Annotated in this window: 48 protein-coding genes (1 of these 48 running past the window's edge); 36 read left to right on the top strand and 12 right to left on the bottom strand. The window is 67.7% G+C overall.

Features of this window, described 5'->3' with window-relative positions; all coding sequences use genetic code 11:
* The 3 genes from AC07PV_RS19350 to dnaG all read right to left on the bottom strand — a co-directional run.
* Positions 1–469, bottom strand: partial view of a Bug family tripartite tricarboxylate transporter substrate binding protein gene (locus AC07PV_RS19350; protein WP_218295385.1) — the 5' portion only. The gene continues 569 nt to the left of window position 1, outside the view; 469 of the gene's 1,038 nt are visible here — the first part of the coding sequence; the start codon lies at positions 467–469; its stop codon lies off the left edge, out of view.
* A 260-nt stretch (positions 470–729) separates the two neighbouring features.
* Positions 730–3,099 carry an RNA polymerase sigma factor RpoD gene (gene rpoD, locus AC07PV_RS19345; RefSeq protein ID WP_218295384.1) on the bottom strand — a complete coding sequence of 790 codons (2,370 nt, stop codon included), beginning with the start codon at positions 3,097–3,099 and terminating at the stop codon, positions 730–732.
* Between the two features lie 259 nt (positions 3,100–3,358).
* A complete protein-coding gene (dnaG, locus tag AC07PV_RS19340; protein WP_494631079.1) occupies positions 3,359–5,437 on the bottom strand; it encodes a DNA primase in 2,079 nt (692 codons plus the stop codon).
* 87 nt (positions 5,438–5,524) lie between these two features.
* On the opposite strand from dnaG, the gene AC07PV_RS19335 reads away from it, so the two are divergent.
* Genes AC07PV_RS19335 through AC07PV_RS19325 form a run of 3 tightly spaced genes read left to right on the top strand, consistent with a single transcriptional unit; the run spans position 5,525 to position 9,983 of the window.
* Complete coding sequence (locus AC07PV_RS19335; protein ID WP_494631078.1) at positions 5,525–6,601, top strand: ABC transporter substrate-binding protein; 1,077 nt, start codon at positions 5,525–5,527, stop codon at positions 6,599–6,601.
* 3 nt (positions 6,602–6,604) lie between these two features.
* On the top strand, positions 6,605–8,275 hold the full coding sequence (locus AC07PV_RS19330; protein WP_369642874.1) for a diguanylate cyclase domain-containing protein: 1,671 nt from the start codon (positions 6,605–6,607) through the stop codon (positions 8,273–8,275).
* 49 nt (positions 8,276–8,324) lie between these two features.
* Entirely contained in the window at positions 8,325–9,983 is a 1,659-nt protein-coding gene (locus AC07PV_RS19325) for an acyl-CoA synthetase (RefSeq protein WP_369642873.1), read from the top strand.
* Between the two features lie 9 nt (positions 9,984–9,992).
* Here AC07PV_RS19325 and AC07PV_RS19320 read toward each other — a convergent pair whose 3' ends face one another.
* The 3 genes from AC07PV_RS19320 to AC07PV_RS19310 all read right to left on the bottom strand — a co-directional run bounded on the left by AC07PV_RS19320 (position 9,993) and on the right by AC07PV_RS19310 (position 11,848).
* Positions 9,993–10,256 carry a hypothetical protein gene (locus AC07PV_RS19320; RefSeq protein ID WP_218295380.1) on the bottom strand — a complete coding sequence of 88 codons (264 nt, stop codon included), beginning with the start codon at positions 10,254–10,256 and terminating at the stop codon, positions 9,993–9,995.
* Complete coding sequence (locus AC07PV_RS19315) at positions 10,253–10,750, bottom strand: hypothetical protein (RefSeq protein WP_494631077.1); 498 nt, start codon at positions 10,748–10,750, stop codon at positions 10,253–10,255. The genes AC07PV_RS19320 and AC07PV_RS19315 overlap by 4 nt, the downstream gene beginning before the upstream one ends.
* A 210-nt stretch (positions 10,751–10,960) precedes the next feature.
* Positions 10,961–11,848 (bottom strand): helix-turn-helix transcriptional regulator, encoded by an 888-nt coding sequence (locus tag AC07PV_RS19310; RefSeq protein WP_492253543.1) that lies wholly within the window; start codon positions 11,846–11,848, stop codon positions 10,961–10,963.
* A 150-nt stretch (positions 11,849–11,998) separates the two neighbouring features.
* On the opposite strand from AC07PV_RS19310, the gene AC07PV_RS19305 reads away from it, so the two are divergent.
* Complete coding sequence (locus AC07PV_RS19305) at positions 11,999–12,565, top strand: carboxymuconolactone decarboxylase family protein (RefSeq protein ID WP_218340249.1); 567 nt, start codon at positions 11,999–12,001, stop codon at positions 12,563–12,565.
* 21 nt (positions 12,566–12,586) lie between these two features.
* Here the strand turns inward: AC07PV_RS19305 and AC07PV_RS19300 are convergent, their stop codons facing one another.
* Entirely contained in the window at positions 12,587–13,516 is a 930-nt protein-coding gene (locus AC07PV_RS19300) for a LysR substrate-binding domain-containing protein (RefSeq protein ID WP_494631076.1), read from the bottom strand.
* A gap of 92 nt (positions 13,517–13,608) precedes the next feature.
* Here AC07PV_RS19300 and AC07PV_RS19295 point away from each other — a divergent pair, with 92 nt between their 5' ends.
* On the top strand, positions 13,609–14,250 hold the full coding sequence (locus AC07PV_RS19295) for a pyridoxamine 5'-phosphate oxidase family protein (RefSeq protein WP_494631075.1): 642 nt from the start codon (positions 13,609–13,611) through the stop codon (positions 14,248–14,250).
* Positions 14,251–14,277: 27 nt separating this feature from the next.
* On the opposite strand, the gene AC07PV_RS19290 is transcribed toward AC07PV_RS19295, so the two are convergent.
* Complete coding sequence (locus AC07PV_RS19290; protein ID WP_494631074.1) at positions 14,278–15,255, bottom strand: LysR substrate-binding domain-containing protein; 978 nt, start codon at positions 15,253–15,255, stop codon at positions 14,278–14,280.
* Positions 15,256–15,439: 184 nt separating this feature from the next.
* Here AC07PV_RS19290 and AC07PV_RS19285 point away from each other — a divergent pair, with 184 nt between their 5' ends.
* From AC07PV_RS19285 to AC07PV_RS19250, 8 genes are all read left to right on the top strand, one after another.
* Positions 15,440–16,195, top strand: a complete 756-nt coding sequence (locus tag AC07PV_RS19285; RefSeq protein ID WP_494631073.1) for a sulfite exporter TauE/SafE family protein — start codon at positions 15,440–15,442, stop codon at positions 16,193–16,195.
* Between the two features lie 161 nt (positions 16,196–16,356).
* The gene (locus AC07PV_RS19280) at positions 16,357–16,794 is read left to right on the top strand and encodes a cupin domain-containing protein (protein ID WP_255591121.1); all 438 of its coding nucleotides are present in this window, start codon (positions 16,357–16,359) and stop codon (positions 16,792–16,794) included.
* Between the two features lie 142 nt (positions 16,795–16,936).
* Positions 16,937–20,782, top strand: coding sequence for an ATP-binding protein (locus AC07PV_RS19275; protein WP_494631072.1), 3,846 nt, complete (start codon positions 16,937–16,939; stop codon positions 20,780–20,782).
* Between the two features lie 153 nt (positions 20,783–20,935).
* On the top strand, positions 20,936–22,024 hold the full coding sequence (locus tag AC07PV_RS19270) for a DUF8740 domain-containing protein (RefSeq protein ID WP_494631071.1): 1,089 nt from the start codon (positions 20,936–20,938) through the stop codon (positions 22,022–22,024).
* A gap of 22 nt (positions 22,025–22,046) precedes the next feature.
* Complete coding sequence (locus AC07PV_RS19265) at positions 22,047–22,649, top strand: phage tail protein (RefSeq protein ID WP_255591122.1); 603 nt, start codon at positions 22,047–22,049, stop codon at positions 22,647–22,649.
* Positions 22,650–22,657: 8 nt separating this feature from the next.
* Positions 22,658–23,266 carry a phage tail protein gene (locus AC07PV_RS19260; protein WP_369642865.1) on the top strand — a complete coding sequence of 203 codons (609 nt, stop codon included), beginning with the start codon at positions 22,658–22,660 and terminating at the stop codon, positions 23,264–23,266.
* Positions 23,267–23,283: 17 nt separating this feature from the next.
* On the top strand, positions 23,284–23,853 hold the full coding sequence (locus tag AC07PV_RS19255) for an Ig domain-containing protein (protein ID WP_494631070.1): 570 nt from the start codon (positions 23,284–23,286) through the stop codon (positions 23,851–23,853).
* 271 nt (positions 23,854–24,124) lie between these two features.
* Positions 24,125–28,177 carry an IPTL-CTERM sorting domain-containing protein gene (locus AC07PV_RS19250; RefSeq protein ID WP_494631069.1) on the top strand — a complete coding sequence of 1,351 codons (4,053 nt, stop codon included), beginning with the start codon at positions 24,125–24,127 and terminating at the stop codon, positions 28,175–28,177.
* 9 nt (positions 28,178–28,186) lie between these two features.
* On the opposite strand, the gene AC07PV_RS19245 is transcribed toward AC07PV_RS19250, so the two are convergent.
* The 4 genes from AC07PV_RS19245 to AC07PV_RS19230 all read right to left on the bottom strand — a co-directional run bounded on the left by AC07PV_RS19245 (position 28,187) and on the right by AC07PV_RS19230 (position 34,548).
* A complete protein-coding gene (locus tag AC07PV_RS19245) occupies positions 28,187–30,025 on the bottom strand; it encodes a gamma-glutamyltransferase family protein (protein ID WP_494631068.1) in 1,839 nt (612 codons plus the stop codon).
* 157 nt (positions 30,026–30,182) lie between these two features.
* Positions 30,183–31,715, bottom strand: a complete 1,533-nt coding sequence (locus AC07PV_RS19240; RefSeq protein WP_494631066.1) for an alkaline phosphatase D family protein — start codon at positions 31,713–31,715, stop codon at positions 30,183–30,185.
* Positions 31,716–31,919: 204 nt separating this feature from the next.
* Entirely contained in the window at positions 31,920–33,467 is a 1,548-nt protein-coding gene (locus tag AC07PV_RS19235; protein WP_494631065.1) for a GGDEF domain-containing protein, read from the bottom strand.
* A 106-nt stretch (positions 33,468–33,573) separates the two neighbouring features.
* Entirely contained in the window at positions 33,574–34,548 is a 975-nt protein-coding gene (locus AC07PV_RS19230) for an NADPH:quinone oxidoreductase family protein (protein ID WP_218295364.1), read from the bottom strand.
* 146 nt (positions 34,549–34,694) lie between these two features.
* Here AC07PV_RS19230 and surE point away from each other — a divergent pair, with 146 nt between their 5' ends.
* The 23 genes from surE (at position 34,695) to AC07PV_RS19115 (ending at position 57,539) form a co-directional block, all read left to right on the top strand.
* A complete protein-coding gene (surE, locus tag AC07PV_RS19225) occupies positions 34,695–35,483 on the top strand; it encodes a 5'/3'-nucleotidase SurE (RefSeq protein WP_218295363.1) in 789 nt (262 codons plus the stop codon).
* Positions 35,483–36,250 (top strand): protein-L-isoaspartate(D-aspartate) O-methyltransferase, encoded by a 768-nt coding sequence (locus AC07PV_RS19220; protein ID WP_494631064.1) that lies wholly within the window; start codon positions 35,483–35,485, stop codon positions 36,248–36,250. The genes surE and AC07PV_RS19220 overlap by 1 nt, the downstream gene beginning before the upstream one ends.
* Positions 36,251–36,262: 12 nt before the next feature.
* Positions 36,263–37,183: a peptidoglycan DD-metalloendopeptidase family protein gene (locus tag AC07PV_RS19215; RefSeq protein ID WP_494631063.1), complete on the top strand. Its 921-nt coding sequence runs from the start codon at positions 36,263–36,265 to the stop codon at positions 37,181–37,183.
* Between the two features lie 23 nt (positions 37,184–37,206).
* Positions 37,207–38,229 (top strand): RluA family pseudouridine synthase, encoded by a 1,023-nt coding sequence (locus tag AC07PV_RS19210; RefSeq protein WP_494631128.1) that lies wholly within the window; start codon positions 37,207–37,209, stop codon positions 38,227–38,229.
* 147 nt (positions 38,230–38,376) lie between these two features.
* The gene (gene scpB, locus AC07PV_RS19205) at positions 38,377–39,129 is read left to right on the top strand and encodes an SMC-Scp complex subunit ScpB (RefSeq protein ID WP_218295360.1); all 753 of its coding nucleotides are present in this window, start codon (positions 38,377–38,379) and stop codon (positions 39,127–39,129) included.
* Positions 39,129–40,730, top strand: coding sequence for a pseudouridine synthase (locus AC07PV_RS19200; protein WP_494631062.1), 1,602 nt, complete (start codon positions 39,129–39,131; stop codon positions 40,728–40,730). Before scpB ends, AC07PV_RS19200 begins: the two co-directional genes overlap by 1 nt.
* A 92-nt stretch (positions 40,731–40,822) precedes the next feature.
* Entirely contained in the window at positions 40,823–41,248 is a 426-nt protein-coding gene (gene ndk, locus AC07PV_RS19195) for a nucleoside-diphosphate kinase (protein WP_008905954.1), read from the top strand.
* Between the two features lie 87 nt (positions 41,249–41,335).
* On the top strand, positions 41,336–42,460 hold the full coding sequence (gene rlmN, locus AC07PV_RS19190; RefSeq protein ID WP_218340260.1) for a dual-specificity RNA methyltransferase RlmN: 1,125 nt from the start codon (positions 41,336–41,338) through the stop codon (positions 42,458–42,460).
* A gap of 36 nt (positions 42,461–42,496) precedes the next feature.
* Positions 42,497–43,330, top strand: coding sequence for a type IV pilus biogenesis/stability protein PilW (gene pilW, locus AC07PV_RS19185; RefSeq protein WP_218295357.1), 834 nt, complete (start codon positions 42,497–42,499; stop codon positions 43,328–43,330).
* A gap of 19 nt (positions 43,331–43,349) precedes the next feature.
* Positions 43,350–44,234: a helix-turn-helix domain-containing protein gene (locus tag AC07PV_RS19180; RefSeq protein ID WP_494631061.1), complete on the top strand. Its 885-nt coding sequence runs from the start codon at positions 43,350–43,352 to the stop codon at positions 44,232–44,234.
* A 20-nt stretch (positions 44,235–44,254) separates the two neighbouring features.
* Entirely contained in the window at positions 44,255–45,514 is a 1,260-nt protein-coding gene (gene ispG / locus AC07PV_RS19175) for a flavodoxin-dependent (E)-4-hydroxy-3-methylbut-2-enyl-diphosphate synthase (protein WP_218340302.1), read from the top strand.
* Positions 45,515–45,667: 153 nt separating this feature from the next.
* Positions 45,668–46,933 carry a histidine--tRNA ligase gene (gene hisS, locus AC07PV_RS19170; RefSeq protein ID WP_494631127.1) on the top strand — a complete coding sequence of 422 codons (1,266 nt, stop codon included), beginning with the start codon at positions 45,668–45,670 and terminating at the stop codon, positions 46,931–46,933.
* Positions 46,934–46,947: 14 nt separating this feature from the next.
* Complete coding sequence (locus tag AC07PV_RS19165) at positions 46,948–47,634, top strand: YfgM family protein (protein WP_492244015.1); 687 nt, start codon at positions 46,948–46,950, stop codon at positions 47,632–47,634.
* A 41-nt stretch (positions 47,635–47,675) separates the two neighbouring features.
* Positions 47,676–48,803, top strand: coding sequence for an outer membrane protein assembly factor BamB (gene bamB / locus AC07PV_RS19160; RefSeq protein WP_494631125.1), 1,128 nt, complete (start codon positions 47,676–47,678; stop codon positions 48,801–48,803).
* Between the two features lie 13 nt (positions 48,804–48,816).
* Positions 48,817–50,160: a ribosome biogenesis GTPase Der gene (gene der, locus AC07PV_RS19155; protein WP_218295354.1), complete on the top strand. Its 1,344-nt coding sequence runs from the start codon at positions 48,817–48,819 to the stop codon at positions 50,158–50,160.
* 105 nt (positions 50,161–50,265) lie between these two features.
* Complete coding sequence (gene hfq / locus AC07PV_RS19150) at positions 50,266–50,520, top strand: RNA chaperone Hfq (RefSeq protein ID WP_218295353.1); 255 nt, start codon at positions 50,266–50,268, stop codon at positions 50,518–50,520.
* A 69-nt stretch (positions 50,521–50,589) separates the two neighbouring features.
* The gene (hflX, locus tag AC07PV_RS19145) at positions 50,590–51,759 is read left to right on the top strand and encodes a GTPase HflX (protein ID WP_492244014.1); all 1,170 of its coding nucleotides are present in this window, start codon (positions 50,590–50,592) and stop codon (positions 51,757–51,759) included.
* A gap of 54 nt (positions 51,760–51,813) precedes the next feature.
* The gene (gene hflK / locus AC07PV_RS19140) at positions 51,814–53,187 is read left to right on the top strand and encodes an FtsH protease activity modulator HflK (protein WP_369642852.1); all 1,374 of its coding nucleotides are present in this window, start codon (positions 51,814–51,816) and stop codon (positions 53,185–53,187) included.
* A 9-nt stretch (positions 53,188–53,196) separates the two neighbouring features.
* Entirely contained in the window at positions 53,197–54,108 is a 912-nt protein-coding gene (hflC, locus tag AC07PV_RS19135) for a protease modulator HflC (protein WP_218295350.1), read from the top strand.
* Between the two features lie 34 nt (positions 54,109–54,142).
* A complete protein-coding gene (locus AC07PV_RS19130) occupies positions 54,143–54,325 on the top strand; it encodes a DUF2065 domain-containing protein (protein ID WP_492244012.1) in 183 nt (60 codons plus the stop codon).
* Positions 54,326–54,414: 89 nt separating this feature from the next.
* Positions 54,415–55,563, top strand: a complete 1,149-nt coding sequence (locus tag AC07PV_RS19125) for an ATP phosphoribosyltransferase regulatory subunit (protein WP_494631060.1) — start codon at positions 54,415–54,417, stop codon at positions 55,561–55,563.
* Positions 55,564–55,590: 27 nt separating this feature from the next.
* Positions 55,591–56,967: an adenylosuccinate synthase gene (locus AC07PV_RS19120; RefSeq protein ID WP_218295347.1), complete on the top strand. Its 1,377-nt coding sequence runs from the start codon at positions 55,591–55,593 to the stop codon at positions 56,965–56,967.
* Between the two features lie 47 nt (positions 56,968–57,014).
* The gene (locus AC07PV_RS19115) at positions 57,015–57,539 is read left to right on the top strand and encodes a phosphoribosyltransferase (protein ID WP_494631059.1); all 525 of its coding nucleotides are present in this window, start codon (positions 57,015–57,017) and stop codon (positions 57,537–57,539) included.
* The last annotated feature ends 132 nt before the right edge of the window (positions 57,540–57,671 follow it).

Here is a 57,671-nt window from a genome sequence, read left to right as displayed (position 1 = left end):
TGGCCGCCACCGCCGCCACCAGGTAGTCGCTGGTGAGCCGTGCGAGCGGCTGGATGTGGGTCAGGTCCACGGCGGGTTTCTGCAGGGCCACGGCGCCCACCATCACCATGCCGCCCATCAGCAGGGTGTTGGCGTCGTTGCCGTACTTCTCCGCGTACTTGGCCAGGCCGATGGTCCCGCCCTTGCCGCCGACGTTTTCGTATTCGATCTGGTCTGCCGCACCGACGGCGGCAAGGGCCGCACCCAGCGCCCGGCCCGTCTGGTCCCAGCCACCGCCGGGGTTGGCTGGGATCACGATGCGCAGCGTGGGCGCCAGCCTGGAGGCCTTGGCGGGCGCGCCGCGCGCGCCGGCGGCAGTTGCACCGGCGGCCTGCGCCCAGGCAGGCGCTGCAAGCGATGCGCCGAGCGCGCCCACGGCGCTGGCTGCGGCAGCCTGGGTGAGGATCTGGCGGCGGTTGAAGGATGTCATGCGGTGTCTCGCAAAAAGGTGGCAGGTCGTTGAACGGGCACGTGCAGCGTGCATTGGGATGCCAGGCCCTGCAGCCGGAGAGTGCCGAACTGCATGACAGTCTCCATCAGCAGTATGTAATAGTCGCGTTACAAGCTGTCATTTTGCTGTCGGGAGCATCGGGGTAAACGCGGGGCCGCCCCGCAGAAACAAAAAAGCCCCGCACCGCGATGCGGGGCAGGGCCTTGGGGTGCAGCCAGGGCAGCCGGCTGCCGGGGTGGTTACAGCGAATCGATGAAGCTGCGCAGCTTGTCCGAGCGGCTGGGGTGCTTGAGCTTGCGCAGTGCCTTGGCCTCGATCTGGCGGATGCGTTCGCGGGTCACGTCGAACTGCTTGCCCACTTCTTCCAGCGTGTGGTCGCTGGTCATCTCGATGCCGAAGCGCATGCGCAGCACCTTGGCTTCGCGGGGGGTGAGGCCATCGAGGATGTCCTTGACCACGTCGCGCAGGCCGGCCTGCATGGCGGCTTCGATGGGGGCGGTGTTGGCACCGTCCTCGATGAAGTCGCCCAGGTGGCTGTCGTCGTCGTCGCCGATCGGCGTTTCCATGGAGATCGGCTCCTTGGCGATCTTCATGATCTTGCGGATCTTGTCTTCCGGGATCTCCATCTTCGCGGCCAGGATGGATGCATCGGGCTCGAAGCCGAACTCCTGCAGATGCTGGCGCGAGATTCGGTTCATCTTGTTGATGGTCTCGATCATGTGCACCGGGATGCGGATGGTGCGCGCCTGGTCGGCGATCGAGCGCGTGATGGCCTGGCGGATCCACCACGTGGCGTAGGTCGAGAACTTGTAGCCGCGGCGGTATTCGAACTTGTCCACGGCCTTCATCAGGCCGATGTTGCCTTCCTGGATCAGGTCCAGGAACTGCAGGCCGCGGTTCGTGTACTTCTTTGCGATGGAGATCACAAGGCGCAGGTTGGCCTCGATCATTTCCTTCTTCGCGTCGCGCGAGGTGGCTTCGCCCTCGTTCATGCGTTTGTTGATGTCCTTGAGTTCCGTCAGCGGCACCACCACGCGCGATTGCAGGTCCATCAGCTTTTGCTGCAGTTCCTGCACGGGCGGAATGTTGCGCGCCATCACCGTGCTCCAGGGCTTGCCGGCGGCGGCCTGCTTTTCCACCCACTTCAGGTTCAGCAGGTTGGGCGGGAAGTCCTTGATGAAGGTTTCCTGCGGCATGCCGCACTTGTCCACGATGATGCGGCGCAGCTCGCGCTCCTTCTTGCGCACGTCGTCCACCTGGCCGCGCACCATGTCGCACAGCTTCTCGATGGTCTTGGCGGTGAAGCGGATGGTCATCAGCTCGGCCGACAGGGCCTGCTGGGCCTTCACGTACGCAGGAGTGCCGTAGCCTTCCTTGTCGTACACCTTGTGCACTTTTTCAAACAGCTCGCGCAGCTTGTCAAAGCGCTCCAGTGCCTGCTTCTTGAGCTCTTCGAGCTTCTTGGTCAGCGCCTTGGAGCCGCCCTTGCCGTCGTCGTCGTCGGCTTCGTCGAATTCGTCGAAGTCTTCCTCGGCCACATAGTCGTCGGCCTCGTTGGGGTTGGAGAAGCCGTCCACGATGGTGGAGATGACGACCTTGCCTTCGCGGATTTCCTCACCCATGTTGAGGATCTCGGCGATGGTGGCGGGCGATGCGCTGATCGCCTCCATCATGGCCATCAGGCCGCCTTCGATGCGCTTGGCGATCTCGATTTCGCCTTCGCGCGTGAGCAACTCCACCGTGCCCATTTCGCGCATGTACATGCGCACGGGGTCGGTGGTGCGGCCGAATTCCGAGTCCACGGTGGACAGGGCGGCTTCGGCGGCTTCCTCGGCTTCTTCTTCGCTGGCGCCCGTGGGAGCGTTGTCGGTGATGATCAGCGCCTCGGCATCGGGCGTCTGCTCGTATACGGCCACGCCCAGGTCGTTCAGCGTGGTGATGACGGCTTCGAGGGTTTCGGCATCCACCAGCTTGTCGGGCAAGTGGTCGGAGATTTCGACGTGCGTGAGGTAGCCGCGCGTCTTGCCCAGCTTGATCAGGGTTTTCAGGCGCGAGCGGCGCTTGGCCAGGTCTTCCTCGGACAGAACGGTCTCGTCCAGGCCGAATTCCTTCATCAAGGCGCGTTCCTTCGCCTTGCTGATCTTCATGCGCAGCGGCTTGACCTTCTCGACCGTGGCCGCGGCTTCGGTGGTTTCCTCGACTTCACCTTCCAGGTCCGCTTCGATGTCGGACAGGTCGGTATCGTCGCCGCTCTCATCGCCACCGGCCGCAGCCTTGGGCTTGCGGCCCCGCTTGGCGGGCGCCTTGGATTCGGCGGCACCCGCGGCCTTGGCGGGGCGTCCCGGGCGCTTCTTCGGGGTGTCTTCCTCGTCGGATGCGGCAGCCTTGGCGCGGACAGGCTTTTTCTTCAGCAATTCATCGGCGGCTTTTGTCAGCTCGGCAGAACTTTTCACGGGCACGGTTTTAACTTTCTTGGCTGCTGGGGCGGGTGCGGGTGCAGCTTTTTTGGCCGCGGCCTTCGCGGGAGCCTTGGCAGCAGGGGTGGAAACGGCCTTCGCGGCGGTGCCTGGAGCAGACTTGGGCGGCTTCGCGGACTTTTGAGCGGGCATGGGAGAACCTCAGAATCAAAAACGGACACAAAGAAAACGCAAGCGCCACAGATCCCGGCGCGGGTGGCAACGCGAAGCTGAAAATGTCTTCGCGCTTTGAGGGGAGGCCCTCAGGGGCAAGATGTCTGGGCGATCATTTGGTGTGCAGTCCTTGCGATGGTTGGGCTGGTTGTGCGCGTTTGTCACGGTGGCCCGGTTCGGAGGTGCTGCTGTCGCTCTTGCCGCTAACTAACCCTACATTATACCGCTTGGCGGGATTTCAAGCGGCTTTGACAGCCACTCCCAGCAAAACCCTGCGTTTTTGTTCCAGTGCACGGTAGCGCTCCAGGGCGGTCGGGTCCGTGGCGGCTTGCAGCATCAGCAGTTTTTGCTGCTCCTCGATGTCTTCGATCTGCATGCGGCTGAGCAGGTCCCGCAGTTCCGTGCGCAGTTCCTGCAGGTCGCCTTCGGTCTGGGCGTGCGAGCCCGTCATCACCTTCACGGCCAGAGCTTCGCACTCGTGATCGCGCAGGCTCTCGCGCAGCACGGCCCAGGCCAGGGGGCCGTGTTCGTGAAACTGCGCCTCCAGCCAGCCAAAAAGCGGGCCGTGGGGAGGCTGCAGCGCACACAGGGTGGCGTGGTCGTCGTGGGTCAGCTCTTCCAGGAAGGCCATGTGCGACAGCAGCAGGCGCGCGGCATGGTCCGTGCGGCTGGCGGTGGGTGTGCGCGGCAGGCGGGGCTGGGGCGGCCAGGGAGAGTCCTTGTCCTTTTTCTTCCAGTTGCCCTTCCAGTCGCCGCCCTTGCGGAACGGGGGCTTGTTGCCATAGCTGCTGCCCTGGCCAGCACTTCCGCCGCTGCCGCCGCCGTAGCCGCCTTGGTATCCGCCGTCGTATCCACTGCCCGGCTCGCCTTGGGGCGGCCACGACCCCCCGTCGGGCGGGGCGTCCCAGGAGGGTGGTTCGTGGTCGTAGGCCGCAGGCGCCTGTCGGGCCGGTGCACTACCTGCCCCGGTATGGCCGCCGTGACCGGAGTGGGAGGACCGCGGTGCCTCGCGCGCCGTGGCCTGGCCCCACAGGTCCGCCAGGTCCTGGGCCTTGAGCTGGGTGAGGTCCGCCAGCTCGCCCAGCACCTGGCGCTTGAGCACGCCGTCGGGCAGGGCCGTCCAGAGCGGCCTTGCGTTGCTGGCCATGTGGGCGCGGCCCTCGGCGGTGGTCAGGTCGCAGCCGTCGCTGGCCGATTCGACCAGGAAGCGGCTGAGCGGCACGGCCTCACTCACGTGCTTGGCAAAAGCGTCCGTGCCGTGGGCGCGGATGAAGCTGTCCGGGTCGTGCTCGGCCGGCAGGAACAGGAACTTGATGCTGCGCGTGTCCGTGGCGTGGGGCAGGGCGCCATCGAGCGCCTTGCGCGCGGCGCGCCGGCCGGCGTTGTCTCCGTCGAAGCTGAACACCACCGATTCGGTGAAGCGCAGCAGCTTGTGCACGTGTTCGGGTGTGCAGGCGGTGCCCAGCGTGGCCACCGCGTTCGGAAACCCGAGCTGCGCCAGCGCCACCACGTCCATGTAGCCCTCGGTGACCAGGGCATAGCCTTGCTCGCGGATGGCCGTGCGCGCCTCGAACAGGCCGTACAGCTCGCGGCCCTTGTGGAACACGGGGGTTTCGGGCGAATTGAGGTACTTGGGCTTGTCGTCGCCCAGCACGCGGCCCCCAAAGCCGATGCATTCGCCCTTGACGTTGCGGATGGGGAACATGACCCGGTCGCGGAACCGGTCGTAGCGCTTGCCGCCGTCCTCGTCGTTGACGATGACCAGGCCGCTTTCCTCCAGCAACGGGTCGTCGTACTGCGCGAAGACGCTGGCCAGGCTGCGCCAGCCTTCGGGGGCGTAGCCAAGGCCATACCGCTTGGCCACCGTCCCCGAGACGCCGCGCCCCTTGAAGTAGCCAATGGCGCGCTGGGATTCACGCAAGTGGCGGCGGTAGGCGTCGGCAGCCTTCTCCAGCACGTCGGTCAGCGTGGCCTGCTTCTGGCGGGCGGCGGCGGCGCGTTCCTTCTCCTGCGGGGAGATGTCGTCGTCCGGCACCGAGAGGCCCACCTGCTGGGCCAGGTCCTGAACGGCCTCGACGAAGCCCATGCCCGCGTGCTCCATGAGGAAGCTGATGGCATTGCCGTTCTTGCCGCAGCCAAAGCAGTGATAGAACTGCTTGGCGGGGCTCACGCTGAACGAGGGGGATTTTTCGCCGTGAAAGGGGCACAGCCCCATGAAATTCGCCCCGCCCTTCTTGAGCTGCACATAGCGGCCCACGATGTCGACCACATCGACGCGGGCAAGCAGTTCCTGAATGAAAGACTGAGGGATCGTCACGCCGCGTATTGTCCGCGTAAACTGTTTGTTACCAGATATTGCAGAAGCGGGGCTTTCGGCATGGCGGTCACGGCATGGTGGCGGGCAATGGACGCGTCCAGCACTTCGGCGCAGCGGGGGCTGCGGCGCCGGGATGTGGCCGTGCTGCTGCCGCTGGTGCCCGCGCTCCTGTGGCCCGCGCCCGCGAGGGCCGCGCCGGTGCTGCGCGTGCTGTCCTGGCCGGGGTATGCCGACCCCGACATCGTGGCCGTTTTCGAGAAGCGCCATGGGGTCAAGGTGGAGGTCACCACCGTCGCCTCCGACGACGTGCTGCGCACCCAGCTGGCCTCTCCCCAAGGGCCCGGTTTCGACCTTGTGGCCGCCAATACCGCCGAAATCGCGCGCCTGGTGGCACACCGGCTGCTTGCACCGTTGCCTGTGCACAACATTCCCAATGCCGAGCGCCAGCTCCCTCGCTTTCGGCAATTGCATGCGATTGCGGGCATCGCGCAGGGAACGGATGTATTCGCGATGCCTTACACCTATTCCGAGATGGGGCTGATCTATGACCGCCAGCAGATGGCCGTGCCCCCCAGTTCCATCGCGGTGCTGTGGGACCCGCGCTGGCGGGGGCGTGTGCTGGCATTCGACGGCAGCAGCCACGGGTTCTCCCTGGCGGCCATGTACCGCGGCCTGCCGCCGTTTCACCTGCATGCGACCCAGTTCGGCCCCCTGGCCAGGGACCTGGTGGCCCTGCGGCGCAACGTGCGTTCGTTCTATAGCCTGCCCGAGGAGTCGCTGGAGCTGTTTCGCAAGCACCGCATTGCCGTCATGCACGCCAACTACGGCCAGCAGCAGCTCAAGCAGTTGCGCGATGCCGGGCTGGACGTGGGCTACGTGGTGCCGCGCGAGGGGGCGCTCGCCTGGCTCGACTGCTGGGCCATCACCCGGCGCTCGACCCAGCCCGCATTGGCCGCCGAGTGGATCAACTACATGCTCGACCCCTCCGTGAGCCGCGAGCTGACCCGGCGCCAGGGCCTGGCCAATACGCTCGACGAGCCACCCGCGCTCTCGGACGACGCCCCCGCCGGGGCCATCGTCTGGCTGGAGCCCGTCGAGGACGAAGCACGCCGCGCGCAACTGTGGCAGCGCATCCTGTCGGGAGACCGGCCCTCCCGGTTCTGACGCATGAAAACCCGCATGAAATGGGGCATTGCGCTGCGGCTGGGAATCCTGCTGGCGTCCTTCAGCGTGTTTGCCGCCGTCCTGGCGGGCTACTACACCTTCGACTCCAGCCGCACGCGCCTGCAGGGGCGGGCCGAGCAGGCGCTGCTGGCCACCACCCAGGTGTTGTCGCGCCACATGCAGGCGGGCTTTGGCACGGTGGCGCGCGACACCGCCTTCCTGGCCAGCGTGGCCGCCATCGAGCAGGACAGGAACGTGCTGGCCGACATGTTCAGGGCCAGCCTGGTGGCGCACCCGAGCTACCAGCAGATCCGTTTCATCGGTGCGCAGGACTACGGCCTGGAGCTGGTGCGCATCGACCGCACGGGGGACGCCTGGCTACGCGCGAGCGAGGGGGAGCTGCAGGAGAAGGCCCATTTCCCCTTCGTCTTCGAAACGCTGGCGCTGGGGCCTGGCGAGGTCTATGTGTCCGAGTTCGGCATCAACCACGAGGGGGCTCCCGATGCCGAGGCCCTGCCCGTGTTCAGCATGGCCTCGCCCGTGGTGCGTGGGGGACAGGTGCGGGGCGTGGTCGTGGTGCGCGTGGCGGCGCACCAGTTCCTGCGCAATTTCAATGATGCGCTGCCCGCCTCCTACAGCTTCTTTCTCAGCAACCGCTGGGGCGATTTCCTGGTGCACCCGGACGCCACCCAGACCTTCGGCTTCGACCGCGGCCAGCGCATCCTGATCCAGGATGCCTTCGGCCCGGTGGGGGCCCTGATCGAGGGCCGCGAGGAACAGGCCGTGCTCAGCCAGCAGGGCCCTGGCGATGACGAGGCGCGTGTCTTCTCGTTCGTGCGCATGCCCTTCGGGCGACCGCAGGAGGGGCGGTCCATGGTGGTGGGGCTCTCCCAGCCCCTTGCCGCCGTGCAGGGCGAGGTGGTGAGCCTGGGGCGCAGCATCTTCAAGATACTGCTGGTGCTGAGCGCCGTGGGCGTGTTGCTGGCGGCATGGGTGTCGCGCGTGGTCACCCAGCCCCTGAAGGCCATGGTGCGCGCCACGCAGGCCTTTCCGCAGGGCCGCCCGCATGGCGTTCTGCCCGTGCAGCGCGAGGATGAGGTGGGTGAGCTGGCGCGCAGTTTCCAGGACATGGAGCAGCAGATCAGCCGCCAGATGACGGAGCTCAACGCCAGCCGCGACGCCATGGCCCACCTGGCGCACCACGACGCGCTCACGGGCCTGCCCAATCGCCGCATGTTCGAGCAGCGCCTGGCGCAGGCGCTGGAGCTGTCGCGCCGCAGCGGGCGGGACTGCGCGCTGCTGTTTGTGGATCTGGACGATTTCAAGGCCGTCAACGACGCGCGGGGCCATGCCGCGGGCGACCGGGTGCTGCAGGCCGTGGCCCGCACCGTCGTGGGCGCCGTGCGCCAGGCCGACACCGTGGCCCGGCTCGCGGGCGACGAGTTCATCGTGCTGTGCGAGAACGTGGATTGCGAAGATGCGGCGCTGCAGATCGCCGCCAAGCTGGAGCTCGCTTTCGAGAGCCCGCTGCAGATCGACGGCCAGCCGCTGGCCCTGCGCGCCAGCATCGGCGTGAGCCTGTTCCCGCGCGACGCCCAGGACGCGCACACGCTGCTGGCCAGCGCCGACGCGGCGATGTACCGTGTCAAGCAGAGCCGCCGCCGAAGGGTTTGAGTCAGCCTGGGGCGGTAGCCTGTGACCCGTTCACCCACCTTCGCGAGCCATGACCTCCATCTTCGACCAGAACCTGCCCCGCACCGAAGCCAACTTCGCATCCCTGTCACCCCTGTCGTTCATCGAACGCACGGCCGAGGTCTACCCCGACCGCCTGGCCATCGTGCACGGCGACTTGCGCCAGACCTGGAGCCAGACCTATGCCCGCTGCCGCCAGCTGGCCAGCGCCCTGGCGCAGGCAGGCATCGGCAAGAACGACACGGTGGCCGTGATGCTGCCCAACACCCCGCCCATGGTGGAGGCCCACTTTGGCGTGCCCATGGCGGGCGCGGTGCTCAATGCGCTCAACACCCGGCTGGACCCGGAGGCCATTGCCTTCATGCTCGACCACGGCGAGGCCAGGGCGGTGATCGTGGACCCCGAGTTCACCGGCACCATGGCCAAGGCGCTGGCCCTGCGCACGGGCACCACGCCCATCCGCGTGATCGAGGTCCAGGACGCGCTCTACGGCCCCGCCGCGCAGAGCCTGGGCGGCACGGACTACGAAGCCTTTGTCGCCACGGGTGACCCGGCTTTTGCCTGGAGCCTGCCCGACGACGAGTGGGATGCGATTGCGCTCAACTACACCAGTGGCACCACGGGCAACCCCAAGGGCGTGGTCTACCACCACCGGGGCGCGGCCAGCAATGCCATCAGCAACGTGCTGGAGTGGGACATGCCCAAGCACGCGGTCTACCTGTGGACGCTGCCCATGTTCCATTGCAACGGCTGGTGCTTTCCCTGGACGGTGGCGGCCCGCGCGGGCGTGAACGTGTGCCTGCGCCGCGTGGACGCGCAGGCCATCTTCGACGCCATCCGCACCCACGGCGTCACGCACTACTGCGGCGCGCCCATCGTGCACGGCCTGCTGGTCAATGCGCCGGATGCGATGAAGGCGGGTGTGCAGAACCTCGCACAAGGGGGCGTCAAGGCCATGGTGGCGGGCGCCGCGCCCCCGGCCTCGATGATCGAGGGCATGGAGAAGATGGGGTTCGATCTGACCCATGTGTACGGCCTGACCGAGGTGTACGGCCCCGCCACCGTGTGCGCCAAGCACGAGGCGTGGGACCAGCTCGACATCGGCGAGCGCGCCCGCCTCAACGCCCGCCAGGGCGTGCGCTACCACCTGGAGCGCGACGTGCGCGTGCTGGACCCGGAGACCATGCTGCCCGTGCCGCAGGACGGCGAAACCATGGGCGAGATCATGTTCAAGGGCAACATCGCCATGAAGGGCTACCTCAAGAACCCCAAGGCCACCGACGAGGCCTTTGCGGGCGGCTGGTTCCACAGCGGCGACCTGGCCGTGCAGTACCCCGACGGCTACATCAAGATCAAGGACCGCAGCAAGGACATCATCATCTCGGGCGGCGAGAACATCTCGTCCATCGAGGTCGAAGACGTGCTCTACCGCCACCCCGACGTGCTGGCCGCCGCCGTGGTGGCCAAGCCCGATGCCAAGTGGGGCGAAACCCCGTGCGCGTTTGTGGAACTCAAGGCGGGGGCCACCACCACGCCCGAGGACATCGTGGCCCACTGCAAGAAGCACCTCGCGGGCTTCAAGGTGCCCCGCGCCGTGGTGTTTGGCGAGCTGCCCAAGACCAGCACGGGCAAGATCCAGAAGTTCGAGCTGCGCAAGCTGGCCGGGTCGGCGGCGGCCATCAACGTCTGATCACACGGCTCAGCCAAAACCGCACGCCAGCGTCTGCCGGCCGCCATCGAGGTTGTATTCGGACTTCCAGTAGTGCCTGTCTTCGATGGCGGTGAACGCCACGCCGGGCCCGGTGGGGTAGGCCGTCGCGAACGGGCGGCGCAGGATCACAAGCAGCTCGCATTGGGGCGGCCAGTCCGCCACTTCGTCGATGACGTTGCCCCGTGCCAGCTCGGCCTCCAGGATCATGCGCAGCGGGGCGGCCAGCGCGGCGGGAATCTGCTGACGGCTCATGCGCGGGGCTGGCTGGCGGCGGCGGGCTGTGCCGACCGTTCGGACGGAGCATCGTCCAGCAGCCGCTGCAATGCCAGCACCTGCCACTGGTGCTCCGGCTCGAAGGCCGAGAGGTCTTGCACCGCATACCCGCCGTACGCGTACACCGTGGCATAGGCCGCGTAGCTGGCGGCCTCCAGTGCCCGGCCCGCGAGCGCGTTGGCCACGGCGTAGGTGGCCGACACGGCGGCATGGGCCGATCCGTCCAGCGACTGCGAGCCCCGGTGGTGCGAGGCCACCTCCTTCATCCGGGCGGCGGCGTTCGCCAGCGTGGCGGCATCCACCGTGCCTGCCGTGAACGCCGCCAGCGTGTCCAGGCCCGCGATGGCCTCGGGGTCTTCCAGCAGATGGCGCACGCGCTCGACACACGCCAGGCCAAACGCCAGGCGCAGAGGCGTGTGGGCCTCGCTGGCCAGGTCGCAGCCGGCAGCCAGTTGCGTGAGCGCTGTGTTCATGGCGTGAGTCCTTTCCGGGGGCTGGGCAGTTCACGGGTGTTTGCTATCAATAAAGTAGCTGATTACGCAATGGGTAAAAGCGCTGGCGCCTGTTTTTACCCAAAAATCCGCCCCGCGGGAAGGCGGCTGGGGCATGGCGGTGGGCGCAGGGCATTGTGGCGTCCCGCGGGCCCTGCGTCGAGCCGGGCTAGGTGGGCCAAGGGGGGGCGGCTATGCCGCGAGGCCTTCCAGCCAGGCGCGTGGCGACATGCCCAGCTTCTGCGCAAACACCCGCGACAGCGCGGACGGGTTGGCATACCCCAGCCCATGGGCGATCGATTTCACGGACCGCCCGCCGCGCAAATGGGCCTGCGCGAGGGTGAGGCGCCAGTGCGCCAGGTAGTCCGCGGGCGTTTCGCCCACCACGGCCTTGAAGCGTGCCGCGAAGGCGCTGCGCGACATGCCGGCCTGCGCGGCCATCTGCTCCAGGCTCCAGGCCTCGCCAGGGGCATCGTGCAGGGCCGTGAGCGTGCGCGCCAGGCGCGGGTCGGCCAGGCCGGTCAGCAGGCCCGGGGGCATCCGCGCCTCCTCGGGGTGGTCGAGCAGCCAGCGCAGCAACTGCAGCAGCACGACTTCAAAGAGCCGGTCGGCCAGCACGCGGTGGCCGCAGCGCAGGCGGTCGGTCTCGGCGAACAGCAAATCCAGCGCCTGCTGCAGGCCCTCGACGCGGGCCAGCGGCAGCAGCACCAGCGGGGGCAGGGCGCGCGCCAGCGGGTGGCTGGCGCCGCCATCGAAGTCCAGTGCCGCGCAGGTGAAGTCCGAGCCCTCCATGGGCGCGTTGTGAAAGAAATGCTCCAGCGGCCGCGCGTAGAACAGCAGGCTGGGCTCGCGCACCTCCAGGCGCTCCGGTGGCCCCGCCAGGGGCTGGTGGGCGACCACCATCTCGCCGCGCCGCAGCACATGCAGAAACCCGCGCCCAGGCGCCGCCGCGAAATGGGTGACGCCGCACAGCGGGCCGGTGTGGAACAGGCGCGCCCGCACCCTGAACCGTTCCAGCAGCGAGGACAGGCGGTCCAGCGGCACGGACGGTGGCGTGAGGCTGCTTTCCGTGGGGTTCATGGTTGTTTTGGATGTATTGGTATGAATGATGGACTATTGATGCCCAATGGTATTCGATGTCGCCAGACACTGCAGGGGTGCTGTGTTCATGCACCCGATGCGGCCAACGCACCGGCTTTCAACCTCCATGCCATTTCCAAGGAAGACACCATGTCCACCATTGCCTCCTCCGCCGCCCGCATTCCCCTTGTCGACCGCTCCACGGCCAGCGGCCCGGCGCGCGCGCTGCTCGACCAGATCCACGGCGCTTTCGGCGCCACACCCAACATGTTCCGCGCGGTGGCCAACTCGCCTGCCGCGCTGCAAAGCATGTGGGGCGCCTTCGGTGCGCTGGGCGGCGGCCAGATCGGCGCCGCGCTGGGCGAGCAGATCGCTGTGGCCGTGGCCAACCGCAATGCCTGCGACTACTGCCTGGCCGCCCACACGGCGCTGGGCCGCAAGGCGGGCGTGAGCGGCGACGATCTGGCCGCCGCGCAGTCGGGTGCATCCGCCGACCCGCGCACCGCCGCGGTGCTGCGCTTCGCGCTCAAGCTGGTCGACGAGCGCGGCCAGGTGGATGCCGCCGATGTGCAGGCGCTGCGCGAGCAGGGCTGGAGCGACGGGCACATCGTGGAGATCGTGGCCCATGTGGCGCTCAACCTGTTCACCAACTACGTGAACGTGGCGCTGGCCGTGCCCGTGGACTTCCCCGGCGTGAAGCTGCGCCCCGCGCGCTGAGCCGAGGGGGCTGCATGCCCCTCACGCCACTGTGCGGGCCGCTTGCAGTTCCTGCTCCAGCCACGCCGCGAAGCGCTGGGCCTGCGGCGATGCCTGGGGCGCCAGGCCGTAGTAGTGGCGCGTGAGCGGCAGGGCCAGCCCCGGCAGCGGGCAGGCCAGGCGGCCCGCCGCCAGGTCCTGCGCCACCAGCGAGGCGGGCGCGAGCGCGAAGCCCAGCCCGTCCAGCGCGGCCTGCAGCACGAAGTGCAGGTGGTCGAACTGCAGCTGGCTCGCCGGTTGCAGGCGCGGGGCGCCCACCTGGCGCTTCCAGTCGTCCCAGTCGCCGGGGCGCGAACGCGACCACAGCAACACGTGCGCCGCCAGGTCGGGCGACGTGCGCACCGGCTGGGCCGCCCACAGCGCGGGTGTGCCCACCACCAGGGCCTGGTCGTGCAAAAAAGGCTGCGGCGTGATCGCGGCCGGCCAGCCCGCCAGCCCCCGGCGGATGGCCACGTCGAACGGAGCGGTGGCGTGGTCGGGCGTGACCGTGCTGGTCACCACGTTGGGCTCGATGTCCGGGCACTGCGCGACGAAGCCCGGCAGGCGCGGGATGACCCAGCGCACGGCGAACGAGGGGCGCACGTTGATGGTCACGGTGCGCGGGGCCCCGGGTGTCGCCAGGGCCTGGGCTGCGGCGCCGATCTGCGCCAGGGCGGGCTCCACCTGCGCAAAGAACTGCTGGCCCTGCGGCGTGAGCAGCACCTGCCGCACGCGCCGCTCGAACAGGGCCACGCCCAGGTGGTCTTCCAGCGCGCGGACCTGGCGGCTGATGGCGCTGTGGGTGACATGCAGTTCCATGGCCGCGCGCGTGAAGCTCAGGTGGCGCGCTGCCGCCGCGAAGGCGCGCACCGCATGGAGCGGGGGCAGGCGCTGTGGCGTGGCGGGCGGCATGTGTGCGATTTTGTCACGCATGCCGGGCGGCGATGTCGTTTGTCAGCGGCCGCCGTCGTGCGCACCATCGCCTCTGGCCCTGATCCCCTCCACCTTTTTTTGAACCACCCGCCATGACAGCCACCGCCCCGGCGCAGCCCGACCCCCATGCCATCGACACCCTGGCGCGCCTGGAGGCGCTGCTCGGGCCGCTCAGCGATGCCTCCGTGCACAAGGAGGTGCCCCGCGTCCACCCCGCCTACCGCGCCATGATCGAGGCCTCGCCCTTCGCGGTGCTGGCCACCACTGGCCTCGGGGGGCTCGATGCATCGCCGCGCGGCGATCCGCCGGGCTTCGTGCAACTGCAGGACGACACCACCCTGCTGCTGCCCGAGCGCCGGGGCAACAACCGCGCCGACAGCCTGCGCAACATCCTGGCCGACCCGCGCGTGGCGCTGCTGTTCCTCATCCCCGGCGTGGGCGAAACCCTGCGCGTGAACGGCCGTGCCCGCATCAGCGTGGCGCCCGACCTGCTCGCGCGTTTCGTGGTCAACGGCCAGCCGCCCAAGTGCGTGGTCGTGGTCGACGTGGAGACCGTGTTCTTCCAGTGCGCGCGTGCCCTCCAGCGCTCACGCCTGTGGGATGCCGTGCCGCCCGGCACCCCGCGACCGGTGCCCACGCCCGGCGCCATCCTTGCGTCCCTCACGCACGGCGCATTCGATGGCGCGGCGTACGACCAGGAACTGCCGGCGCGGCAGCAGGCGACGCTGTATTGAGAGGATCGGCCGGACGGACGCGAACCCTCAGGCCTGCTCGGCCGTGAAGGCCGCCGCCGCCCCCCGCAGCGCCTGCGCGAACTGTGCCACCTCGGCATGCTGCGCGTCCCGCAGGCGCTGGAACAGCGTGATGGGCGGCAGCGTCCAGCCAAAGCGGTGCGGCACGATGGCCACGCCGGCGATGCGCACCAGCTCCTGCGCGATGTCGGCCGGCACGATGGAGATAGCCCGCTCGCTGGCCGCCACCAGCTCGCCGATGACCTTGGACGAGAGGCTTTCCACATAAGGCTGCGGCGGCACCACGCCCGCGCGCAGGAAGAAGTCGGTGATCTGCTCGCGCATGGGCGTCTGCCGCGCGCCCAGCACCCAGTCCAGGTCCGCCAGCTCGGCCCAGGCCAGGGGCTTGCGGGCCAGGCGCGCCGACAGGCGGCGGTGGGCGATGAGGCGCGGCTCCTGGTGGTACAGCACCTCGTGCACCAGCCCGTCCATGTCGAGCACGGCGGATGCGCGGCCGATCACGCAGTCGAGTTCGTGCCCGCGCAGGCGCTGCAGCAGGTGGTCGCTGGTGCCTTCGTGGATGCTCACCGTGGCGCGCAGCCCGCGCGGCCGGGTCTGCCCGATGGCCGCGGCCAGCAGGCGGCCCGGCACGAAAGGGATCACGCCGACCTGCAGGTGCGCGGCGCGGCCCGCGCTGGCCGCTTCCATGTCGCGGGCCCAGTGGCCCAGGTCCTGCAGCAGGGTGCGCGCACGGGCCAGCGCCACGGCGCCGAGCGCGGTGGGCACCATGCCGCGCGGGGAGCGCTCGAACAGCGGCGCGCCGAAGATCGCCTCCAGTTCGGCCAGCGCGTGCGTGATGGCGGGCTGGCTCGTGGCCATGTGGTGCGCCACGCGGGTGAGCGTGCCATGCGCCTCGATCTGCTGCAGCAGCACCAGATGCCGCACCTTCAGGCGCGAGGCAAGGCGGGCCTGGACGGTCTCCGGATCCAGGGGCGGGGGCGTGGGCATCGGGTTTTTGGGGTATTCAGAAAACTGTATGGCTTGATATTAATTGCTGATGCTTTGCTTATGGGAAGTCTCCACAATGCGAAGCGAGCGAGGGAGCGAACAGGCAGGTGGGTGGAGCTGGCGGGAGCGCAGAGGCACCGCCAGTCTCCTTGGGCACGCGGACAACCAGAAGGGGGACAAGGCAATGGATTCAGTGCTGTGGGTGGTGGCCCTGGGGGCCGTGGCGGCGGGCTTCGTGCAGGGCCTGTCGGGCTTTGGCTTTGGCATGGTGGCCATGTCGTTCTGGGCCTGGACGCTGGAGCCGCGCCTGGCGGCCGTGCTGACCGTGTGTGGCGCGCTCACGGGCCAGCTGGTGGCGGCGGCCACGGTGCGCCGGGGTTTTGACCGGGTGCGCCTGCTGCCGTTTGTGCTGGGCGGCCTGGTGGGCATCCCCATCGGGGTGGCCGTATTGCCCCGGCTGGACATGGACGCGTTCAAGGTCATCCTGGGCACGCTGCTGGTGCTGTGGTGCCCGGCGATGCTCATGGCCAAGCAGTTGCCCCGCATCACACGCGGCGGGCGCATGGCCGATGCGCTGGTGGGCATGGCGGGCGGCGTGATGGGTGGGCTGGGCGGCTTCACCGGCGTGCTGCCCACGCTGTGGTGCACGTTGCGCGGCATGGACAAGGACGTGCAGCGCGCCATCATCCAGAACTTCAACCTGGCCATGCTGCTGGTGACCTTCATCACCTACCTGGCCACCGGCCTGGTCACCCGGGAGGCGCTGCCCCTGCTGGCCATCGTGGTGCCGGCGATGCTGGTGCCCACGCTGCTGGGCGCGCGGCTGTACCACGGCATCAGCGACCTGCGTTTCCGCCAGATCGTGCTCGGGCTGCTCACGCTGTCGGGTGTGGCCATGCTGGTGGCGAGTGTGCCCAGGGTGCTGGCGCGGCTGGGGTGAGGGCGCACGCCTTCAGAACCCTGATGGCCCGGCAGCGCAAAGGTGCCCAAGGCTCTAACATGCCCTTCGGCACGCGCCTTGCCCATGCGGGCGCGGCCGCCGCGGCGTGTGCCGGGATGACAGACCGGCACGGCTGCGGCATCCATCCACCGAGGAGACTTATGACAACACACAACAAATCGCTTGCACGGGCTGCGGGCGCCGCCCTGGCTCTGGCCCTGCTGGCCGCGCCGGCCCTGGCCGAGGTGTACGCCAAGGAAGAACTGATCAAGGCCAGCAAGGAGGCCGCCGGCGGTGGCAAGGGCACGCTGATCGGCGAGTACGCGTTCACGCGCGACAAGGCGTCCAGGGACCAAGCCATCAAGGAGATCAGCTGGCTCACGCTGCAGCCGGGCGACTCCATCGGCTACCACAAGCACACGACCAATGAAGACACCTACATCATCGTCTCGGGCCGTGGCACCTTCCGCGACAAGGACGGCCGCGAGGTGCCCGTGAAGCCGGGCGATGTGACCATCGTGCGCAAGGGCGAATCCCATGGTCTGGTCAACACCGGCACCGAGCCGCTGGTGTTCGTGGATGTGATCGCCGAGCAGTGAGGGCGCCGTGGCGCGGCCCCGCGCAGTGACAGGGGCTGGGCTGCGGGGGCCGGCCGGGCTGCGCGCGGGCGGCACATAGAATGCCGCGGTGCCCGCCAGCGCACCATTCCTTCCCGTCCCCCGCTGCTCCTCTCTTCGCACCTTGACTACCTTCGTGAACGGGCCTCTTTCGCGCGAGCTGGCCATGCGCTTTCTGGGCGGGTTCGACATCTCGCGCGGACAGGAGGCCGTGACCGCTTTCCCCTATGACAAGGTCCGCGCACTGCTGGCCTACCTGGCCCTGGAGCCTGGCGAGCACCGCCGCGAGCATCTGGCCGACCTGTTGTGGCCGCAGGTGGATGCCGAGCGGGCCCGCGCCAACCTGCGGGGCTGCCTCTTCGACCTGCGCCGTGCGCTGGGCGATGCGCAGGCGACGGCGGCGGGATCCCCGCCGCTGATCGAAGCGTCCCAGAAAACGCTGCGCCTGCGCGCCGGCGCCGGCTGCCGCCTGGACGTGGCCGATTTCCTCGCGGGCGCCAGCGTGCCCGTGGATGCGCCGGCTTTGCTCGAGCAGCGCGTGGCGCACTACCGGGGGCCCCTGCTGGCGGGGCTGTACCTGCCCGACGCGCCCGAGTTCGAGGCATGGCTGGCCGCGCGGCGCGAAGGGCTGCACCGCCAGGCGCTGGACATGCTGGAGCGGCTGATGGCGCACCACGAGCTGCAGGGCCACGGCGCGAAGGCGCTGCAGTATGCGCAGCGCGCCATCGAGGTGGACCCGTGGCGCGAGCCCTTGCAGCGCAGCTATCTGCGGCTGCTCGCGCGCCGCAGCCCGTCCGCGGCGCTGACGCACTATGCCGCGTACCGCCGCGCCATCGCGCAGGAGCTGGGGGCCGAGCCCGAGCCACAGACCGTGGCGCTGGTCGAACGCATCGGCGCCGCCGCAGCACCGCAATCCCCACGGCCCGAGGGCCTGGCGCTGCCGGAACGCCGCCGCCTTGCCGTGCTGGCCTGCGATTTCGAGCCGCGCGACGGCATGGACCCCGAGGACGCCGCCGCCGCGCTGGCGGGGCTGCTGGAGAAGGGCAGCGGGCTTGTTCGCGGGTACGCAGGCCATGTGGTCGCGGCGCAGGGGGGCGAGCTGCTCGCCTTCTTCGGCTACCCCAGCGCGCGCGAGCATGCGCCGCGCGATGCCGCGCAGGCCGCTCTCGCCCTGGTGCAGACGTGGCGTGCCGCGGGCTGCGCGGCGGACCTCGTGCCGCGCGTGGGCCTGCACGCGGGCTGGGCCTTTGTGGCCGAATCCCAAGGCCCGCCCGATGCGGCGGGCACGCTCACCAGGACGGCGCGCCGCATGGCGCAGGCCGCGCCGGCGGGGGGCGTCTTGGCCAGCGCCGCGTTGCGCGGCATCCTGGAGACGCATTTCCAATGGGGCTCTGCCCAGGAGGGCGCGGCGGTGCTGCTGGCCCGAAGGCAGGACATGCGCCGCGGGGATGCGGAGGAGCGCCCCGCCTCTCCCCTGGTCGGGCGGCGCCAGGAGCTGGACAGGCTGCTGGCCGCGTGGGGCGACGCGCAGCGGGGGCGGCAGGTGGGCGTGCTGCTGCGGGCCGATGCGGGCAAGGGCAAGTCCCGCCTGGCGGCGGCCCTGGCCCAGCAGGTCCGGGCCTGTGGCGGCCGGGTCGCCGAAGTGGCCTGCCAGGCCGAGTCGGCCCACATCCCCTATTTTCCCTTTGTCGAGCAGCTGCATCGCCAGATGGGGCTGGACCACGGCACGCCCGCCGATGCGCACAAGGGCGCTGTCCAGGCCGCCGTCCAGGTTCTGCAAGAGCTGGGGACGGAGGCCGCCCTGGCGGAGCTGCCCGTGCTGCTGCACCTGCTGGGCTTGCCCATGGACCCCGGCATTGCCGCCGCTGCGCAGCCCCTGTATCCGGCCCAGCGCAAGGAACGCGAGCAGCACCTGCTGGCGCGGCTGTTCGGCCCCGGCAGCGATGGCCGGCCGCTGCTTCTCGTCGTGGAGGACCTGCACTGGGCCGACCAGGCCACATCGGAGCTGCTCGAGCGCATGCTGGCGCCAGACCGCGATGCCCCCTTGCTTCTGCTGTGCACCACGCGGGCGCAGCCGCATGGGCCGCTGGCCGCCAGGCTGGCGGTGCAACTGGAACTGGCGCCGCTGTCGTACCAGTCCATCCGCGCCCTGGTGACGCAGCTGGAGGGCGGCACGCGGCTGGGGGATTCCCAGATGGCGTCCATCGTGGGCCGCGCCGACGGGGTGCCCCTGTACGCCGAGGAACTGGCCCGTGCCGCTCTGGCAGGGGGCGCAGGCCACAGCGAGGTGCCGGCCACGCTGTGGGACGCATTGGCCGCGCGCCTGGATGGAATGGGCCCGGCCAAGCGCATCGCACAGTACGCGGCCTGCATCGGCCGCGACTTCGGAGAGGACCTGCTGCGCGCCATCGCCGGGCCGCAGGACGATGTGGGCGGCGGCCTGGAGGTACTGCAGCACGCAGGGTTGGTGCGGCGGCGTTTCGGCGGGCCGCTGTATTTCCGCCATGCGCTCATCCGCCAGGCTGCCTACGAATCGCTGGCCCAGGCCGAGCGGCGGCGGCTGCATGCCCGGCTGGCCGAGGCGCTGCGCACCGATTTTTCCGAGCGTGTGCGGGCCTATCCCGCAATCCTTGCCCACCACCTGTCCGAATCCATCCATCCCGCCGCTGCGCATGCCTGGTGGGTGGCCGGCACCCAGGCCGCATCGCGCTCGGTGCTGGGGGAGGCCATCCACGACTTCTATGCGGGCCTGGCCGCCGTGCAGGCGCTGCCCGAGGACGACCCGGGCCGCGCGCGCGACGAGCTGCTGCTGCAGGTCGGCCTGGGCACGGCCCTGGTGGGCGCGCAGGGCTATGGCTCCGACGCGGCCAGGGATTGCTTTCACCGCGCCTGGGCGCTCGCCGCCAGCGCGCCGCCGGGCATGGACCTGTTCCCGCTCATGTGGGGCCTGTGGATGGTGGGGCGCCACAGCGAGGACGAGCATCCGCTGGAATACGCCGACCGCCTGGCCCGCATGGCCGAGGGCAGCCCCGATCCGGCGCGGCGCATGGCCGTGGAGTACGCCTACGGCAACAACACCCTGTGGCTGGGCGAGTTCGCGCGCTCGCGGGGGCACCTGGAGGCGGCCATCGGCTGGAGCACGCGGGTGGGCAGTGCCGAATCGATCGCGCGGTTCGGCGAGGACATCGGCATCGCCGCGCGCGCCCTGCTGGCCTGGGTGCACTGGATCGAGGGCGACCTGCCGCGCGCGCGGGCGCTGGCCGATGACAACGTGGCCCTGGCACGCACGCTGGGCCACGCGCACAGCTTCGGCTTTGCGTTCAGCTGCGCCGCCGTGCTCTACCGCCACCTGCGCGATCCGGAGCACGCCGCCGCCCTCAGCGCCGAACTGCTGGCCTACGCGCAGCACCACCGGCTGCTGCTGTGGCAGGCCGCCGCCGCGGCGGTGCTGGGCTGGGCGCAGGCGGTGCAGGGCGATGCCCGCGCGCTGGCCCCCATCCGCGAGGGCCTGGAGGGCGCGCGGCAGGTGTTCCGCGTGATCGAGATCACCTTCATGGCGTTCCTCATCGATGCGCTGCTGCACCTGGGCCGTGGCGCCGAGGCGCTGCCCGCCATCGACGAGGCGCTGCACAAGGCGGCCGCGCACCACGACACGCATTTCGTCGCAGAACTCCTGCGCCTGCGGGGCGATGCCCTGCTGCAGCTGCGGCCGTCCGACACCGCGCCGGCGCTGCGGCTGTACCGCGACGCACTGGCGCGGTCCGAGGCCTGCGGCGCGGCCCTGTTTGCGCTGCGCAGCGCCACGCGCATCGCACGCCTGCTGGCGGCGCAGGGGGCCTGCGGCGAAGCGGCGGCGCTGCTCGAACCCGCATTGGCTCGCGTGTCGGACCTGCCTGGCAACCCGGATCTGCACGAGGCACGGGAATGCCTGGCGCAGTGCACCGCGGCGGCCGCGGCCATGCGCCCCTGACGGAAGCATCGCGGCGGCCTGTCCCCCGACGTTTTGTCGCGGGCCCGGTCCAGGGCCGCGATCGCGGCATTCAACGCTCTGTCAACGCCCTGCTTTCCACAATCCGCCCCTTGTCCAAGGTGCCGCGGCGCGGCGTAACAGGGAGGAGGCGGGATGGTCGTGAATGCAGCGAAGAAGGCCGAGGCGGCGTACCCATGGCGTGGCACCGTGCGTGCCGCTGCCATGGCCCTGGCGCTGGGCTGGGGGCTGGCGGCGCAAGGCAGCCATGCGGCGGTGCCCGCCTCCGTCAGCTACCAGGGGCAGCTCACCCAGCCTGGTGGCGGGCCGCTGGCGGGGCCCGTGCAATTGCAGTTCCGGCTCTACGATGCGGCCACGGGCGGCGCGGCGCTGTGGGAGGAGACCCATCCGGCGGTGGCACTGGCGACCGGCGTCTTCAGCGTGCAGCTGGGCAGCATCGCCCCGCTGGCCTTGCCGTTCGACCAGCCGTATTACCTGGGCGTGAGCGTGAACGGCGCCGCCGAGCTGGCGCCGCGCATGCCCCTGTCCAGCGCGCCCTATGCCCTGAGCGCGAAGACCGTCGCCGACGGCGCGGTCACCGCCGCCAAGATCGGCCAGGTGTGCGCCGTGGGCGAGACGCTGCTGCAGGCGGCCACCGGCTGGGCCTGCGGCGCGGCCACCGGCCCGCAGGGGCCGGCGGGCGCGGCCGGGCCCATCGGCCCCATCGGCCCGGCCGGTCCCACCGGCGCGGCGGGCGCGCGGGCGCTCATCGCCACCGCCGCCGAGGCTGTTGGCGCCAACTGCGCCACTGGCGGCACGCGGGTGCAGGGTGGCAGTGATGCGAACAGCAACGGCGTGCTGGACGCGGGCGAGGTCTCCGCCACCGCCTACGTCTGCAACGGCGCCCAGGGTCCGCAGGGGCCTGCCGGGCCGCAGGGCCCCGCCGGCCCGGCCGGCGGCGGCGCAGGCAACCTGGTGCACGGCTGCTTCAGCGTGGGGCAGGCCGGCAGCGGCACGGGCTACACCGTGGCCTACGACGGCGGCACCGGCCAGCACCAGATCACCTTCACCACCGCCTTCGCCAGCGCCGGCTACACGCTGGTGCTGGACGCGCGGGCCGCGCCCACGGGCCGCGCGCGCGCCGTGCACCCGGTGGCCAAGGCGGCCGGCGCGGTCACGCTGGCGCTGGGCTGGCTCGACAGCGCCGAGACGGCGCAGCCGGTGTGCTTCATCGCCGCGCAGTGATGCATCAAGAGAACGACATGCCATGAAGAAGAACCACGCTTTTGCTTCCCTGGCCCTGGCGGCCGCCCTGGCCGCCGGCGCATCGCCCGTGATGGCGCAGCAGGAATGCATGATGGGTGAGCTGCGCCTGTTCGCCGGCAACTTCGCGCCCCGCAACTGGGCCCTGGCGCAGGGGCAGATGCTGGCCCTCAACGCCCAGACGGCAGCGCTGTTCAGCATCCTGGGCACCACCTACGGCGGCAACGGATCCTCCACCTTCGCCCTGCCGGACCTGCGCGGGCGCGTGGCGGTCGGCGAGGGGCAAGGGTTCGGACTGACCTACCGCGCACTGGGGGACCAGTGGGGCGCTGAGACGCACACGCTGACCACCGGCCAGATGCCCCTGCACATCCACGCCCTGAACGTGGCCAGCAATGCCCCGGCCACCACGGGCACCCCCGGCAGCGACAAGGTGTTGGCCGTGGCGCAGAACGCGGGGCTGTATGCCGCCGCGTCGCCATCGGTGCAGCTGGCCGCCACCAGCGTGGCGTCCGCCGGCAACGGACAGGCGTTCCTGATCCTGCCGCCGAGCCTGGGCATGAACTACATCATCTGCACCGCGGGTGACTTCCCCGTCCGGCCGTGAGCACCGCCATGCAAACACGGCGAACACGGCTGGGCCAGCTCCTGCTGGCCGGTACGGGCCTGCTGGCATGCGCCGGCACCGGCGCGCAGGTGGCCGACAACTGCCTGCTGGGCGATGTGCGGCTGTTCGCGGGCGACTACGCGCCGGTGGGCTGGATGCTCGCCAACGGCCAGGCCCTGAGCATCACCGACCACAACGCGCTTTTCTCGGTGCTGGGCACCACCTGGGGCGGCGACGGCATGACCCACTTCAACCTGCCCCATCTGGGCAGCCGGATCCCGGTGGGCACGGGCCAGGGACTAGGGCTGGCCACCGACGTCGTCGAAGGCACGCACCGGGGCGACGAGCAGATGTGGCTTCAGCACTGGAACCTGCCGCCCCACAGCCACGCGGTGGCGGCGGCGGGCGGCGCGGCCACCAGCGCCACGCCCGCTGCCGGCATGGCGCTGGCCGCGGTGCCGGAGGCGGGCGCCTTCGCGGCGGTCGCGCCCGACACCCGGCTGGCGCTCACGTCCGTGGGGAGCGCGGGCTCCACCCAGCCGTTCGAGAGGCTGCCGCCGTCGCTGGCGCTGAACTACATCATCTGCGTGGGGGGCACGTACCCCACGCGGAACTAGCGGGCAGGGAGCGCGGCATGCCATCCTTTCTTCTCTCCTCGGGCCGCGCGGCTGCTGCGTTCGCCCTGCTGGCTGGCGCCCTGGGGGCGCCGCCCGCAGCGGCCCAGGCCGGCGCCATCGCGGGGCAGGCCGTGGCGGGCCTGTCGTCGGGCGGCGGCGTGGTGCTGCACAGCGGCGCCGTCATTCCTCTGGCCAGCACGCCTGTGCTCACGGGGGGCAGCCTGCCCGGGGGCGTGGCGGGCGTGGCCTACAGCCAGAGCCTGTCGGCCACGGGGGGCACGCCGCCCTACACCTACGCCCTGGCGGCCGGAAGCAGCCTGCCGGCGGGCATGTCCCTGTCCGCGGGGGGCCTGCTGTCGGGCGCCCCCACGGCAGCGGGCCACTACGGCTTTTCGGTGCAGGTCACGGACGCCGCGGCGCAGACGGCCACGGTGACCTATGTGTTCTCGGTGGCCGCCGCGCCCGGTCCAGGGGGGCCCGCGACCCCGGTCGCCGTACCGCTGGGCGGCCCGTGGGCGGGCACGTTGCTGGCGCTGCTGATGGCCGGGGGCGCGGCCACCGCACGCCGCCGTCAGCGCAAGGATTGATGCCATTTTGGGCTGCAGCGCTTTACCGCAAAGCGCTGGAAGCTATTAAAAATATAGCAAAAAATGCACGGACCGGTGCCTGCGCTCCCGCGTGCACCCGCCAGGGCGGCGGGCGTTCAACGCTGCGTCAACGCTGCCTGCGAACAATCGCGGCCCAACACGGTGCCGTGCAGCGGCTGAAGGGGGAGGGGATATGGGCGGTTGGAAGGCGGGGTTGCGGATGCGCCGGTGGGTGCTGGGTTGTCTGCTGGCGTGTGCCTGCGGAGGGGCGGTGGCCGATGACCCGGAACCCGGCTTCACCAATTACGCGCAGCTGGCCTCCATAGCGGTGGGCGGTGTCGCCGCGGTTTACCCGCTGGGGGATCTTACCGACGACCCGCTGCGGGTGGCGGTGCCGGGCATCCGCATCGGCCATTGCGCGCCGCAGAGCATCGCGGTGCGGGCCTGGCAGCCCAACTACCAGCCCTATACCGTGCGGGCCCTGGGGCAGACGCTCCACCTGTTCGGCGGCGAGACGGAGGGCGCGCTGTCCGTCCCCCTGGCGTTTGGCGCCAACACGGTGGAGCTGGCGGTGGAGCGGCCCCTGTCGTTCGACTACACCGCCAGGGCCTTCTACACGCTGCAGATCGAGCGCGAGGGGCCGGGCGCCAACGCCGAGCTGGCCGCCCTGGCGCTGTCGGCGGGCATGCTGTCCCCGCCGTTCGATCCGGCCACGCACAGCTACAGCGCCACCGTGCGCGACCGGTCCGTGGCGGTGGTCGCCACGGCGGCGGACTGCCCCGGCCTCACGGTCAACGGCCAGCCGGTGGCCAGCGGCAGCGCATCGCCGGCCATCCCGCTGGCCCTGGGCGCGAACACGGTGACGGTGCAGTCCGTGGCTCAGGACGGCACCACCCGCACCTTCGATCTGGCCATCACGCGGCTGGCCAGCGCCAGCGCCGACCTGGACAGCCTCGCCCTGTCCGGCGCCGCGCTCAGTCCGGCCTTCGACAGCGCCGTGACGGGCTACAGCGCCACGGTGCCCTATGCCACCACGGCGGTGTCGCTCACGGCGTCGCCAGCTGCATCCACCGCCACCCTCACCGTCAACGGGGCGTCCTTGGCGGCGGGCGTGCCGCATTCCGTGGCGCTGCAGGCGGGGGCCGCCACGGCGATCGCCGTCGGCGTGCAGTCGGAGGACGGCTTGGCCACCAGGACCTACACCGTGACCGTGGCCCGCGCCGCGCCCGACACCAACGCCCGGCTGGCGGCGCTGGCCCTGTCGGCGGGCACACCGAGCCCGGCGTTCGATCCGGACGTAATGCTCTACACCGCATCGGTGGCCGGCACCGTCAGCGCGGTGACCGTCACGCCCACCCCCGCCTTCGCCGGGGCGTCGGTCACGGTCAACGGCGCGCCCGTGGCGGCCGGGGGCGGCGTGAGCGTGCCGCTCGCGCCCGGCACCAACACCATCGCCGTGCGGGCCACGGCGCAGGACGGCGCCACGCAGCGCACGTACACGCTGCGCGTGGTGCGTGCCAGCCTCGTGAACAGCGCCAGGCTGCTGGGGCTGGCGCTGTCCAGCGGCACGCCCTGGCCGTCGTTCCATCCCGCAATCGCCGCCTACACCGTGCGGGCCGCCAGCGATGCCTCCACGCTCACGGTCACGCCCACGGCGGAGGATGCGACGGCCACCATCCTCGTCCATGGTGGTCCGGTGGTGCCGGGAGAGGCCTCGGCGCCGATTCCCCTGCAGCCCGGCCACAACGCCATCACCATCCAGGTCACCAGCACCGACGGCCTGCAGACCGGCAGCTACACGCTGGATGTGCTGCGCGGACGCACCGACGCGGCGCTGGCCGGGCTGACGCTGTCGGGCGGCAGCCTCAGCCCCGCGTTCGACCCGGACGTGCTGGCCTACAGCGCCAGCGTGCCTTTCGTGATGGCCTCCGTGCGGGTGGGGCTGGCGCTGCCCGATGCCGAGGCCACGGCCCGCGTCGGCGGGCAGATGCTGCGCAGCGGCCATGCCGCCACCGTGGCGCTGGCGCCGGGGCCCAACACCGTGCCGGTGCAGGTCACGTCCAGCGACGGCATGGTGCAGCGCACCTACCTGGTTTCCATCACGCGCCAGGCGCCGCAGGCGGTGCCGCTCGCGCACAACCCGACGGCCTTCGCCGCGCCGCTGTCGTTGCCGCTGGAGGGCACGCAGGCCGTGACGCTCGCGGTGGGCGACGTGGATGGCGATGGGCATGTGGACATCGCCGCGGTGAGCCTGGTCCGGCGGGACATCGCGCTTCTCGCGGGCCGGGGCGATGGCACCTTCGCCGCCGCGCAGTGGTCGCCGGTGGGGTTGGGCGACGGTTTCCTGCTGGCACTGGGCGACTTCCAGGGCGACGGCTGGCTGGACGCGATGGCGGTGGATGGCAGCCACGCCCAGCTGGCCTCGGGCCTGGGCGATGGGCGCTTCAGTGCGCTGTCGCCCCCGCTGGCCTGGCCGCCCGCGGCGGCCGCGGGCGTCGCGACGCTGGACGTGGACGGCGATGGCCGCCCCGATCTCGTGTCGCCCGGCGCGAACGGCGCTGCCGTGCAGCGCGGCCTGGGCGGCGGCCGCTTCGCGGACGCGCAGCCGGTGGGGAGCCTGGGCTGGGTGCGGTACGTCGTCGGCGGGGACTTCAATGGCGATGGGCGGATCGACCTGGTGCTGGCCAGCGGTGACGGTGCGCTGCAACTGCTGCCGGGCCTGCCCCTGGGCGGTTTCGGCGCGCCTTTCGACGGGACGCTGGGCGTGCCCATGGGCGGGGCGGTTCCGCGCGTGGGCGACCTCGACGGCGACGGGCGCGATGACCTCGTCGTCGCCGTGTCGGTGAACGGCGTGAGCACGGTGTTCGTGCTGCGGGGCCGCCCGGACGGCAGCCTCGAGAACCCCGTGCGCTTCGCCAGCGGCCTGGGGCCCATGATCGGCCAGGAGGTGCCGCAGGACGTGGTGGTGGGCGACTTCAACGGCGACGGCCATCCCGACGTCGCCGTGCTCAACGGCAACGGCGGCGCCTTCAATGTCGCCATCCTGGCGGGGCAGGGCGATGGCAGCCTGGCGGCGCCGCAGCTGCATTACGTTCCGTGGCTGCCCTCGCGCATGGCGATGGCCGACTTCGACGGCGACGGCAAGCCCGACCTGGTGATGAACGCGCTGTCGAACCGGGGGGAGGGGCTGAGGGTGCTGCGCAACACCGCGCCCGACCTGGCCCAGGTGGTGCCGTCCAGCGGCACGCTGAGCCCGGCGTTCTCGGGCGCCGTCACCGCCTATGCCGTGCAGTTGCCCGTGGGCGGCCCGGACTTCACGCTCACGCCCTGGCTGGCCTTCGGCACCGCCGAGGTGCGCGTCAACGGCGTGCCGGTGGCCAGCGGCAGCGCATCGGCGCCCGTCGCGGTGCCCGCCGGCGGCAGCGCGGTCGTCACGGTGAGCGTGCTGGCGCGCGATGGCGGCACGGCCACCTACACCTTCTCCGCCACGCGCCCCGTGCCCAGCGCGAATGCCCTGCTGGGCGCGCTCACGCTGTCCGCGGGCAGCCTGGGCCCGGCGTTCGATGCCGGCACCCTGCAGTACACGGCGAGCGTGGACCACGCGGTGGCGTCCATCACGCTGACGCCCCTGGCGGCCGAGGCCACGGCCAGCGTGCGGGTCAACGGCGCGCTGGTGGCGCGCGGCAGCGCGTCGGCGCCCATCGCGCTGGCCGTGGGCGACAACCCGGTCACGGTGCTGGTCACGGCGCAGAGCGGTGCCACGCTGTCGTACGTGGTGCGCGTGGTGCGTCCGGCCGCCGCCACCCAGTTCACGGGCGAGGGGCCGGGCGGCGCCGTCACGGCGGGTTTTTCGGGCGGCGGGGCCGGCTGCGGCTTTGCCGCCAGCAGGTTCGTTCCCGCCGCCAGCGTGGCGCCGGCGGCGCCCACGGGCGTGGCCTTTCCGCACGGGCTGTTCGATTTCGCCACCGCCGGGTGCGCGGCAGGGGCCACGCTGCACTTCACCATCACCTATCCCGCGCCGCTGCCGCCCGGCACGCGCTATTGGAAGTGGGGCCCCACGCCCGGCAACGCGGCTGCGCACTGGTACGAGCTGCCCGCCACCATCAGCGGAAACACGGTGCGGTTCAGCATCACTGATGGGGGCCTGGGCGACGATGACTTTGCCCTGGGGCCCAACGGTGCGGTGCGGGATGCGGGAGGCCCCGGCGTGCCCATGGTGTCCGGCGCGACGGCCGTGCCCACGCTGTCGCCCTGGGCCCTGCTGCTGCTGGCGGCCGGTGTGGCGGCCCTGGCGGGGGCCGGCCGGCGGCGCGCGGCACGGTGAGCGCGGGGCTCAGTCCCCCATCACCACGCCCTCGCGCCGCGGGTCGGCGCCGCCCATCCAGAGCTTCTTGCCGTGGGCGTTGCCCAGGGTGATGGCCTGCAGGCCGCTGGTCATGTTCATCTCGCGCACCTCGGCGCCGCGTGCGCGCAGGGCCTCCACCGTGGCGGGCGGGAAGCGCTTTTCCTCCAGCAGCGTGGGCCCGTTCATGGAGCCGAAGTTGGGCAGGTTGATGGCCTGCTGGGGCATCAGGCCCCAGTGGAAGACGCCGTAGAGCGTCTTGGCCGTGTAGTGGATGATGGCCGCGCCGCCGGGGCTGCCGCCGCTCATCAGCAACTCGCCGGTGGCCTTGTCGAACACCAGCGTGGGCGCCATGGACGAGCGCGGGCGCTTGCCGGGCTGCACGCGGTTGGCGATGGGCTGGCCCTGGGCATCGGCGGGCGCGAAGCTGAAGTCGGTGAGCTCGTTGTTGAGCAAAAAGCCCTTGACCATTTGCCGCGCGCCGAACTGGTCTTCGATGGTCGTCGTCATGGCCACCGCGTTGCCGAACGCGTCGACGATGCTGATGTGGCTGGTGCCGTACTCGGGCTGGTCGGGCATGGGCGCGTAGCTGGCCTTCACCGCGCCGGGGTTGCCGGGCTGCGCGACCTTCATGCTCTGTGCGCCGATGAGCTTGGCGCGTTCGGCCAGGTAGGCGGGGGCGAGCAGGCTGCTCCAGCTGCCGGCGGGAGGCTGCACGAAGTCCGGGTCGGCCACGTACTGCGCGCGGTCGGCAAAGGCCAGGCGCGCGGCCTCGGTGTACAGGTGCAGCCAGTCGGCCGAGGGGATACCGTCCTGCAGCGGCTTGGCGGCCGCGTCGGTGTTCTTGAGGATGCCCAGGATCTGCCCGATGGCGATGGCGCCCGAGCTCGGCGGCGGAAAGCCGCAGACGCGGAAGTCCTTGCTGGCGACCTGGTAGTCGTGGCACAGCGCCTCGCGCTTTTTGGGCTGGTAGCCGGCCAGGTCGGCCAGGCTGAGCTTGCCGGGGTTGGTGGGGTGCTTTTGCACCTTGTCGACGATGGCCTGGGCGATCTCGCCCTCGTGCAGGGCCTTGCTGCCTTCGGCGGCGATGCGGCGCAGCACCGCGGCCAGTTCGGGGTTGCGCAGGTTCACGCCCACATCGCGGGCATCGCCATCGGCGTTGTAGAAGTAGGCGGCGGCCACCGGGTCCTTTTTGAGGTGCGGGTCCGCCGCCACCAGGGTGTTAAGCCGTGCGCTGATCTTGAAGCCGCCCTCGGCCAGGGTGATGGCGGGCTGGAACAGTGTGGCCCAGGGCAGTTTGCCGTGCTGCTTGTGTGCCAGCTCCAGCATGCGCACGGTGCCGGGCACGCCGACCGAGCGGCCGCCCACCACGCCGTCGTAAAACGGCACGGGTTTGTCGTCGGCGCCGAGGAAGAGTTTTTCGTCGGCGGCGGCGGGCGCAGTCTCGCGCCCGTCATAGGCCTCCACCACCTTGCCGCTGCTGTGCAGCAGGAAGGCGCCGCCGCCGATGCCGCTGGACTGCGGCTCGACCAGGGTCAGCACCATCTGCACGGCAATGGCCGCGTCCACGGCCGAGCCCCCGGCCTTGAGGATCTGGTAGCCCGCGTCGGTGGCCAGCGGGTTGGCGGCGGCTACGGCGAATTTCTCGGTGGCCCAGCCGGGTTTTTCGGTGTAGCCCGAGGAGCCTTCGGGCTGGGCCGGCACGGTGTAGGCGAACTGCGAGGGGGCGCTGGCGCAGCCGGCCAGCAGTGCGGCGAGCGCGGCGCAGGTGATCAGGCCAGGGCGCAAGCTGCGGGGGGATGCCGGGGCCGGCGAGACGATGGGGGACATGGGCTTCTCCTTCGTGGCAAGCAAGAAGCGGCCATCGTACGGTGCCCAGCCTGCGCGGGGGCTCGGCGTTACATTGCGCTACAGGCGCACGGTTTGAGGTCTTTTGCGGCCCTGTCGCTTTCTGGATAAGCGCTGACAGCTATCAAAAAATGAGCGTTCACGCCGGCACGGGCCCCGCGCGGCCGTCCTGAACCACGAACCGGGCCAGGGTGCTGGCGCCGCTGTCCGCGCGCATCGGGTCGTCCACCGCGCGCAGGGTGGTGGTCCAGCGCTCGGGCGTGATGTCCGCCAGGCCGTAGCCGCGCAGGTCGCAGCGGGCCAGCAGCACGTGGGGGTTGTGCCGCGCCACGGCGTCCACCTTGTCCTGCGTGGTGCCCGAGCGCGAGCTGATGGAGGTGCCGCAGAACTCGCTGGCGATGACGGGCGAGCCGGGGCGGTCCGCGTCGGCGTGCACGCGGCACACGTAGTTCTGGTGGATGTCGCCGCCCAGCAGCACGGTGTTGCGGGGCGCGTGGCGGGCCACCGATTGCAGCAGGCGTGCGCGGCCTGCGGGGTAGCCGTCCCAGCTGTCGGTGGACACCATGCCCGAGGGGTAGTGGCGCGGCGAGAACAGCGTCTGCTGCGCGACCACGCTCCAGTGTGTGGTGTCGCGGGTGGCCGCGTCGCTGGCCAGGCCGGCGTCGAGCCACTGCTCCTGCGCCGCGCCCAGAAAGCTGCGGGCGGGGTCGCCCAGGTCGGCGCACTGGCCGCCGCGCACTGCGCCTGCGCTGGCGGATTCCGGTGTGCGGCAGGCCTGCCAGGTGCGGTACTGGCGGCCGTCCAGCAGGTGGATGTGGGCCAGCCGGCCCCAGCGCAGGCGGCGATAGACCTGCAGCGCGTCCCACCGGGTGTCGGGGAAGGGCCGGTTCAGGCTGGCCGCGCGCAGCGGCATGTTCTCGTAGAAGGCCTGCCATGCGGCGCCACGCATCGCCGCAAAGCCGGTGGCGTCGCCCCGGCCTGCGCCGGCGGCGTAGTCGTTCTGCACCTCGTGGTCGTCCCAGGTCACGGCCCAGGGGCAGGCGGCGTGGGCGGCCTGCAGGGCCGGGTCGCTCTTGTGCAGCGCGTACCGGTCTCGGTAGTCGGCCAGCGTGGTGGCCAGCTGGAGGCTGTGGGTGCGCGCCAGGTCGGCCGTGTTCCTGGGCGTGGCGTATTCGTAGATGTAGTCGCCCAGGAACAGCACCAGGTCGGGCTGGTCGGCCGCCAGGTGGCGCCATGCGGCGTAGTGGCCGTGCTCCCAGCGCTGGCAGGAGGCAAATCCCACGCGCAACGCGCCAGGCAGGTCGCCCGGTGCGGGGGCCGTGCGCGTGCGGCCCACCGTGCTCACCGCATCGCCCAGCAGGAAGCGGTAGTGGTACCAGCGGTCCGGGGCCAGGCCGCGCAGCTCCACATGCACGCTGTGGCCGAGCTGCGGCAGGGCAGGCGCCTCGCCCTTTTGCACGATCTTCGCGAAGCGCGCATCGTGCGCCACCTCCCACCGCACGGTGTGGGCGGCCTGCACCTGCGCCGCATCGGCCAGCACCAGCCGCGTCCACAGCACCACGCCGTCGGGCGCCGGGTCTCCACTGGCCACGCCCAGCGCGAACGGATTGGCGTGCAGCGACGGCGGGTTGCTCCAAGCCCAATGGGGCAGGCTGGTGGCAGCGGCAGCCATGGCTGCGCGCCGCAGAAAGGACCGTCTTTGCTCTGGGGGCACTGCAGGGTGCGCCTTAGTGCGCTGCGCTCAAAACTGGCGCAGCCCAGGCCAGCGGCCACCGCGCAAGGGCCGCCAAGCTGCGGATGCGGCGCTTCGCTTGCGTGCGCTGGCGGCGTCCCCCTCCGGGGGAAGGCGCCGAAGGCGACACAGGGGGGCTTCCTTTCATGCCGCCATCACGCGGTTCTTGCCCGAGCGCTTGGCCAGGTACATGGCCTGGTCGGCGCGGCGGATGGTGTCCGCGCTGTCTTCGCTGTCGTGCAGCTGGGCGACCCCGGCGCTGAAGGTGATGAGCACCTTCTCGGAGCCCTGCAGGAAGAAGCGTGTCGTGAGCTCCCGCTGCAGCCGCGTCATGGCGGCCACGCCGCTTTCCACGGGGGTGTCCGGCAGCACCAGCACGAATTCCTCGCCGCCGTAGCGTGCCAGCAGATCCTGGGGGCGCATGACCTCGCGGGTGACCTGCGCCAGGTGCACCAGCGCCGCATCGCCGCCGGAATGCCCCAGTCGGTCGTTGATGGTCTTGAAGTTGTCCACGTCGAGCAGCGAGAGGCACAGCGGAGACCCCAGGCGGCGCGCACGCGCGATTTCGCGCTCGATGGCCTCGTCCAGGCCCTTGCGGTTGAGCGAGCCGGTGAGCGGGTCGTGCCGGGCCTGCTGGCTGGCGCGGTCGAGCTCTTCCTGCAGCTTGGCCACTTCGGCGCGCTTGGCTTCGGTGCGCTCGCGCAGCTCATGGAGCTCGTCGTGCGTGACGCGGCTGTCCAGCGCCATCGCGCGGGTGGCGGTCATCACCTCGTGCAGCACGGGGGCGATCTCCTCCAGCGTGTTGGCCTTGCCGATCAGGTCGGCGCACCGTGCCATCGTGCCCTGGTAGGTGGTGCTGGACGCCGTGATCCGGGCCAGCCGTTCGATGAACGTGGCCAGCATGTCCTTCATCTGCTCCTGGGCCTCGACCGTGCGGGCCTTGGCCTCGGCCTGCTTGAAGATCACGTCCTTGAGTCGGCGCTGCACGTCGTCCAGCCGGCGCAGCGTGAGCGGCGGCGTGGACGCGGCCATGAGCGCCTCGGCCTGGCCGTGCAGCCAGCGGTCTTCCAGGCTGAGCACGGCGATGTTCTCGAACACCATGTGCAGCAGCTCCAGCAGGCTGGCGCGGATGGAGGCCTGCTCCTCGGTGGCGAACGACAGCCTGTAGGTGAAGTTGCCCAGCATGAGCTGCACCGTGGAGATGGGGGGCGCGGGCTCCTTCAGGAAGGTGATGAGCTGCTGCGCCATGTCGATCACGCGGGCATCGTCTTCACCAAGCGCGGGCAGCGTGTTGTCGATGAGGCGCGCCAGCATCTGCGCAAACTCGTCCGGCAGGATGCCTGGCGAGGCAGTGGCCGCGGCCCCGGGGGCCGGCTCCACCGGCGCCGATGCCGCCGTGGCGGGGTTCAGGCCCAGGTTGGCGTAGCCCACCAGCACACTTTGTAGCGAAGTCCAGTCTTTGTTGTTGACGGCGCGTTCGAATTGGCCCAGCAGGCGCTTCTGTGTGGGCGTCTGCCCCGGCAGCACCCTCAGGATGTGCTGCAGGGGGCCTTCGGGAAATGGCTGCGGGCTGCGGACTCCTGCGATCTCGTCATACAGCGCCAGATAGTTGTCGGGCGTCGGGGGAAGGCGCCGGGTGGCCAGCTGCTTGAGCGTCTCGCGCGCGATTTCGGAAGGTGGTCGGTCGGCCATGTGCGGACACCAGTGTCAGGGAGAAGCAGGATGCGCGAGTGTGACACAGCGGCCGGATTCCCGGGGCCTGGATGAAGCCGGGCGGCGCGCCCGGCGGGCCACAGGCTCAGTTCACCATCACCAGCTTGCCCATCACGCCCCGCGAACCCATGTGCGCATAGGCGGCGGGCAGCTCGGCCATGGGCATGGTGCGGTCGATCACGGGCTTGATCTTGCCCTGGGCATACCACTGCGCCAGCTCGCCCATCATGGCGGCATTGGCCTTGGGTTCGCGCTTGGCGAAGTCGCCCCAGAACACGCCCACGATGGAGGCACCCTTGAGCAGCGCGAGGTTGAAGGGCAGGGCCGGGATGGGGCCGGACGCAAACCCCACCACCAGGTAGCGGCCGCGCCAGGCGATGGAGCGGAACGCGGGCTCGGCGAAATCGCCGCCCACCGGGTCGTAGATCACGTCCGGGCCCTTGCCGTCGGTGAGCGCCTTGATGGATTCGCGCAGGTTGTCCTTGCTGTAGTTGATGGTGGCGTCCGCCCCGATGGAGGTGCACAGCGTGCATTTCTCGTCGGTGGAGGCGGCAGCGATCACGCGTGCGCCCATGGCCTTGGCGATCTGGATGGCCGAGGTGCCCACGCCGCCGGCGGCGCCGAGCACCAGCACCGTTTCGCCGGCCTTGAGCTGGGCGCGGTCCACCAGCGCGTGGTACGACGTGGCGTAGATCATGATGAAGGCTGCAGCATCCACGTGCGAGAAGCCGTCGGGCAGGGGCATGCACAGCGCCGCGGGCGCGATCGTGTGGGTGCCGAAACCGCCCGTGCCCGACAGGCAGGCCACGTTCTGGCCCACTTTCAGATGCGTCACGCCGTCGCCCACGGCGGCCACGACGCCCGCGTATTCAGAGCCGGGCACGAAGGGCAGTGGCGGCTTCATCTGGTATTTGTTCTGCACGATGAGCAGGTCGGGGAAGTTCAGGCTGGCTGCCTTGATCTCGATGAGCACCTCGCCCGCCTTGGGCGTGGGCGTGGGCAGTTCGGTCCAGGCCAGGGCGTCGACGCCGACGGGGTTGGTGCAAAGCCAAGCGTGCATGGGAAAAGTCTCCTGTCAATGTGGGACGCATGATAGGCGGGGCCTGCCGGGGCGCGATGTCCCACGAGCGACGGCCTGCGCCTGCGTTGTGCAAGGCAGGGCCCGGGGCACGCCACCTACAATCCGTTGCAACCCCTTCTGCAACCATGAAAATTCTGATTTCCAACGACGACGGCTACCAGGCTCCCGGCATCGTGGCGCTGCACGATGCGCTCAAGACCCTCGACGGGGTGGAGGTCGAGGTGGTCGCGCCAGAGCACAACAACAGCGCTAAGTCCAATGCGCTCACCCTGCATTCGCCGCTGTACGTGCACCAGGCGCACAACGGCTTCCGCTACGTGAACGGCACGCCCGCCGACTGTGTGCACATCGCCCTCACCGGCCTGCTGGGCTACCGGCCCGACCTGGTGGTGTCGGGCATCAACAACGGCGCCAACATGGGCGATGACACCATCTATTCCGGCACCGTGGGCGCGGCGATGGAGGGGTATCTGTTCGGCATCCCCGCCATTGCCTTCTCGCAGGTGGACAAGGGCTGGGGCGAGATCGAGGCGGCCGCGGCCAAGGCGCGCGAGATCGTCGCGCAGATGCGGGCCCAGCGTCTCGTGACAGAGACCCCATGGCTGCTGAATGTGAACATTCCCAACATGCCGCTGGAGGCGCTGCAGCCCCTCAAGCTGTGCCGGTTGGGGCGCCGCCACGCGGCCGAGCGGGTGATCGTGCAGGAAAGCCCCCGGGGCGAGGCGATGTACTGGATCGGCAGCGCGGGGGCCGCCAAGGACGATGCGGAAGGCACGGATTTTCATGCCACGGCGCAAGGCCACGTGTCGATCACTCCGCTGAAGGTGGACCTGACGGACCACGACAACCTGGGCTACTGGGCACAGACCGCGTCCCGCCTTGTGGCAGGCGTGGCCGGGGCGCCGGGACCGTGATGCAGCGCCGCCCCGGATTCCCTGCCAGGTTGCCAGGATCTGGACCTTCTCCCGCCAGGCCCGCCCCGGTCGCTCCGCCCGCGCGCCAGCCGGCGGCGGCGCCGGTGGGGGTGGGGCTGGATTCGGCGGCGGTGCGCGCGCGCATGGTGCACAAGCTGGCGGCCGGAGGCATCACGTCGCCGGCGGTGCTGCACGCCATGGGCACCGTGCAGCGCCATCGTTTTGTCGACAGCGCGCTGGTCAACCAGGCGTATGAGGACACCAGCCTGCCGATTGGCCTTGGGCAGACCATTTCCAAGCCGAACGTCGTGGCCCGCATGTGCGAGCTGCTGCTGGGCGCCGAAGGCGCGCGCCCGGGCGGATTGGGACGTGTGCTGGAGATCGGCACGGGCTGCGGCTACCAGGCGGCCGTGCTGAGCCACCTGGCGCGCGAGGTCTATACCCTGGAGCGCCTGCGGGGCCTGCACGACAAGGCGCGCCACAACCTGCGCCCGTTTCGCCTGGCCAATGTCCACTTGCTGTTCGGGGACGGCATGCTGGGCTACGCCAAGGGCGCGCCTTACGCGGCCATCATCGCCGCCGCGGGCGGGGATGCCGTGCCGCAGGCGTGGTGCGACCAGCTGGCGGTCGGAGGGCGGCTGGTGGCGCCCATGGCGGTGGCAGGCGGGCAGCAGATGTTGCTGGTGATCGACAAAACCCCGCACGGATTGAAACAAAACGTGCTCGAGCCCGTACATTTTGTCCCCCTAAAATCGGGGATTGCCTGAAGGGAAATGCTTATGTTCGTATCGCGTGGTCTTGTGGTTGGGTTTACCGTGGCGCTGGCGGGGCTTGCGCTCACCGGTTGCGGCACCCGGCTGAACAAGGCTCCTGTGGAAGACCGGGGCACATCCTCCTCGTCCTCCGCGCCTCCGCCAGCGGCCCAGCCCGGCGTGGTGGTGGGGACACCCCTCAAGCCGCTGCCCGGCGCGGAAAATGCCGGAAAACCAGGCTACTACACGGTCAAGCCGGGAGATACCCTCATTCGCATCGGCCTGGAGTCGGGCCAGAGCTGGAAAGACATTGCGCGCTGGAACAACCTCGAGAACGCGAATCTGATCGAAGTGGGCCAGGTGCTGCGCGTGGCGCCGCCCGCGCCCGCCTCGCAGGCCGTGGCCGCCGACAGCGGCGTGGTCACCCGCCCGGTGACCTCCTCGACGGTGACGCCCGCCAACCCCGCCAGTGCGGCCGTGCCCCCGGCCAGCGCGGCCAAGCCCGCCACCTCGGCGGCCTCCGGCCCCGTGGTGGCCGTCGCGCCGGCAACGCCGACACCGTCGTCGGGTGCCGGGGAAGACGACATGGCATTCATCTGGCCCGCTCCGGGCTCGCTGATCGCCGGGTTCGACGAGGCGCGCAACAAGGGATACGACATTGCTGGCAAGGCGGGAGACCCGGTCCTGGCCGCCGCCGACGGCCGCGTGGTGTATGCGGGCGCGGGGCTGCGCGGATACGGCAACCTCGTCATCCTCAAGCACAACAACACCTTTCTGACGGCGTACGCGCACAACCAGACCCTGCTCGTCAAGGAGGACCAGTCCGTGCGCAAGGGGCAGAAAATTGCCGAGATGGGCAGCACCGACGCCGACCGCGTCAAGCTGCACTTTGAAATCCGCCGGCAAGGCAAGCCCGTCGACCCGTCGCGCTACCTGCCTGCACGTTGATTTCCGCCGTGGCTTCGCCGCCAATGGGCGCAACGGGCATGGCGCGCGAACCGGCCGGGGCAGCGGATGAGCTGCTGGCCGACGAGTCGGAAGGGCTGGCGGACGAGTCTGGGGGCGAGCTTCGCTCCATGCACATCGGGGCCGGACAGCATGGCGTGCGGCTGGACCGGGCGCTGGTCGATCTGGTGCCCGAGTTTTCCCGCAGCTACCTGCAGCAACTGCTGGCGCAGGGGCTGGTAAGCCTCAATGGCAAGCCGCTTCCCAAGGCGGCGGCGCGCGTGAAGGCGGGCGATCAGGTGGTGCTGGAAATGCGGCCCACGCTGCAGAGCCAGGCCTTCCGGCCTGAGTCCATGTCCATCGACGTGGTGTTCGAGGATGCACATCTGCTGGTGGTGAACAAGCCCGCCGGCCTGGTGGTGCACCCCGCGCCGGGGAACTGGAGCGGCACCTTGCTCAACGGCCTGCTCGCCCGCGACGAAAAGGCGCTGACCGTGCCGCGCGCGGGCATCGTGCACCGGCTCGACAAGGACACCAGCGGGCTGATGGTCGTTGCCCGCGACCGCGCCACCATGGACGCGCTGGTCGCATTGATTGCCGAGCGCAAGGTGCAGCGGCAGTACGTGGCCATGGCCCACGGCGCATGGTCGGGTCCCAAGATCCGCACGGTGGACGCTCCCATTGGCCGGGATCCGCGCAACCGCCTTCGCATGGCGGTCGTCGACCTGGCGACCCATGCGGGCAAGCTTGCGCGCACCGACATCCGGTGGCTCGCTGGCGCGGACGAGGGCTGCTGGGTGCAATGCACCCTGCATACGGGCCGCACGCACCAGATCCGCGTGCACATGGCGTCCTTGCGGCATCCGTTGGTGGGGGATGGCCTGTATGGCGGCGCGCCGGTCGGCAGCCTGCAGCGGCAGGCGCTGCATGCCTACCGCCTGGCCTTCTCGCACCCTATGACCGGCGAGGCGCTGGAATTCCGGGCGCCGGTGCCGCAGGACATCTGCCAGGCCCTCTCGTCATGGGGGCTGGGCTACAATGCGCCCTGACGGCCAGACTGGCCCCAGCCCGAAGACGGAATCCCGCCGGGCTCTTGCGTCGCGCCAGCACCCTTGCACAGCGCGCCATTGATTGCCCCCTGCTGTTGATGTGACACCCGTTGCAACGCGTGGCACTTTTCCAGGAATCGCTGAACCATGAACACGGTGGATGCCAAAAGGGTCCTCGAAACTGCGTTGATCTGCGCGCAGCAGCCTGTGCCTTTGCGCGAGCTGCGGGTGCTGTTCCATGACGCGCTGGGGTCGGACACGCTCAAGGTATTGCTGCAGGAGCTGCAGCTGGAATGGACGCAGCGTGGCGTGGAGCTGGTTCAGGTGGCCACGGGCTGGCGTTTCCAGAGCCGGCCCGAGATGCGCGAGTACCTCGACCGGCTGCACCCCGAAAAGCCGCCGCGCTATTCGAGGGCCACCATGGAAACCTTGGCGATCATTGCGTATCGCCAGCCTGTGACGCGGGGTGATATCGAGGACATCCGGGGGGTGACGGTCAACAGCCTGATCGTCAAGCAGCTGGAAGACAGGGGCTGGGTCGAGGTCATCGGCCACCGGGAAACGGTGGGGCGTCCGGCGCTGTTTGCGACCACGCGGCAGTTTCTGGATGACATGGGGCTGCAGTCGCTGGACCAGTTGCCGGTGCTGGATGACCCCACCGGCAATGCCAATGTCCTGGAGGCCATGGCCGCTGCCGCCCAAGGGGTGATAGAGCCGGAGCCCGAACCGGCAGCGGAGCTGGTCGCTGCGCCATCGGAGCCCGGCCCGGGCCAACAGCCGCCAGAACCGGGCGCGGCGCCGGATGCGGTGCTGCCCGTGGAAGACTTTTTTCAGAATGCGGAGACGGATCTCCGCGACGACGATGCCGATACCCCGGGTGGTATCCAGGGAAATACTTGATGAACGATTCGACCCCCGAAATGCCGGCTGATCTGCCGGAGGCTGCGCCTGCGCAGGCGGCTGCGGCGCCGAAGAAACCTGCTGCCAAGCGCGCTCCGCGCAAGAAGGCGGTGCCGGTGGCTGTGGTTGCCGAGGAGCAAAGTGCTGCTGGCGACGCCATCGCTTCGGCGGCCCCCGAGGCAGTTTCTGAGGTGGAGCCCGTGACAGCTGCGGAGTTGCCGCCCGAGGCGCCCTCCTCGTCGCAGGTGGTTGCAGGGCCCGAGGCCGAGGCTGCGGCGGCGCATGCGGAAGGCTCTGAGTCCGCGGGCCAGCCAGGGCAGGGCGGCCGCAGGAACCAGGGCCAGCCCGGCGGCAGGCCGCCCCAACGCCCCGAAGGTGCCGGGCGCGACAGGCGCAAGGCGGCGCCGGCGGTGGATGGCTATCAGTTCGAGGATGTGGTGTCGGGCCGCTTCGATGAGGATGATGCGTCGGCCGACGCCGTTCCCGCCAAGCGCGTATTGCTGCCCCAGGTGGAAACGCCCAAGCTTCACAAGGTGCTGGCCCAGGCGGGGCTGGGGTCGCGGCTCGAGATGGAGCAGCTCATCCTGGAAGGGCGCATCTCCGTGAACAACGAGCCTGCCCATATCGGACAGCGCATCCAGTTCGGAGACCAGGTCAAGGTCAACGGCAAGCCCATCCGCTACCGGATCGACCCGCCGCCCGCGCGCGTGATCGCGTACCACAAGCCGGTGGGCGAAGTGGTGACCCATGACGACCCCCAGAACCGGCCCACTGTCTTTCGCAAGCTGCCCCGGCTCATGCAGGGCAAGTGGCAGTCTGTCGGGCGCCTGGATCTGAACACCGAAGGCCTGCTGCTGTTCACCAGTTCCGGCGAACTTGCCAACAAGCTCATGCACCCGCGTTTTGGCTTGGAGCGCGAGTACGCCGTGCGGGTGCTGGGCGCCTTGAGCAACGAAGAAAAGCAGAAGCTGCTGGATGGCGTGCGCCTGGACGATGGCATGGCATCCTTTGGATCGATCGAGGATGGCGGTGGCGAAGGCTCCAACTGCTGGTACCGGGTCACCATTTCCGAAGGGCGCAACCGCGAGGTGCGCCGGATGCTGGAGTCTGTGGGACATGCGGTCAGCCGGCTGATCCGTATCCGGTACGGCGCCATGGTGCTGCCGCGCGGGCTCAAGCGCGGCGCCTGGCTGGAACTCGATGAGAGTGACATCCGCGCCCTGGTCCAGGCCGCCGGTGCCGGACGGCCGGAGGCTCCGGCCGAAGGCCGGTTGGAAGAGGGGCCGGGTGCGGGCGGGCGCGGCGGCAACAAGCGCAACCGGGGGCGCAACGGGCCCCGCGTGGGCGACGGCCCGCGCCGCGACATGTCGCAGGGGGCGCCGGGCGGCCCCCGCGGCCAGAAACCCCGCCGTGACAATGGACAACAAGGTCAGGCCCGCGGCAACAATGCCGGCGGCGGTGATCGCCAGCGCGGGGCGGCACAGCCGGATCCGATGAAGACCTCGGTGGGCTATATCGGCATGGACAGCCTCTCGCGGCACCGCCAGGACAAGCGGCGCCCCGGCGGAGGCGGCCCTCGCCGCGGGGGCGGCGGGCGCTGAGCGCACGCTGCGCCGGTCTGCCCGGTTAGAATCGAGGGCTTTGTCCAGTGGGCAAACGAATTACAGCAACATCATCCATTCAGGAAATCAACATGGCAATCGAACGCACCCTCTCCATCATCAAGCCCGACGCAGTGGCCAAGAATGTCATCGGTCAGATCTATGCACGCTTTGAAGCTGCCGGCCTCAAGGTCGTGGCTGCACGCATGGCCCACCTGTCGCGCCTGGAAGCCGAGCAGTTCTACGCCGTGCACAAGGAGCGTCCTTTCTTCAAGGACCTGGTGGACTTCATGATCTCCGGCCCCGTGATGATCCAGGCCCTGGAAGGTGAAAACGCGATTCTGAAGAACCGCGAACTCATGGGCGCCACGGACCCCAAGAAGGCAGAAGCCGGCACCATCCGCGCCGACTTCGCTGACAGCATCGATGCCAATGCAGTGCATGGTTCCGACGCAGCTGAAACCGCCCAGGCAGAAGTGGCCTTCTTCTTCCCCGGCCTGAACATCTACTCGCGCTGATATGGTGCTCCCCATGCCTGTTCCCGCAATCGTGGGACACCTGCGCCATGGGGACGACCGCGCTCGGCCCGTCACTGGGAGGGCGCGATGACCACCACCAACCTGCTGGAATTTGACCTCGACGGCCTGGCTGCTTTCTGCCAGCAACTGGGTGAAAAGCGGTTTCGCGCCACCCAGCTGTTTCGCTGGATCCACCAGCGCGGCGCCAGTGACTTTGACGCCATGAGCGATCTGGCCAAGGCCCTGCGCGACAAGCTCAGGGGTTGCGCCCGCGTCGAGGCCTTGCCGGTCATCTCAGAGCATGTTTCCTCGGACGGCACGGTGAAGTGGCTGTTCGACGTGGGGGATGGCAATGCGGTGGAAGCCGTCTTCATTCCTGAGGATGACCGCGGAACGCTGTGTATTTCCTCCCAGGCCGGCTGTGCCGTGGGGTGCCGCTTTTGCTCCACGGGGCATCAGGGTTTCAGCAGGAATCTGACCACGGGCGAGATCGTCGCGCAGTTGTGGTTTGCAGAGCATTCCTTGCGCAAACGCCTCAAGTCCGAAGATCGGGTGATCTCGAACGTCGTGATGATGGGGATGGGCGAGCCGCTGCAGAACTACTCGGCGCTCGTGCCCGCCTTGCGTGTCATGCTCGATGACCATGGGTATGGTCTGTCGCGGCGGCGGGTGACGGTATCCACGTCGGGCGTGGTCCCCATGATGGACCGCCTCTCGCAGGATTGCCCGGTGGCCCTGGCCGTGTCTTTGCATGCGCCCAACGATCCGCTGCGGGACAATCTGGTACCGCTCAATCGCAAGTATCCGATCGAAGAGCTGCTGGAGGCCTGCAACCGCTATCTGGCGCACGCACCGCGTGATTTCATCACTTTTGAATACTGCATGCTCGATGGTGTCAATGACCAGCTGGAGCATGCGCAGCAGCTGATCGAACTGGTCAAGCCCGCCCGCGGCGCAGGGGTGCGCTGCAAATTCAATCTCATTCCCTTCAATCCATTTCCCGCATCGGGGCTGTTGCGATCTGCGCAAAATCAGGTGGTTGCATTTGCGAAGGTCCTGAGCGATGCAGGTATTGTCACAACGGTGCGCAAGACCCGGGGAGATGATATCGACGCGGCCTGTGGCCAGCTCGCGGGAGATGTCAAGGATCGCACACGGGCCGCCGAGCGCATGGCAAAGCAGCGGACAATCGTGCTCAAACCGGTGACTTGATCAGCAAGCAATCGGCATACTTCAAGGAGGCTCTACATGGTGGGATTGGTTGGAAGCTGGCAGCAACTTGGCCGCTGGACACTCACGGCATGTGGCGTGCTCGCATGCATGTCCGTACTGCAGGGGTGTGCGACCAACAACAGCATGTCCACCGTGGATACCAATGCGGGATTGGTCACTCCGTCCGATGAGCCTGAAACGCGGCGCCGTGCCCGCATCCGCCTGGAGCTTGCATCCAACTATTTCGAGAACGGCCAGACCGCCGTGGCGCTTGATGAAGTCAAGCAGGCGCTGGCGGCCGATCCCACGTATTCCGACGCCTTCAACCTGCGCGGCCTCATCTACATGCGGCTGAACGATTTTGCGCAGGCGGACGACAGTTTTCGCAGGGCGCTGGCGCTCAGGGGGAACGATCCCAACCTGTTGCACAACTACGGCTGGTTGCTTTGCCAGCAGCAAAAGTACGCAGAAGCCGACCAGCAATTCGGGCGGGCGCTGGCCAATCCTTCCTACACCGCGCGCAGCAAGACACTCATGGCACGCGGGCTTTGCCAGTCGGGGGCCGGTCAGTTCGCCGAAGCCGAGCAGTCACTGCTCAAGGCCTATGAACTGGATGCCGCCAACCCCGTGGTGGGCTACCACCTGGCTGCGCTTTTGTTGCGGCGCAACGAGCTGACCCGCGCCCAGTTCTATATCCGGCGGCTGAACAACAGCCAGTTTGCCAACTCCGAGTCGCTGTGGCTCGGAATCAAGGTGGAGCGTGGCCTGGGTGACTCCGTGGCCATGAAGCAGCTGGCGGAACAGTTGCGCAAGCGTTTCCCGGATTCGCGGGAACTGGGGGCATACGAGCGTGGGGCTTTCAATGAGTGAGGTTCTGGAGAGTGGTGGAATGACGGCGGGTGGATTGCTCAGGGAAGCGCGGCAGGCATCCGGCATGCACATAGCCGCCTTGGCCGTGGCGCTGAAGGTGCCGGTCAGCAAGCTGGAGGCGCTGGAGGCCGACAACTACGAGGCGCTGCCTGATACGGTGTTTGTGCGGGCGCTGGCATCCAGCATCTGCAGGACACTCAAGCTCGATCCTGCGCCCGTCCTGTCGCTGTTGCCGCAAAGCAAGAGTCCGCGTCTGGCCACGGACAGTGCCGGTCTCAATGCACCCGTGAAGGGCGGTTCTGGCAAGTCGTCTTCGTCTTCGGCGTCCTTTTCGGGATCCACTTCGCGGTCCGTCACCTTGGTGGTGCTGGCGCTGCTGGTGGGAGCTCTCGTGCTTGTTTTCTTTCCCCGCCAGCAGGACGGGACGACGAGCACGACAGGCGCAGTGCAGGCACCTGCCCCGGTGACGGCCGCTCCTTCGGTCATCGCGGAACCTCAGGCCAGCCCCGCACCCACAGAAGTATCGAGTGCCGCGACCGGCGTTGCCGAGCGCAAGCCGGAGAGCCCCGCGCCAGTTGCGGCGGGGCGCCCCGATGCAGCCGCGCCCGCGGCTGCCAATGGTGTTGCATCGGCCCCGGTGGCGGCCGCCAGCGCAGCCGCACCCCCCGCAGGTGCGCTGGTGCTGCGCGCGCGCAGTGAATCCTGGGTGCAGGTGCGGGACTCCGCAGGCGCGGTAGTGCTGCAGCGCAATCTGGTCGCGGGCGAGTCGGTGTCGGTCGCCGGGTCGATGCCTTTGGCGGTTGTCATCGGACGCGCGGACGTGACGGAGGTCTTCGTGCGCGGAAAGCCTTTCGACCTGACGACTGTGTCGCGTGAAAACGTTGCTCGCTTCGAGGTGAAATAGTGGAACAGGTATCTGGTGATATGGGGCCCATTGCGATTGCATCCCCTTTGCCTCGGCGCTCACGCCAAGCCAGGATCGTGTGGGGATCCCGTGTCGTGACGGTGGGCGGCGATGCGCCCGTGCGCGTGCAATCCATGACAAATACCGATACGGTGGATGCCATCGGCACGGCCATACAGGTCAAGGAGCTGGCGCAGGCGGGTTCGGAGTTCGTGCGGATTACCGTGAATACCCCCGAGGCCGCGGCGGCGGTGCCCTATATCCGGGAACAACTGGACCGGATGGGAGAAAGTGTGCCGCTCGTGGGGGACTTTCACTACAACGGGCACCGGCTGCTCACGGATTTTCCCGATTGCGCACAGGCGCTGTCCAAGTACCGCATCAATCCGGGCAATGTCGGCAAGGGTGACAAGAGGGACCGGCAGTTTGGCCAGATGATCGATGCCGCCATGCGGTGGAACAAGGCGGTGCGCATCGGGGTGAATTGGGGCAGTCTCGATCAGGATCTGCTGGTGGACCTGATGGACGCCAACAGCCGCCGGGCCTCGCCCTGGGAGGCGCGCCAGGTCATGTATGAGGCGCTCATCACGTCGGCCATCGAGTCCGCTCGCCGGGCCGAGCAGATGGGGCTGGATGGCAATCAGATCATCCTGTCGTGCAAGGTCAGTGGGGTGCAGGATCTGATTTCCGTCTATCGTGAGCTCGCACGCCGCTGCGACTATGCGCTGCATCTGGGGCTGACGGAAGCGGGCATGGGAACCAAGGGCACGGTGGCGTCGGCAGCTGCGCTGTCGGTTCTGCTGCAAGAAGGCATCGGCGATACCATTCGCGTGTCCCTGACGCCCCAGCCCGGGGAGGCGCGCACGCAGGAGGTGGTGGTCGCCTCCGAGATATTGCAGGCGTTGGGTCTGCGTATGTTTGTCCCCAGCGTCACGGCATGCCCGGGCTGTGGCCGCACCACAAGCACGACCTTTCAGGACCTGGCCAAGCAGATCGACGATTTTCTGCGTGCCCAGATGCCCGTATGGCGGGTTCGTTATCCCGGCGTCGAGAATCTGCGCGTCGCCGTGATGGGGTGCATCGTCAACGGTCCTGGCGAAAGCAAGCACGCAGACATCGGCATCAGCCTGCCCGGTACGGGTGAGGCGCCTGCGGCCCCTGTGTTCATTGATGGCGAAAAGGCCCTGACTCTGCGCGGCGAGAACATTGCCAATGAGTTCCATCAGATCGTCGAGCAGTACATTGAAAAGCGTTTCGGTGCCGCGGTTCCCGCCGCCTGACCCGCTGCATCCGCGCCGACAGCCCTTGCTCGGCCCCCGCAGTGGGGCCGCAAGGAAGCTCTCTCAAAATAATTGGATAAGAAAAGAACAGCTGTGAGTAACGAAAAAAGCGCCACCTCGCCCAAGCCGGAAAAGCTGGTGGCCGTGAAAGGCATGAATGACATCCTGCCTCCGGAATCTGCCCGCTGGGAGTGGCTGGAGGCCAAGGTCCGGGGCCTGATGGCGCGCTACGCCTACCGCAATATCCGTACGCCGATCGTCGAGCCCACGCCGCTTTTTGTGCGGGGGCTCGGCGAGGTGACCGATATTGTTGAAAAAGAGATGTACTCGTTCGAGGACCGTCTCAATGGCGAGCACCTGACCCTGCGCCCCGAGGCGACGGCAGGCGTCGTGCGCGCCGTGGCCGAGCATTCCATGCTGTACGACGGGGGCAAGCGCCTGTACTACATGGGGCCCATGTTCCGCCACGAGCGTCCGCAGCGCGGGCGGTATCGCCAGTTCCATCAGATTGGCGCCGAGGCGCTGGGTTTTCCGGGCGCCGAAGTCGACGCGGAACTGATTTTGCTGGCCCAGGCGCTGTGGCGTGAACTGGGGCTTCAGAATGTGCGGCTGGAGCTCAACAGCCTGGGCGAGCCCCATGAACGCAAGGCCCATCGTGCTGCGCTGATCTCGTACCTCGAGCAGCATGCCGATGTGCTGGACGAAGAAGCACGCCGGCGCTTGCACAGCAACCCCCTGCGCATTCTGGATACCAAGAACCCCGCCATGCAGGCCATCGTGGAGGCCGCACCTCGGTTGATCGATTTCCTGGGGCCAGAGTCGCTCGCGCATTTCGACGCAGTGAAGTCCATCCTGAGTGCCAATGGCGTCGCATGGACCGTCAATCCGCGCCTTGTCAGGGGCATGGACTACTACAACCTGACCGTGTTCGAGTTCGTCACCGACCAATTGGGCTCGCAGGGCACGATTTGTGGCGGCGGCCGCTACGACTACCTGATCGGTCAGATTGGTGGCAAGGCTGCGCCAGCGGTGGGCTGGGCGCTGGGGGTTGAGCGTGTGCTCGAACTCCTCAAGGAGCAGGCCAGCGCATTGCCGGCGCTGGCTCCCGATGTGTATGCGGTGATTCCCTCGGCGGCGGCGTTGCCGGTGGCGGTTGCGGCCATCGAGCGCCTGCGGCAGCTCGGCGTCAGTGTGCAGATGCATGCTGCGCCCGCAGGCGGTGAAGGAATGGGCAGCATGAAGTCCCAGTTCAAGAAGGCAGATGCGAGCGGCGCGCTGCATGCACTGGTCTTTGGCGACGATGAGCTCTCCCGAGGGATGGTTGTTGTCAAGTCCTTGCGCGATGGTGTCGGAGCGCAGGCCGAGCAACCGCTGGGCTCACTGGTCGAATGGGTGTCCCACCTACAATCCAACCGCTAAACAGAACATATTCCATGGCAAATCACCTAGATCTCGAAGAACAAGAACAGCTTGACCAGCTCAAGCATTTCTGGAACACCTGGGGCACGCTCATCAGTTCGGTACTGATTCTGGTGGCGGGCTCCCTGGTTGCGTGGAACGGATACCAGTATTGGCAAAACCGCCAGGCGAGCCAGGCCGCGGCGCTCTTTGATGCCGTGGACGTGGCTGCCCGGACGGGGGATCAAGCGCGCATGGCGCAAGCGTTTGCCGACCTCAAGGCCAAGTATTCGGGCACTACGCAGGCCAGCCAGGCCGGCCTCGCGCTCGCCAAGACGATGGTGGATGCCGGCAATGCCGATGGCGCGAAAGAAGCGCTGGCCTGGGTGGCCGCCCAGTCCGGGGATGATGGCCTCAAGGCGCTGTCCAGGTTGCGCTTGGCCAGCGTGCTGATGGACCAGAAAAACTACGATGAGGCGCTCAAGCAGGTGTCTGGCAGCACTCCCCTTGAGTTTGAAGCGGTGTTCGCAGATCGCAAGGGTGATATCTATTCCCTGCAGGGCAAGCGCACAGAGGCGATCGCGGAGTATGCGAAGGCATACAAGGCCTTCGAGGAGAGTGTGGAGTATCGGCGCCTCGTGGAAATCAAGCTTGGTGCCCTGGGGGTCTCGCCGCAGGGTATCGCGGTGGCTGCGGCTGCTCCTGTGGAAGGGGTGAAATAACCATGGCGTTCATTTGTGCAAACAACACGCCGGGCGGGCGGATGCTGCTGCGTGGCGTTTCGTCCGCGGTGCTGGTCGCCATGTTGGCCGGGTGTTCGCTGTGGAGTGGCAGCAGCTCCAAACCCGTACCTGCCGATCTGGGGGCCAATGTCGCTGTCCTGGGTGTGCGGCAGGCATGGACAGCGCGCATCGGCAATGTTGGAGGATTTCCGCTGGAGGTCCACTCCGTAGGCAATGTGGTGACCGTGGCATCCGCTGACGGTGTGGTGGCTGCGATCGATGCGCGCACCGGTGGAGACGTATGGCGCACCGCACTGGCCGAGCCCTTGTCCGCGGGTGTGGGAAGCGATGGAAAGTCTGCGGCTGTCGTGTCCCGCAGCAACACGTTGATTGTTCTGGATGCCGGCCGTGAGCGTTGGCGGCAATCCTTGGCTGCGCAGGTATTCACGCCCCCCCTGGTCGCTGGCGGGCGTGTCTTTGTGCTGTCGACGGATCGGTCGCTGGCCGCCTACGATGCTGTGACGGGGCGCAAGCTCTGGAGCCAGCAGCGCCCTGGAGACCCCTTGGTCTTGCGCCAAGCCGGCGTACTCCTGGCTGTGGGAGATACCTTGGTGGCGGGTTTTGCCGGCCGCCTTGTGGGCTTGAACCCGGACAACGGCAGCGTTCGCTGGGAGGCGCCGCTGGCCAGCTCGCGCGGTACCAATGATGTCGAACGCCTGGTGGAACTGGTCGGCCGTACCAGTCGGGTAGGGGACTCCGTCTGTGCACGGGCCTTCCAGTCGGCTGTGGGTTGCGTCAATACGGCCAGAGGCGCGGTGGCCTGGACGCAGCCGGCCAGTGGAGCCGATGGAGTGCACGGCGATGGCGAAGCGCTGTTCGGGGCCGAGAGCAATGGCACGGTGATTGCGTGGCGCCGCAGCGACGGCTCACGCCTGTGGGCGACGGACAGGCTCAAGCACCGCAAACTGACAGCGCCTTTGCTGCTGGGGCGCTCGGTGGTGGTCGGGGACGATGCAGGCCTCGTTCATCTGCTTTCCCGTGCGGACGGTTCTCCGCTTAACCGCATTGCCACCGATGCATCCGGCATAGCTGCGGCGCCTGCTGTCGCTGCCGATACGCTGGTGGTGGTCACGCGAAACGGTGGCGTCTACGGATTCCGTCCTGATTGATGGATCTTATTCAATGAAGCCAGTTATCGCCCTCGTCGGGCGTCCGAATGTCGGCAAGTCCACGCTTTTCAACCGTCTGACCAAGTCTCGCGACGCCATCGTGGCGGATTTCGCCGGGCTGACGCGAGACCGGCATTACGGCAATGGCAAGCAAGGCAAGCACGAGTACATCGTCATCGATACAGGGGGCTTCGAGCCTGATGCATCGAGTGGCATCTACAAGGAGATGGCCAAGCAGACGCAGCAGGCCGTTGCCGAGGCGGATGTGGTCATCTTCGTGGTCGATGCACGTGCCGGCGTTTCTGCGCAGGACCATGACATTGCAAACTACCTGCGCCGCCTTGGCAAACCCTGTGTGCTGGTCGCCAACAAGGCGGAGGGCATGCTGGAAGGCGTGCAGCTGGCAGAGTTTTATGAGCTGGGGCTGGGCGAGGTGTATCCCGTGTCCGCGGCGCATGGGCAGGGTATCCGCAGTCTGGTTGATATCGCCCTGGAACCCCTGCAGCTTCCTGAGCCGGACGACTCCGAGGCCGGCTCCGACAAGAGCATCATCAAGCTTGCCGTCGCAGGGCGGCCCAATGTCGGTAAATCGACGCTGATCAACACCTGGCTTGGCGAGGAGCGCCTTGTCGCGTTTGACATGCCGGGCACGACCCGGGATGCCATCACCGTGCCATTCGAGCGCAATGGCCAACGCTTCGAGCTGGTCGATACGGCGGGGTTGCGCCGCAAGGGCAAGGTGTTTGAGGCGATCGAGAAATTTTCGGTCGTGAAGACTCTCCAGGCCATTGAATCGGCCAACGTGGTTCTGCTGCTGCTGGACGCGACCCAGGGGGTCACGGATCAGGATGCGCACATCGCAGGCTACATCCTTGAAAGCGGCAGGGCCGTGGTGGTGGCTGTCAACAAATGGGATGCCGTGGACGACTACCAGCGCCAGTTGCTGGAACGGTCCATCGAGACCCGGCTCGCCTTTCTGAAGTTTGCCTCGATGCATTTCATTTCCGCCAAGAAGCGGCAGGGGCTGGGGCCGCTGTGGACGTCGATCGCCCAGGCGCACAAGGCGGCAACCTGCAAAATGTCCACGCCGGTGCTTACACGCCTGCTCCTGGAGGCTGTGCAGTTCCAAAGTCCCAAGCGGGCAGGCATGTTCCGCCCCAAGATGCGGTATGCACACCAGGGGGGCATGAACCCGCCGGTGATCGTGATCCATGGCAATTCGCTCGAACATGTCACCGATGCCTACAAGCGCTTCCTGGAAGGACGCTTCCGCAAAGAGTTTGATCTGGTGGGCACGCCGCTGCGGATAGAAATGAAAACCTCCCACAATCCTTTTGCCGACAAGGACGAGGCCTGATCCAAAGGCTGGAGCCCTGAAGGGCCATGCACTACCAGCCCGATTTGCCCTTCGGGCTGTGGTAAGGTGCTGGTTTACAACAACATTTTGAACACGGAGAATATCGTGAGCAATAAAGGCCAGCTTTTGCAAGATCCCTTCCTCAACGCGCTGCGTCGGGAGCATGTTCCTGTTTCCATCTATCTGGTGAATGGAATCAAGCTGCAGGGGCAGATCGAGTCATTCGACCAGTATGTGGTGTTGCTGCGCAATACAGTGACCCAGATGGTTTACAAGCACGCTATTTCCACCATCGTGCCAGGTCGCGCCGTCAATTTTTCCACCGCCGACACCCCTGATGCAGATAGCAGCAACGCTTGAGTTGTTGTTTCTGAACCGGTCTTCGCTTCTTGCACGGATGGTGCGAGAAGGCCATCTGATTTGCATGCGATGACATCTTCGCGCGTGGACGGCACCCCGGTGCTGCTGGTGGGGGTGGACTTTGGTTTTCCCCATTTTGATGGCGATCTCGAGGAATTGGGCTTGCTCGCACAGACGGCGGGCATGAACCCGGTTGGCCGCCTGACATGCAAACGCAAGGCCCCGGACGCGGCCTTGTTTGTCGGAAGTGGCAAGGCAGACGAAATTCGCACTGCGGCACAGATGCACGGTGCGGTAGAGGTGCTGTTCGATCAATCGCTCAGCCCGGCCCAGCAACGTAACCTGGAGCGTCACCTTGAGCTTCCAGTCAACGACCGCACGCTGCTGATTCTGGAGATTTTTGCCCAGCGCGCCCGCAGCCATGAGGGCAAGCTTCAGGTGGAGCTCGCGCGACTGCAGTACCTCAGCACCCGCCTCGTGCGTCGATGGTCTCACCTGGAGCGTCAGACGGGTGGGATTGGCGCACGTGGTGGCCCTGGCGAGAAGCAGATTGAACTCGACCGCCGGATGATTGGCGACGCCGTCAAGCGCACCCGCGAGCGTCTTGTCAAGGTCAAGCGGCAGCGGTCCACCCAGAGGCGGCAACGGGAGCGGCGCGACACCTTCAATATTTCATTGGTCGGCTACACCAATGCGGGCAAGTCCACCTTGTTCAATGCGTTGGTGAAGGCCCGTGCCTATGCCGCAGACCAACTGTTTGCCACGCTGGACACGACAACGCGCCAACTGTATCTGGGCGATGCAGGACGATCGGTGTCCCTCTCCGATACGGTGGGATTCATTCGCGACCTGCCCCATGGCCTGGTGGATGCATTCCAGGCGACGCTGCAGGAGGCCATTGATGCGGATCTGCTGCTTCATGTGGTGGATGCCTCCAATCCGGGCTTTCCGGAGCAGATGGCGCAGGTCCAGAAGGTGCTGCATGAGATCGGGGCTGCGGATATTCCTCAGATATTGGTGTTCAACAAGCTGGATGCTCTGCAGGCGGAGCAACGTCCCCCGCTTCTGGAGGATCAGTACGATGTGGATGGGCAATTGTTCCAGCGCCTGTTCGTGAGCGCGCGCTCCGGCGAAGGGCTGGACACGCTTCGTCAGGCGCTTGCATCCAGGGTGGTGATCGCGGCTCAAGAAGGCATGACCCCTGGTGCCGCCATTGAATTGCCAGGGTCCGAGCCCTGATTGGGCACAATGCCAGCATTACCGATGCCATCCAGAGAACCAGAGACTTTGCGCATGAATTTCCAAAATCGCACCCTACGCTGGACTTCGCTGCCAGCACGTATTCGGGGCATGTTCAACCTGAACGATCCCCGGTGGGGACGCGGCGAAGACAACAAGTCCGATGATGGCGCACGCCCAGAGGACCGCCCCGCTCCCCCGCCTTCGGGAAACCGGGGGGGTGACCAGCGCCCGGGCAATGGGCAGCCGCCGGATCTCGACGAACTGTGGCGCGACCTGAACCGTAAGCTGGGCGGATTGTTCGGATCCAAGAACGGTGGCGGGCGCGGGCCGGGCAACGGTGGCGGTTCGGGCGGCGGGTTCCAACCCGACATGAAGAGCGCAGGCGTTGGTGTGGGGCTGATCGCCGGGATTGTGTTTGTCATCTGGATGGGGACAGGGTTCTTCATCGTCCAGGAAGGCCAGCAGGCCGTGATCACTCAGTTTGGCAAATACAAGAGTACGGTGGGCGCGGGTTTCAACTGGCGATTGCCATACCCCATCGAGCGCCACGAGCTTGTTTTCGTGACCCAGATTCGCTCCGCCGACGTGGGCCGGGACAGCGTCATCAAGAGCACCGGCCTGCGCGAGTCGGCCATGCTCACCGAAGACGAGAACATCGTCGAGATCAAGTTTGCCGTGCAGTACCGCTTGAGTGATGCACGCGCCTGGCTGTTTGAAAGCAAGAATCCGTCGGATGCAGTCGTACAGGCCGCCGAAACGGCGGTTCGCGAAGTGGTAGGAAAGATGCGCATGGATACGGCCTTGGCCGAAGAGCGTGACCAGATTGCACCGCGGGTCCGTGCGCTCATGCAAACCATTCTTGACCGCTACAAGGTCGGTGTCGAAGTTGTTGGAATCAACCTGCAGCAGGGGGGGGTGCGTCCACCTGAACAGGTGCAGGCGTCGTTTGACGATGTGCTGAAAGCAGGGCAGGAGCGCGAGCGGGCCAAGAACGAAGCGCAGGCATACGCCAATGATGTCATCCCGCGTGCAGTGGGCTCTGCGTCGCGCTTGAATGAGGAGGCGGCAGCTTACAAGGCGCGGATTGTTGCGCAGGCGCAAGGCGATGCGCAACGCTTCTCTTCCATTCTGGCGGAATACCAAAAATCGCCTCAGGTGACCCGTGACCGCATGTACCTGGAGGCCATGCAGCAGATTTACGGCAATGTGACCAAAGTGCTGGTCGAGTCGCGCCAGGGCTCCAATCTGCTGTATCTGCCCCTGGACAAGATCATGCAAGGCGTGGCGAGCGGAGCAGGGCCTCTGGATGCTCCGGCTGCCGCTGCGCCCGCGCCGGCGGTGGTGCCTGCCGTGCCTTCGTCCACTTTTTCGAATGACCCCCGAGCGCGTGACAGCAGTCGCACACGCGATCGTGAATCTCGCTAGGAGCTGCTCGTGAACAGAGTCGGATTTATTGCATCTACCCTCCTGGTGGTGCTGGCCCTCATGAGTTCCATGCTTTTCGTGGTGGACCAGCGCCAGTTTGGCGTGCTCTACGCGCTGGGGCAGATCAAGGAAGTGATTACCGAGCCGGGGTTGAATTTCAAGCTGCCGCCGCCTTTCCAGAACGTGTCGTATATCGACAAGCGTCTTCTGACGCTGGACAGCAGCGATACAGAACCCATGCTGACGGCTGAAAAACAGCGTGTGGTCATCGACTGGTATGTGCGCTGGCGCATCTCTGAACCCACGGAGTACATCCGCAATGTGGGGTTGGACGAAAGCGCCGGGGCCATGCAGCTCAATCGGGTGGTGCGCAATGCCTTTCAGGAGGAAATCAACAAGCGCACTGTCAAGGAACTGCTGTCTCTCAAACGCGAGGCGCTGATGGCAGATGTCAAGCGCGAAGTGCTCGAGACCGTTCGCGGGGCCAAGCCCTGGGGTGTGGACGTGGTGGATGTGCGCATTACCCGCGTCGACTACGTGGAAGCCATCACGGAATCGGTCTACCGGCGCATGGAGGCTGAGCGTAAGCGTGTCGCCAATGAACTGCGCTCCACAGGGGCGGCCGAGGGCGAAAAAATTCGGGCGGATGCAGATCGTCAGCGTGAGATAGCGATTGCCAATGCCTACCGCGATGCCCAGAAGATCAAGGGTGAAGGCGATGCTGAAGCAGCGCGCATCTACGCCGAGGCTTTTGGCCGGGACCCACAGTTTGCCCAGTTTTACCGCAGCCTGGAGGCATACAAGTCCAGCTTCAACAAGAAGACCGACGTGATGGTCCTCGATCCCTCGTCTTCGGAATTCTTCAAGACTTTCCGAGGCGGAACCTCGGCCACGGCGCCTGCCGCCGCGGCACGCAAGTGAGTTTCCCCGCCCTGGCTGTTGGTAGCTTGCCGCAGTGACTTTTGACAGCCTTTGGGCGGCTCTGGCCCTCGTGCTGGTGATTGAAGGGCTATTGCCCTTCCTATCGCCACAGGGCTGGCGGCGTGCGGTCTCCCAGATTGCACTGCTGCAGGATGGCCAGATACGTTTTTTCGCATTGCTGGCCATCGTTGCCGGTGTTGCCATGCTGTGGTTCTGACCTGGGCTTGGAGTCCTGGCGGTGGAGTCTCTCGGGCCTTCGCTCTCCTCCCGGTAGAATCACGGTTTTAACAGCCTCCCCTTTTCTCCATGTCTGCTTGGGTCCTTCCGGATCACATTGCCGATGTCTTGCCGTCCGAAGCGCGGCACATCGAAGAATTGCGTCGCGGGCTGCTTGATACAGCCCGTTGTTATGGCTATGAGTTGGTGATGCCTCCTTTGCTGGAGCATCTCGAATCTTTGCTGACAGGTACTGGCGAGGCGCTTGACCTCCAGACCTTCAAGCTGGTGGATCAGCTCTCCGGGCGTTCCATGGGGCTGCGGGCGGACACCACCCCCCAAGTGGCCCGCATCGATGCGCACCTGCTCAATCGCAAGGGGGTTGCTCGGCTGTGCTATTGCGGCCCCGTACTGCACACCCGGCCTGACCGTCCCCATGCCACACGCGAGCCCCTGCAGTTCGGCGCGGAGATATACGGGCATGCCGGGCTGGAGGCGGACCTCGAGGCTTTGCAGTTGGCCCGGGAGTGCCTGCGGGTTGCGGACGTTCGTGGCACGACGATCGACCTGGGGGACGTGCGGATTGTGCGCAGCCTGCTGGCTGGCGTGCCGCTGAATGCCCAGGTGTTGAGTGCCATCCATGCCGCGCTGGCTGCCAAGGACGCTGGCGAATTGGTGTCTTTGACCCGCGCTTTCCCCGAGAAGTCTCGCAAAGGTTTGCTGGTGCTGCTGCAGCTGTATGGAGATCAGGCTGTGTTGGATGAGGCTGAAAAAGCGCTCAAGCACTTTCCCGACATTCCCCTGCTGCTATCAAATTTGAAATGGCTTGCTACCCGGTTGGAGGGGGCTACCGTGACGTTTGATCTGGCCGATTTGCGTGGCTATGCGTATTACAGCGGTGCACGTTTCGCGATCTATGCACCGGGTGCAAGCGATGCGTTGGTCCGAGGCGGGCGCTATGACGAAGTGGGGGCCGTGTTCGGCAGAAACCGCCCCGCGGCAGGGTTCAGCTTGGATCTCAAGCAAGTGGTCGGCGTAGTGTCGCCGCGTGCGTTGAAGGCGGCGATCCGGGCCCCATGGGAGGAGTCCGATGAGGTCAATGCGGCCATCGCCAAACTCCGCAAGGCGGGTGAGACGGTGGTCTGCGTTCTGCCGGGGCATGAGAGCGAAGTGGACGAGTTCCACTGCGACCGGGAACTGGTGCAGGTTGCGGGCCGGTGGGTCGTGCAGGCTGTTTGAGCAATTGAAAATTGAATTGGGTTTGAGATGAAAGCAACCAAAGGTCGCAATGTAGTGGTGGTCGGGACCCAGTGGGGTGACGAAGGCAAGGGCAAACTGGTTGATTGGCTGACAGAGAGTGCCCAAGGCGTGGTCCGTTTTCAAGGCGGGCACAACGCTGGCCATACGCTGGTGATCAATGGGGTCAAGACTGCGTTGCACTTGATTCCCAGCGGCATCATGCGACCCGGGGTGAAGTGCTACATCGGCAACGGCGTCGTGCTGTCGGCAGCCAAACTGTTCGAGGAAATCGAAGGCCTTGAGAAGGCGGGTGTTGAAGTGCGGTCACGCCTGCGCATCAGCGAGGCCTGTCCCTTGATCCTTCCTTTCCATGCTGCCATTGACGTGGCGCGTGAAGCCGCGCGCGAGCAGGGCGGTACGGAGAAGATTGGAACAACAGGCCGGGGTATTGGTCCCGCGTACGAAGACAAGATTGCCCGCCGCGCACTGCGGGTGCAGGACCTGAAATACCCAGAGCGGTTTGCAGCCAAGCTGCGTGAGTTGCTGGACCTGCACAACCATACCCTCACGACGTACCTCCGCTCCGGCTCGTTCGTGTTTGGTGATGCGCTCAAGCCGTACATCCAGGATGGCAAGGTTCAGTTTGACGTGGTCTATGCAGAGGCGATGCGCCATGCCGAATTGCTCAAGCCCATGATGGCCGATGTGTCACGTGAATTGAACGATGCCCACCGCGAAGGCGCCAATCTCCTGTTCGAAGGTGCACAAGGTACGTTGCTGGATGTGGACCATGGCACCTATCCCTATGTCACCTCCAGCAACTGCGTGGCCGGCAACGCAGCGGCGGGATCCGGCGTGGGGCCTGGCATGCTGCATTACATCCTTGGCATCACCAAAGCGTATTGCACCCGCGTAGGCGGGGGACCATTTCCCACCGAGCTGGACTGGGAAGTGCCAGGTACGCCGGGTTACCACATGAGCACGGTGGGTGCTGAAAAGGGCGTGACTACTGGACGCAGCCGCCGCTGCGGCTGGTTTGATGCCGCATTGCTCAAGCGCAGTGCGCAGGTCAATGGCCTCTCTGGCTTGTGCATCACCAAGCTGGACGTTCTGGATGGCCTCGAAGAATTGTTGCTTTGCACGGGATATGAGCTCGATGGCGAACGCATTGATCTGTTGCCCATGGGGGCTGAAGACATCGCCCGCTGCACCCCTATCTACGAGACATTGCCAGGGTGGAGTGACTCCACCGTTGGTGTGACCGACTATGCCAAGCTCCCGGAAAGTGCCCGGCGCTACCTGGAGCGCATCGAACAGGTGACAGGTGTGCCGATCGACATGATTTCTACTAGTCCGGATCGGGATCACACCATCATGATGCGCCATCCCTATGTCGCTGGCTGATTGCCTTTGACCCTCGTCTCTACAGCTATACATCCAGGAGCCATTTCATGTTGACCGAAGACGGCAAACACCTCTATGTCAGTTATGACGAGTATCACAGCCTCATCGAGAAGCTGGCCCTCAAGGTGCATCAGTCGGGATGGAAGTTCGACACGATCCTGTGTCTTGCACGGGGCGGGTTGCGTCCCGGCGATATCCTGAGTCGTATCTTCGACAAGCCCCTGGCCATCATGTCCACCAGCTCCTACCGTGCCGAAGCCGGCACCGTGCAGGGGCATCTGGATATCGCTCGCTTCATCACAACTCCCAAGGGTGAGATCGCTGGTAAGGTGCTGCTGGTCGATGATCTTGCGGACTCCGGCCACACTCTGCATGCCGTGATCAATATGTTGAAGACCAACTATGCTCCGATCACCGAACTGCGCAGTGCGGTGATCTGGACGAAGGGTCTGTCTACGTTCTCTGCGGACTACTCTGTGGAGTTTCTGCCGACAAACCCCTGGATTCATCAACCCTTTGAAGGCTATGACAGCCTGAGCCCCCACAAGTTGCTTGAGAAGTGGCGTGTGTAGAGAGGGCTGCGAATTCTGAAATTTCACGGACTTTCTTCTGCCTCTCTGAAATTGGTGCTATAGTCGAGGGCTTCGCTACTGAGGCGGTGCTGCAGAGATGCGGGGCGCTGGAGGTTTGGGTGATGATGGGGT

Source organism: Acidovorax sp. GW821-FHT09A11 (assembly GCF_059418365.1).
This window is presented reverse-complemented; position numbering and strand designations above follow the sequence as displayed.

Coding starts and splice junctions, on each gene's coding strand:
- rpoD (WP_218295384.1), bottom strand. CDS start 3,099: ATGCCCGCTCAAAAGTCCGCGAAGCCGCCCAAGTCTGCTCCAGGCACC.
- AC07PV_RS19335 (WP_494631078.1), top strand. CDS start 5,525: ATGGACGCGTCCAGCACTTCGGCGCAGCGGGGGCTGCGGCGCCGGGAT.
- AC07PV_RS19330 (WP_369642874.1), top strand. CDS start 6,605: ATGAAAACCCGCATGAAATGGGGCATTGCGCTGCGGCTGGGAATCCTG.
- AC07PV_RS19325 (WP_369642873.1), top strand. CDS start 8,325: ATGACCTCCATCTTCGACCAGAACCTGCCCCGCACCGAAGCCAACTTC.
- AC07PV_RS19320 (WP_218295380.1), bottom strand. CDS start 10,256: ATGAGCCGTCAGCAGATTCCCGCCGCGCTGGCCGCCCCGCTGCGCATG.
- AC07PV_RS19315 (WP_494631077.1), bottom strand. CDS start 10,750: ATGAACACAGCGCTCACGCAACTGGCTGCCGGCTGCGACCTGGCCAGC.
- AC07PV_RS19310 (WP_492253543.1), bottom strand. CDS start 11,848: ATGAACCCCACGGAAAGCAGCCTCACGCCACCGTCCGTGCCGCTGGAC.
- AC07PV_RS19305 (WP_218340249.1), top strand. CDS start 11,999: ATGTCCACCATTGCCTCCTCCGCCGCCCGCATTCCCCTTGTCGACCGC.
- AC07PV_RS19300 (WP_494631076.1), bottom strand. CDS start 13,516: ATGCGTGACAAAATCGCACACATGCCGCCCGCCACGCCACAGCGCCTG.
- AC07PV_RS19295 (WP_494631075.1), top strand. CDS start 13,609: ATGACAGCCACCGCCCCGGCGCAGCCCGACCCCCATGCCATCGACACC.
- AC07PV_RS19290 (WP_494631074.1), bottom strand. CDS start 15,255: ATGCCCACGCCCCCGCCCCTGGATCCGGAGACCGTCCAGGCCCGCCTT.
- AC07PV_RS19285 (WP_494631073.1), top strand. CDS start 15,440: ATGGATTCAGTGCTGTGGGTGGTGGCCCTGGGGGCCGTGGCGGCGGGC.
- AC07PV_RS19280 (WP_255591121.1), top strand. CDS start 16,357: ATGACAACACACAACAAATCGCTTGCACGGGCTGCGGGCGCCGCCCTG.
- AC07PV_RS19270 (WP_494631071.1), top strand. CDS start 20,936: ATGGTCGTGAATGCAGCGAAGAAGGCCGAGGCGGCGTACCCATGGCGT.
- AC07PV_RS19265 (WP_255591122.1), top strand. CDS start 22,047: ATGAAGAAGAACCACGCTTTTGCTTCCCTGGCCCTGGCGGCCGCCCTG.
- AC07PV_RS19260 (WP_369642865.1), top strand. CDS start 22,658: ATGCAAACACGGCGAACACGGCTGGGCCAGCTCCTGCTGGCCGGTACG.
- AC07PV_RS19255 (WP_494631070.1), top strand. CDS start 23,284: ATGCCATCCTTTCTTCTCTCCTCGGGCCGCGCGGCTGCTGCGTTCGCC.
- AC07PV_RS19245 (WP_494631068.1), bottom strand. CDS start 30,025: ATGTCCCCCATCGTCTCGCCGGCCCCGGCATCCCCCCGCAGCTTGCGC.
- AC07PV_RS19240 (WP_494631066.1), bottom strand. CDS start 31,715: ATGGCTGCCGCTGCCACCAGCCTGCCCCATTGGGCTTGGAGCAACCCG.
- AC07PV_RS19235 (WP_494631065.1), bottom strand. CDS start 33,467: ATGGCCGACCGACCACCTTCCGAAATCGCGCGCGAGACGCTCAAGCAG.
- AC07PV_RS19230 (WP_218295364.1), bottom strand. CDS start 34,548: ATGCACGCTTGGCTTTGCACCAACCCCGTCGGCGTCGACGCCCTGGCC.
- surE (WP_218295363.1), top strand. CDS start 34,695: ATGAAAATTCTGATTTCCAACGACGACGGCTACCAGGCTCCCGGCATC.
- AC07PV_RS19220 (WP_494631064.1), top strand. CDS start 35,483: ATGCAGCGCCGCCCCGGATTCCCTGCCAGGTTGCCAGGATCTGGACCT.
- AC07PV_RS19215 (WP_494631063.1), top strand. CDS start 36,263: ATGTTCGTATCGCGTGGTCTTGTGGTTGGGTTTACCGTGGCGCTGGCG.
- AC07PV_RS19210 (WP_494631128.1), top strand. CDS start 37,207: ATGGGCGCAACGGGCATGGCGCGCGAACCGGCCGGGGCAGCGGATGAG.
- scpB (WP_218295360.1), top strand. CDS start 38,377: ATGAACACGGTGGATGCCAAAAGGGTCCTCGAAACTGCGTTGATCTGC.
- AC07PV_RS19200 (WP_494631062.1), top strand. CDS start 39,129: ATGAACGATTCGACCCCCGAAATGCCGGCTGATCTGCCGGAGGCTGCG.
- ndk (WP_008905954.1), top strand. CDS start 40,823: ATGGCAATCGAACGCACCCTCTCCATCATCAAGCCCGACGCAGTGGCC.
- rlmN (WP_218340260.1), top strand. CDS start 41,336: ATGACCACCACCAACCTGCTGGAATTTGACCTCGACGGCCTGGCTGCT.
- pilW (WP_218295357.1), top strand. CDS start 42,497: ATGGTGGGATTGGTTGGAAGCTGGCAGCAACTTGGCCGCTGGACACTC.
- AC07PV_RS19180 (WP_494631061.1), top strand. CDS start 43,350: ATGACGGCGGGTGGATTGCTCAGGGAAGCGCGGCAGGCATCCGGCATG.
- ispG (WP_218340302.1), top strand. CDS start 44,255: ATGGGGCCCATTGCGATTGCATCCCCTTTGCCTCGGCGCTCACGCCAA.
- hisS (WP_494631127.1), top strand. CDS start 45,668: ATGAATGACATCCTGCCTCCGGAATCTGCCCGCTGGGAGTGGCTGGAG.
- AC07PV_RS19165 (WP_492244015.1), top strand. CDS start 46,948: ATGGCAAATCACCTAGATCTCGAAGAACAAGAACAGCTTGACCAGCTC.
- bamB (WP_494631125.1), top strand. CDS start 47,676: ATGCTGCTGCGTGGCGTTTCGTCCGCGGTGCTGGTCGCCATGTTGGCC.
- der (WP_218295354.1), top strand. CDS start 48,817: ATGAAGCCAGTTATCGCCCTCGTCGGGCGTCCGAATGTCGGCAAGTCC.
- hflX (WP_492244014.1), top strand. CDS start 50,590: ATGACATCTTCGCGCGTGGACGGCACCCCGGTGCTGCTGGTGGGGGTG.
- hflK (WP_369642852.1), top strand. CDS start 51,814: ATGAATTTCCAAAATCGCACCCTACGCTGGACTTCGCTGCCAGCACGT.
- AC07PV_RS19125 (WP_494631060.1), top strand. CDS start 54,415: ATGTCTGCTTGGGTCCTTCCGGATCACATTGCCGATGTCTTGCCGTCC.
- AC07PV_RS19120 (WP_218295347.1), top strand. CDS start 55,591: ATGAAAGCAACCAAAGGTCGCAATGTAGTGGTGGTCGGGACCCAGTGG.
- AC07PV_RS19115 (WP_494631059.1), top strand. CDS start 57,015: ATGTTGACCGAAGACGGCAAACACCTCTATGTCAGTTATGACGAGTAT.